This is a genomic window from Paracoccus benzoatiresistens (assembly GCF_026913015.1).
In the GTDB taxonomy this organism is placed as follows: domain Bacteria; phylum Pseudomonadota; class Alphaproteobacteria; order Rhodobacterales; family Rhodobacteraceae; genus Paracoccus; species Paracoccus benzoatiresistens.
In genome coordinates this window covers 1-54971 of sequence record NZ_JAPTYD010000014.1, presented here as the reverse complement: position 1 = coordinate 54971, position 54971 = coordinate 1, and the positions used below count along the sequence as shown (strand labels likewise).

General features: G+C 66.3%; 55 protein-coding genes, 2 tRNA genes and 1 pseudogene (1 of these 58 running past the window's edge). 35 read left to right on the top strand and 23 right to left on the bottom strand.

The window, feature by feature from the left end; all coding sequences use genetic code 11:
- Positions 1-694, top strand: the 3' portion of a protein-coding gene (locus tag OU682_RS11710) for a DMT family transporter (protein ID WP_268942301.1). It extends 203 nt beyond the left edge of the window; the window shows 694 of its 897 coding nt (coding positions 204-897); its start codon lies beyond the left edge, outside the window; the stop codon is at positions 692-694.
- A gap of 50 nt (positions 695-744) precedes the next feature.
- Here the strand turns inward: OU682_RS11710 and glyA are convergent, their stop codons facing one another.
- Positions 745-2040: a serine hydroxymethyltransferase gene (gene glyA, locus OU682_RS11705; protein ID WP_268942300.1), complete on the bottom strand. Its 1296-nt coding sequence runs from the start codon at positions 2038-2040 to the stop codon at positions 745-747.
- Between the two features lie 178 nt (positions 2041-2218).
- On the opposite strand from glyA, the gene OU682_RS11700 reads away from it, so the two are divergent.
- The 7 genes from OU682_RS11700 (at position 2219) to OU682_RS11670 (ending at position 8143) form a co-directional block, all read left to right on the top strand.
- Entirely contained in the window at positions 2219-2980 is a 762-nt protein-coding gene (locus OU682_RS11700; protein ID WP_268942299.1) for an NAD kinase, read from the top strand.
- An 84-nt stretch (positions 2981-3064) separates the two neighbouring features.
- Positions 3065-4081: an alanine racemase gene (alr, locus tag OU682_RS11695; RefSeq protein WP_268942298.1), complete on the top strand. Its 1017-nt coding sequence runs from the start codon at positions 3065-3067 to the stop codon at positions 4079-4081.
- Entirely contained in the window at positions 4078-4842 is a 765-nt protein-coding gene (locus tag OU682_RS11690) for an MlaE family ABC transporter permease (RefSeq protein ID WP_268942297.1), read from the top strand. The genes alr and OU682_RS11690 overlap by 4 nt, the downstream gene beginning before the upstream one ends.
- Entirely contained in the window at positions 4839-5573 is a 735-nt protein-coding gene (locus OU682_RS11685; RefSeq protein WP_268942296.1) for an ABC transporter ATP-binding protein, read from the top strand. The genes OU682_RS11690 and OU682_RS11685 overlap by 4 nt, the downstream gene beginning before the upstream one ends.
- Before the next feature lie 62 nt (positions 5574-5635).
- Positions 5636-6712, top strand: a complete 1077-nt coding sequence (locus tag OU682_RS11680) for a PhoH family protein (protein WP_371832238.1) — start codon at positions 5636-5638, stop codon at positions 6710-6712.
- Complete coding sequence (gene ybeY / locus OU682_RS11675) at positions 6705-7199, top strand: rRNA maturation RNase YbeY (protein ID WP_268942294.1); 495 nt, start codon at positions 6705-6707, stop codon at positions 7197-7199. Before OU682_RS11680 ends, ybeY begins: the two co-directional genes overlap by 8 nt.
- Positions 7199-8143, top strand: a complete 945-nt coding sequence (locus OU682_RS11670) for a hemolysin family protein (RefSeq protein ID WP_268942293.1) — start codon at positions 7199-7201, stop codon at positions 8141-8143. The genes ybeY and OU682_RS11670 overlap by 1 nt, the downstream gene beginning before the upstream one ends.
- Here OU682_RS11670 and OU682_RS11665 read toward each other — a convergent pair.
- Positions 8140-9021 (bottom strand): alpha/beta fold hydrolase, encoded by an 882-nt coding sequence (locus OU682_RS11665; RefSeq protein WP_268942292.1) that lies wholly within the window; start codon positions 9019-9021, stop codon positions 8140-8142. The two genes, OU682_RS11670 and OU682_RS11665, sit on opposite strands and share 4 nt — an antisense overlap.
- A gap of 76 nt (positions 9022-9097) precedes the next feature.
- On the bottom strand, positions 9098-9382 hold the full coding sequence (locus tag OU682_RS11660; RefSeq protein WP_268942291.1) for an SCP2 sterol-binding domain-containing protein: 285 nt from the start codon (positions 9380-9382) through the stop codon (positions 9098-9100).
- A gap of 188 nt (positions 9383-9570) precedes the next feature.
- Here OU682_RS11660 and OU682_RS11655 point away from each other — a divergent pair, with 188 nt between their 5' ends.
- From OU682_RS11655 to OU682_RS11620, 8 genes are all read left to right on the top strand, one after another.
- On the top strand, positions 9571-10038 hold the full coding sequence (locus OU682_RS11655; protein WP_268942290.1) for a tetratricopeptide repeat protein: 468 nt from the start codon (positions 9571-9573) through the stop codon (positions 10036-10038).
- A 3-nt stretch (positions 10039-10041) separates the two neighbouring features.
- Positions 10042-12975 (top strand): helicase-related protein, encoded by a 2934-nt coding sequence (locus tag OU682_RS11650; RefSeq protein WP_268942289.1) that lies wholly within the window; start codon positions 10042-10044, stop codon positions 12973-12975.
- Positions 12972-13262 (top strand): RNA-binding S4 domain-containing protein, encoded by a 291-nt coding sequence (locus tag OU682_RS11645; RefSeq protein ID WP_268942288.1) that lies wholly within the window; start codon positions 12972-12974, stop codon positions 13260-13262. The genes OU682_RS11650 and OU682_RS11645 overlap by 4 nt, the downstream gene beginning before the upstream one ends.
- Before the next feature lie 146 nt (positions 13263-13408).
- The gene (gene fdxA / locus OU682_RS11640) at positions 13409-13747 is read left to right on the top strand and encodes a ferredoxin FdxA (RefSeq protein ID WP_268942287.1); all 339 of its coding nucleotides are present in this window, start codon (positions 13409-13411) and stop codon (positions 13745-13747) included.
- Positions 13748-14093: 346 nt separating this feature from the next.
- Positions 14094-14603 carry a CarD family transcriptional regulator gene (locus OU682_RS11635; protein ID WP_268942286.1) on the top strand — a complete coding sequence of 170 codons (510 nt, stop codon included), beginning with the start codon at positions 14094-14096 and terminating at the stop codon, positions 14601-14603.
- A gap of 103 nt (positions 14604-14706) precedes the next feature.
- A complete protein-coding gene (locus tag OU682_RS11630; RefSeq protein WP_268942285.1) occupies positions 14707-15174 on the top strand; it encodes a GNAT family N-acetyltransferase in 468 nt (155 codons plus the stop codon).
- A gap of 7 nt (positions 15175-15181) precedes the next feature.
- Positions 15182-15517, top strand: a complete 336-nt coding sequence (locus tag OU682_RS11625) for an MliC family protein (protein ID WP_268942284.1) — start codon at positions 15182-15184, stop codon at positions 15515-15517.
- Positions 15518-15556: 39 nt separating this feature from the next.
- A tRNA-Arg gene (locus OU682_RS11620) sits at positions 15557-15633 on the top strand.
- A 71-nt stretch (positions 15634-15704) separates the two neighbouring features.
- Here the strand turns inward: OU682_RS11620 and OU682_RS11615 are convergent.
- Positions 15705-16181: a DUF1236 domain-containing protein gene (locus OU682_RS11615; protein WP_268942283.1), complete on the bottom strand. Its 477-nt coding sequence runs from the start codon at positions 16179-16181 to the stop codon at positions 15705-15707.
- 421 nt (positions 16182-16602) lie between these two features.
- On the opposite strand from OU682_RS11615, the gene OU682_RS11610 reads away from it, so the two are divergent.
- The 4 genes from OU682_RS11610 to OU682_RS11595 all read left to right on the top strand — a co-directional run bounded on the left by OU682_RS11610 (position 16603) and on the right by OU682_RS11595 (position 23305).
- Positions 16603-18840, top strand: a complete 2238-nt coding sequence (locus OU682_RS11610) for a FepA family TonB-dependent siderophore receptor (RefSeq protein ID WP_268942282.1) — start codon at positions 16603-16605, stop codon at positions 18838-18840.
- Between the two features lie 209 nt (positions 18841-19049).
- Positions 19050-20648: a GMC family oxidoreductase gene (locus OU682_RS11605; RefSeq protein WP_268942281.1), complete on the top strand. Its 1599-nt coding sequence runs from the start codon at positions 19050-19052 to the stop codon at positions 20646-20648.
- Positions 20649-20709: 61 nt separating this feature from the next.
- Positions 20710-22338, top strand: a complete 1629-nt coding sequence (gene ggt / locus OU682_RS11600) for a gamma-glutamyltransferase (RefSeq protein WP_268942280.1) — start codon at positions 20710-20712, stop codon at positions 22336-22338.
- 7 nt (positions 22339-22345) lie between these two features.
- Positions 22346-23305: a 2-hydroxyacid dehydrogenase gene (locus OU682_RS11595; RefSeq protein ID WP_268942279.1), complete on the top strand. Its 960-nt coding sequence runs from the start codon at positions 22346-22348 to the stop codon at positions 23303-23305.
- Positions 23306-23361: 56 nt separating this feature from the next.
- Here OU682_RS11595 and OU682_RS11590 read toward each other — a convergent pair whose 3' ends face one another.
- On the bottom strand, positions 23362-24732 hold the full coding sequence (locus tag OU682_RS11590) for a dicarboxylate/amino acid:cation symporter (RefSeq protein WP_268942278.1): 1371 nt from the start codon (positions 24730-24732) through the stop codon (positions 23362-23364).
- A 208-nt stretch (positions 24733-24940) separates the two neighbouring features.
- Between OU682_RS11590 and OU682_RS11585 the strand changes: the two genes are divergently transcribed.
- On the top strand, positions 24941-26623 hold the full coding sequence (locus tag OU682_RS11585) for a sensor histidine kinase (RefSeq protein WP_268942277.1): 1683 nt from the start codon (positions 24941-24943) through the stop codon (positions 26621-26623).
- Positions 26620-27942 carry a sigma-54-dependent transcriptional regulator gene (locus OU682_RS11580; RefSeq protein WP_268942276.1) on the top strand — a complete coding sequence of 441 codons (1323 nt, stop codon included), beginning with the start codon at positions 26620-26622 and terminating at the stop codon, positions 27940-27942. The genes OU682_RS11585 and OU682_RS11580 overlap by 4 nt, the downstream gene beginning before the upstream one ends.
- Here the strand turns inward: OU682_RS11580 and cysW are convergent, their stop codons facing one another.
- The 7 genes and pseudogenes from cysW to OU682_RS11545 form a co-directional block, all read right to left on the bottom strand.
- Complete coding sequence (cysW, locus tag OU682_RS11575; protein ID WP_268942275.1) at positions 27943-28773, bottom strand: sulfate ABC transporter permease subunit CysW; 831 nt, start codon at positions 28771-28773, stop codon at positions 27943-27945.
- Positions 28770-29627, bottom strand: a complete 858-nt coding sequence (gene cysT, locus OU682_RS11570) for a sulfate ABC transporter permease subunit CysT (RefSeq protein WP_268942274.1) — start codon at positions 29625-29627, stop codon at positions 28770-28772. Before cysT ends, cysW begins: the two co-directional genes overlap by 4 nt.
- The gene (locus OU682_RS11565) at positions 29624-30619 is read right to left on the bottom strand and encodes a sulfate ABC transporter substrate-binding protein (RefSeq protein ID WP_268942273.1); all 996 of its coding nucleotides are present in this window, start codon (positions 30617-30619) and stop codon (positions 29624-29626) included. The genes cysT and OU682_RS11565 overlap by 4 nt, the downstream gene beginning before the upstream one ends.
- A complete protein-coding gene (locus OU682_RS11560; protein WP_268942272.1) occupies positions 30616-31713 on the bottom strand; it encodes a sulfate/molybdate ABC transporter ATP-binding protein in 1098 nt (365 codons plus the stop codon). Before OU682_RS11560 ends, OU682_RS11565 begins: the two co-directional genes overlap by 4 nt.
- A 226-nt stretch (positions 31714-31939) precedes the next feature.
- Positions 31940-33942, bottom strand: a pseudogene (locus OU682_RS11555) (capsule polysaccharide biogenesis protein).
- Positions 33943-33949: 7 nt separating this feature from the next.
- Positions 33950-35050 carry a polysaccharide biosynthesis/export family protein gene (locus tag OU682_RS11550; protein ID WP_503634759.1) on the bottom strand — a complete coding sequence of 367 codons (1101 nt, stop codon included), beginning with the start codon at positions 35048-35050 and terminating at the stop codon, positions 33950-33952.
- Positions 35051-35191: 141 nt separating this feature from the next.
- On the bottom strand, positions 35192-36451 hold the full coding sequence (locus OU682_RS11545) for a capsule polysaccharide biogenesis protein (RefSeq protein WP_268942326.1): 1260 nt from the start codon (positions 36449-36451) through the stop codon (positions 35192-35194).
- A gap of 212 nt (positions 36452-36663) precedes the next feature.
- Between OU682_RS11545 and OU682_RS11540 the strand changes: the two genes are divergently transcribed.
- The 5 genes from OU682_RS11540 (at position 36664) to OU682_RS11520 (ending at position 40373) form a co-directional block, all read left to right on the top strand.
- Positions 36664-37263, top strand: a complete 600-nt coding sequence (locus OU682_RS11540; protein ID WP_268942271.1) for a riboflavin synthase — start codon at positions 36664-36666, stop codon at positions 37261-37263.
- Between the two features lie 52 nt (positions 37264-37315).
- Positions 37316-37804, top strand: coding sequence for a transcription antitermination factor NusB (gene nusB / locus OU682_RS11535; protein ID WP_268942270.1), 489 nt, complete (start codon positions 37316-37318; stop codon positions 37802-37804).
- Positions 37805-37882: 78 nt separating this feature from the next.
- Entirely contained in the window at positions 37883-38194 is a 312-nt protein-coding gene (locus tag OU682_RS11530) for a hypothetical protein (RefSeq protein ID WP_268942269.1), read from the top strand.
- Positions 38195-38453: 259 nt separating this feature from the next.
- Positions 38454-39566 (top strand): DUF481 domain-containing protein, encoded by a 1113-nt coding sequence (locus OU682_RS11525; RefSeq protein WP_268942268.1) that lies wholly within the window; start codon positions 38454-38456, stop codon positions 39564-39566.
- A gap of 342 nt (positions 39567-39908) precedes the next feature.
- Positions 39909-40373, top strand: coding sequence for an MmcB family DNA repair protein (locus OU682_RS11520; RefSeq protein WP_268942267.1), 465 nt, complete (start codon positions 39909-39911; stop codon positions 40371-40373).
- On the opposite strand, the gene OU682_RS11515 is transcribed toward OU682_RS11520, so the two are convergent.
- The gene (locus OU682_RS11515; protein WP_268942266.1) at positions 40354-40572 is read right to left on the bottom strand and encodes a DUF6324 family protein; all 219 of its coding nucleotides are present in this window, start codon (positions 40570-40572) and stop codon (positions 40354-40356) included. The two genes, OU682_RS11520 and OU682_RS11515, sit on opposite strands and share 20 nt — an antisense overlap.
- A gap of 103 nt (positions 40573-40675) precedes the next feature.
- Here OU682_RS11515 and OU682_RS11510 point away from each other — a divergent pair.
- From OU682_RS11510 to OU682_RS11500, 3 genes are all read left to right on the top strand, one after another.
- Positions 40676-40752 (top strand) — tRNA-His (locus tag OU682_RS11510).
- 109 nt (positions 40753-40861) lie between these two features.
- Positions 40862-41299 carry an ElaB/YgaM/YqjD family protein gene (locus OU682_RS11505; RefSeq protein ID WP_268942265.1) on the top strand — a complete coding sequence of 146 codons (438 nt, stop codon included), beginning with the start codon at positions 40862-40864 and terminating at the stop codon, positions 41297-41299.
- Positions 41300-41306: 7 nt separating this feature from the next.
- Entirely contained in the window at positions 41307-41960 is a 654-nt protein-coding gene (locus tag OU682_RS11500) for a phage holin family protein (RefSeq protein WP_268942264.1), read from the top strand.
- Positions 41961-42008: 48 nt separating this feature from the next.
- Here the strand turns inward: OU682_RS11500 and grxD are convergent, their stop codons facing one another.
- The 3 genes from grxD to OU682_RS11485 form a co-directional block, all read right to left on the bottom strand.
- Positions 42009-42371: a Grx4 family monothiol glutaredoxin gene (gene grxD, locus OU682_RS11495; RefSeq protein ID WP_268942325.1), complete on the bottom strand. Its 363-nt coding sequence runs from the start codon at positions 42369-42371 to the stop codon at positions 42009-42011.
- A gap of 48 nt (positions 42372-42419) precedes the next feature.
- Positions 42420-42659 carry a BolA/IbaG family iron-sulfur metabolism protein gene (locus OU682_RS11490; RefSeq protein ID WP_268942263.1) on the bottom strand — a complete coding sequence of 80 codons (240 nt, stop codon included), beginning with the start codon at positions 42657-42659 and terminating at the stop codon, positions 42420-42422.
- Positions 42660-42779: 120 nt separating this feature from the next.
- A complete protein-coding gene (locus OU682_RS11485; RefSeq protein ID WP_268942262.1) occupies positions 42780-42947 on the bottom strand; it encodes a hypothetical protein in 168 nt (55 codons plus the stop codon).
- A gap of 201 nt (positions 42948-43148) precedes the next feature.
- On the opposite strand from OU682_RS11485, the gene OU682_RS11480 reads away from it, so the two are divergent.
- Entirely contained in the window at positions 43149-43316 is a 168-nt protein-coding gene (locus OU682_RS11480; RefSeq protein ID WP_268942261.1) for a hypothetical protein, read from the top strand.
- 90 nt (positions 43317-43406) lie between these two features.
- Here OU682_RS11480 and OU682_RS11475 read toward each other — a convergent pair whose 3' ends face one another.
- The 4 genes from OU682_RS11475 to surE all read right to left on the bottom strand — a co-directional run bounded on the left by OU682_RS11475 (position 43407) and on the right by surE (position 46420).
- Positions 43407-43703 (bottom strand): PRC-barrel domain-containing protein, encoded by a 297-nt coding sequence (locus OU682_RS11475; RefSeq protein ID WP_268942260.1) that lies wholly within the window; start codon positions 43701-43703, stop codon positions 43407-43409.
- 64 nt (positions 43704-43767) lie between these two features.
- The gene (locus tag OU682_RS11470; RefSeq protein WP_268942259.1) at positions 43768-44907 is read right to left on the bottom strand and encodes a LysM peptidoglycan-binding domain-containing protein; all 1140 of its coding nucleotides are present in this window, start codon (positions 44905-44907) and stop codon (positions 43768-43770) included.
- A 38-nt stretch (positions 44908-44945) separates the two neighbouring features.
- The gene (locus OU682_RS11465) at positions 44946-45608 is read right to left on the bottom strand and encodes a protein-L-isoaspartate(D-aspartate) O-methyltransferase (protein WP_268942258.1); all 663 of its coding nucleotides are present in this window, start codon (positions 45606-45608) and stop codon (positions 44946-44948) included.
- On the bottom strand, positions 45605-46420 hold the full coding sequence (gene surE / locus OU682_RS11460) for a 5'/3'-nucleotidase SurE (protein ID WP_268942257.1): 816 nt from the start codon (positions 46418-46420) through the stop codon (positions 45605-45607). The genes OU682_RS11465 and surE overlap by 4 nt, the downstream gene beginning before the upstream one ends.
- Before the next feature lie 174 nt (positions 46421-46594).
- Between surE and OU682_RS11455 the strand changes: the two genes are divergently transcribed.
- Both OU682_RS11455 and OU682_RS11450 read left to right on the top strand, forming a co-directional pair.
- Positions 46595-47509 (top strand): sulfite exporter TauE/SafE family protein, encoded by a 915-nt coding sequence (locus tag OU682_RS11455; RefSeq protein WP_268942256.1) that lies wholly within the window; start codon positions 46595-46597, stop codon positions 47507-47509.
- Positions 47509-48348, top strand: coding sequence for a TIGR02186 family protein (locus OU682_RS11450; RefSeq protein ID WP_268942255.1), 840 nt, complete (start codon positions 47509-47511; stop codon positions 48346-48348). Before OU682_RS11455 ends, OU682_RS11450 begins: the two co-directional genes overlap by 1 nt.
- A 15-nt stretch (positions 48349-48363) precedes the next feature.
- Here the strand turns inward: OU682_RS11450 and OU682_RS11445 are convergent, their stop codons facing one another.
- Entirely contained in the window at positions 48364-49320 is a 957-nt protein-coding gene (locus OU682_RS11445; protein WP_268942254.1) for an L-malyl-CoA/beta-methylmalyl-CoA lyase, read from the bottom strand.
- Positions 49321-49475: 155 nt separating this feature from the next.
- On the opposite strand from OU682_RS11445, the gene OU682_RS11440 reads away from it, so the two are divergent.
- The gene (locus tag OU682_RS11440; RefSeq protein WP_268942324.1) at positions 49476-50336 is read left to right on the top strand and encodes a D-amino-acid transaminase; all 861 of its coding nucleotides are present in this window, start codon (positions 49476-49478) and stop codon (positions 50334-50336) included.
- A 13-nt stretch (positions 50337-50349) separates the two neighbouring features.
- Here OU682_RS11440 and OU682_RS11435 read toward each other — a convergent pair whose 3' ends face one another.
- Both OU682_RS11435 and pepN read right to left on the bottom strand, forming a co-directional pair.
- Positions 50350-51258, bottom strand: a complete 909-nt coding sequence (locus OU682_RS11435; protein ID WP_268942253.1) for a lysophospholipid acyltransferase family protein — start codon at positions 51256-51258, stop codon at positions 50350-50352.
- Positions 51259-51300: 42 nt separating this feature from the next.
- Positions 51301-53886 carry an aminopeptidase N gene (gene pepN, locus OU682_RS11430; RefSeq protein WP_268942252.1) on the bottom strand — a complete coding sequence of 862 codons (2586 nt, stop codon included), beginning with the start codon at positions 53884-53886 and terminating at the stop codon, positions 51301-51303.
- A gap of 191 nt (positions 53887-54077) precedes the next feature.
- Between pepN and OU682_RS11425 the strand changes: the two genes are divergently transcribed.
- Entirely contained in the window at positions 54078-54707 is a 630-nt protein-coding gene (locus OU682_RS11425; protein WP_268942251.1) for a hypothetical protein, read from the top strand.
- The last annotated feature ends 264 nt before the right edge of the window (positions 54708-54971 follow it).

Genomic DNA, 54971 nt, shown 5'->3' with positions numbered 1-54971 from the left:
GCCCCAGGTCTGGCGGCTGCTGACGCTGCGCGGCGCCCTGCATGTGCTTGCGGTGATCACTTGGTTCTATGCCATGTCGCGGATCCCGGTGGCAGAGGTCACCGCCATCGGTTTTCTGAACCCGATCGTCGTGACGATCGGCGCTGCGCTGTTCATGGGTGAAAGGCTGGCCCTGAGGCGCATCGCGGCGGTTTGCGTGGCGCTGGTGGGCGCGCTGGTCGTCCTGCGCCCGGGTCTGCGCGAGTTGGATCCGGGGCATCTGTCGCAGGTCGTGGCTTCGCTGTGCTTCGGCGCCTCCTATCTGGCCGCCAAGCGCATCACCGAGCATGTCCCGGCGGCCATCGTCGTGGCGATGATGTCGCTGACCGTGTCGATCGGCCTGGCGCCGATAGCCTGGGCGGTCTGGGTGCCGCCCACCTGGTCTCAGATCGGCTGGCTTGGGCTGGTCGCGGTCTTTGCGACGGCGGGCCACTATACCATGACGCGGGCCTTTGCCGCCGCACCGCTGACCGTCACGCAGCCGGTGACCTTCCTGCAGCTGATCTGGGCCTGCCTGCTGGGCGTCTTCATCTTCCACGAGCCGCTTGACGAATGGGTGATCCTGGGCGGCGGCATGATGATCGGCGCCATCACCTATATCACCTGGCGCGAGGCTCGGCTGCGCGTGGCGGCTGCGCCCGCACCGGCGCAATAGAAAACCCCGCTGCGGCAGACGCGGCGGGGCCTTGCGATCAGCTCAGGCGATCACATCCCGGAATACAGCGGGAAGCGCGCGCAGAGTTCCGCCACCTCGGCCTTCACCTTGGCCTCGACCTCGGCATTGCCTTCCTCGCCGTTGGCGGCAAGGCCATCCACGACCTCGACGATCCAGCGGGCGATCTGGCGGAATTCCTCCTCGCCAAAGCCGCGGGTGGTGCCAGCGGGAGCGCCCAGGCGGATGCCCGACGTGACGAAGGGCTTTTCCGGGTCGAAAGGCACGCCGTTCTTGTTGCAGGTGATGTGGGCGCGGCCAAGCGCGGCTTCGGTCGCCTTGCCGGTCACGCCCTTCGGGCGCAGGTCGGCCAGGCACAGGTGGTTGTCGGTGCCGCCCGAGACGATGTCGATGCCGCCCTTCATCAGTTCGTCCGCCATGGCGCGGGCGTTTTTCACCACCTGCGCCGCGTATTCCTTGAACGAGGGCTGCAGCGCCTCGCCGAAGGCCACCGCCTTGGCGGCGATCACATGCATCAGAGGACCGCCCTGAAGGCCGGGGAAGACCGCCGAATTGATCTTCTTGGCGATGTCCGCGTCGTTGGTCAGCACCATCCCGCCGCGCGGGCCGCGCAGGGACTTGTGCGTCGTGGTGGTCACGACATGGGCATGGGGCAGGGGCGAGGGGTGCTGCCCGCCCGCGACCAGGCCGGCGATATGGGCCATGTCCACCATCAGGTATGCGCCAACCTCGTCAGCGATCTTGCGGAAGGCGGCCCAATCCCAAACGCGGCTATAGGCCGTGCCGCCCGCGACGATCAGCTTGGGCTTGTTTTCCAGGGCCTTCTGGCGGATTTCCTCCATGTCCAGAAGCTGGTCCTGCTTGCGCACGCCATAGCTGACCACGTTGAACCACTTGCCCGACATGTTCACCGGCGAGCCATGGGTCAGGTGACCGCCCGAGTTCAGGTCAAGGCCCATGAAGGTGTCGCCCGGCTGCAGCAGGGCCAGGAACACCGCCTGGTTCATCTGGCTGCCGCTGTTCGGCTGGACATTGGCGAATTCGCAATCGAACAGCTTCTTCGCGCGCTCGATGGCCAGGTTCTCGGCGATGTCCACGAACTGGCAGCCGCCGTAATAGCGCTTGCCCGGATAGCCTTCCGCATATTTGTTCGTCAGGACCGAGCCCTGTGCCTCCAGGACCGCACGCGACACGATGTTTTCCGAGGCGATCAGCTCGATCTCGTCGCGCTGGCGGCCGAGTTCCTGGCTGATGGCCTTGGCGATCTCGGGGTCGCTGCTGGCCAGCGTTTCGGTGAAGAATCCGGTTTCGCGGGTCGGGGCGTTCATGGTCTCGCGTCCTTTCGTCGGGCCAGGGGGCGGGGTGTGGGCGGGGGTTTGGCGCCCTCTTATCCCATGGGTGACGGTGCGGAAAGCCACAAAAGCGACGCGGTGGGGCGCCGGGCGACGGGGCTTGCAATGCCCGGTGCCCCGTCGGATGCTGCCCGCACAAGGGGCAGGGTTTATCATGACGACACGGATCCACTTTACCGCGAGCGAGGCCGAGCTCGCGCAAAAGGCCTTGGCGGTGCTGACGGGCCGTTATGGCATGGTGGAGCTGGATCAGGCCGAGGTGGTCGTCGCGCTTGGCGGTGACGGCTTCATGCTGCAAACGCTGCACGCGATCCAGGGACGCGACCTGGCGGTCTATGGCATGAACCGCGGCACTGTCGGCTTTCTGATGAACGGTTATTCCGAAACCGGGCTGACCGAACGGCTGGCGGCGGCCGAGGAGACGGTCATCAACCCCCTGCGGATGCGCGCGATCCGGGCCGACGGGTCTATCCACGAGGCCCTGGCCATCAACGAGGTCAGCCTGCTGCGCGAGGGCCCCCAGGCCGCCAAGCTGCGCATCCATGTGGACGGCAAGATGCGGATGGCCGAACTGGTCTGCGACGGCGCGCTGATCGCCACGCCGGCGGGCTCGACGGCTTATAACTATTCCGCGCATGGTCCTATTCTGCCAATCAATTCCGAGGTCCTGGCCCTGACCGCCATTGCCCCCTTCCGCCCCCGGCGATGGCGCGGCGCGCTGTTGCCCAAGGCGGCGCAGGTCGAAGTCGAGGTCCTGAACCCCGAACGCCGTCCCGTCATGGCCGACGCCGATTCCCGGTCGGTGCGCCATGTCGTCCGCGTCCAGATCCGCAGCGCGCAGGACGTGCGCCACCGCCTGCTGTTCGACCGCGGCCACGGGCTGGAGGAACGCTTGCTGCGCGAGCAGTTCGTCTGAGGCGATCCGGGCTGGAAGCGCGGGCCGATTTCTGCTTGAAGGTCGCCGACCCCAACAGGACCGGCCACCACGGGATACGCCGCAATGACCCTGCATATCGACCTGCAAGCCATCGTCGCCAACTGGAAGGCCCTTGCCGCCAAGGCCCCCGGTGCGCGTGCCGCTGCCGTGGTCAAGGCGGACGCCTACGGCCTGGGCGCCGCCCGCGTGGCGCCCGCCCTGTATCAGGCCGGTGCGCGCGACTTCTTCGTGGCGCTGGCATCCGAAGGGCGGGCGCTGCGCCCGCATCTGCCCGATGACGCCCGCATCAATGTCCTGTCCGGCCACATGGAGGGCGCGGACCTGACCGGCCTTGTCCCCGTCCTGAACAGCCCCGAGCAGTTCTTCCGCGACCGCGCCATGCGCCCCGGCAAGCCCTTCGCGATCCAGCTCGACACCGGCATGAACCGGCTTGGCATGGAAGCGGGCGAATGGTCCGCGCTGCGGGCCGAGGCCCTGGCCGCGAAGCCCGACTTCATCATGTCCCATCTGGCCTGCGCGGACGAACCGGACCACCCCGCCAATGCCGTGCAGTTGGCTTCCTTCCGGGCGATGACGGATGACTGCGGCGTGCCGCGTTCGCTGGCGGCGACCGGCGGCACCTTGATGGGACCGGACTATCACTTCGACCTGGTCCGGCCGGGCATCGGCCTTTACGGCGCGCTGCCCTTTGCGGAGGCGCAGCCGGTGGTTCGCCTGTCCCTGCCGGTGATCCAGACGCGGACGGTCCAGCCGGGCGAGTTCGTCGGCTACAGCGCCACCTGGACCGCGAACGCGCCGCGGCGCATCGCCACGGTTTCCGCGGGCTATGCCGATGGGGTCCTGCGCTCGATTTCATCGAAGGGCGTCAGCCTTTACGCGGCGGGCACGGCCTGTCCGATCGTCGGGCGGGTGTCGATGGACCTGATCACCGTGGATGTGACCGGACTGGCCGACGTGCCGGGGGAACTGGACCTGATCTGCCCGGAGCAGACGGTGGACCGGTTGGCGGATCACGCGGGCACCATCGGATACGAGATCCTGACCTCGCTTGGTCATCGCTACGACCGGACCTATCTGTGATCCCAGTCCGCCTGACCGGCCGCGCCGCCCTGTCGCTGACGCGCGGCATCGGTGCCATCGCCCTGTTCGTGGCGCGCGGGCTGTTCCGGCTGCGGCCCTTCCATGGGCGGGCCTTCGCGGCGCAACTGGTCCAGATCGGCTGGCTGTCGCTGCCGGTCGTCGGTCTGACCGCGCTGTTCACCGGCGCCGCGCTGGCCTTGCAGATCCATTCCGGAGGCGCGCGCTTCCAGGCCAGCGACGTGGTCCCCGCCATTGTCGCCATCGGCATGGTGCGAGAGCTTGGCCCGGTCCTGGGCGGCCTGATGGTCGCGGCCCGTGTCGCCAGTTCCATCGCGGCGGAAATCGGCACCATGAAGGTGACCGAACAGATCGACGCGCTTGTGACGCTGTCCACCGACCCGATGCGCTGGCTGGTTACGCCCCGGCTGTGGGCCGCGATGCTGACCGTGCCTGCGCTTGTGGCGGTTGGCGACATCATCGGCATCCTGGGCGGCTGGCTGATCGGCACCGGCTCGCTGGGCTTCAACTCGGCGGCTTATCTGGCGAACTCGCGGGCCTATCTGGAAAGCTGGGACGTGGTGTCGGGCCTGCTGAAGGGCGCGGTCTTCGGCCTGATCGTCGCCACCTGCGGCTGCTGGTTCGGCATCCATTCGGGCCGGGGCGCCGCAGGCGTCGGGCGGGCCACGAAATCCGCCGTCGTGGCCTCGGCCGTCGGGATCCTGGCTGCGAACTTCGTGCTGACGGGGCTGTTCTTCGAATGATCCAGATCGCGGGGCTGCGCAAATCCTTTGGCGGCACGCCCGTTCTGGCGGGCGTCGATCTGGCGGTCGGGCAGGGCGAAAGTCTTTGCGTGATCGGCCAGTCGGGAACGGGAAAATCCGTGCTGCTGAAATGCATCCTGGGCCTTACCGCGCCGGATGGGGGGCAGATCCTGTGGCAGGGCAAGCCGCTGGACCGCAGGACCCGGCCCGCCTTCCTGGCCCGCTTCGGGATGCTGTTCCAGGGCGCGGCGCTGTTTGACAGTCTGACCGTCTGGCAGAACGTGGCCTTCCGCCTGCGCCAGCGGATGCCCGATGCGCAAGCCCGCGCCATTGCCGTGGAAAAGCTGGCCCGCGTCGGCCTGGGGCCGGAAACCGCCGATTTGATGCCCGCCGAACTCTCGGGCGGGATGGCAAAGCGCGCCGGGCTTGCCCGTGCCATCGCCGACGATCCGGCGGTGATCTTTTTCGACGAACCGACCACCGGCTTGGACCCGATCCGGGCGCGGCGGATCAACGACCTGATCCGCGGCATCGTGACCGAAACGGGCGCCACGGCCATCACGATCACGCATGACATGGACTCGGTGCGTGCCATCGGCGACCGCGTGGCGCTGTTGCAGGACGGGCGCATCGCCTGGGATGGCCCGGTGGCCCGGATGGATCAGGCGCCGCCCCTGGCGGGGTTTCTGGGTCACGCGGTGACACAATTGCCACATAAACCTGCAACATGACCTTGTGCGAATCCGCTTGGATCGCCACCATTGTCTGCAAGATGCCTATGCAGGAGAGAGATTTGGGCCTTACGCCTACGCCCCCCGTTGCGACCCCTTCGGCTGAAACCCTGCTGGAATTTCCCGACAACCGGCTGCTGATCGACCTGTGCGGTGCCAATGACCGGCACCTCGCGCGGATCGAGGAGGCGCTTGGCGTCCATATCCTGCGACGTGGAAACCAGCTGGCCGTCGTCGGGGGGCCCGAGGCGCAGGCCGAGGCCGCGCTGCTGCTGCGCGGCCTTTACGCGCGCCTGGAACAGGGCCGCCCGGTCTCGCTGGCCGAGGTCGAGGCCGCCTTGCGCATGGGAGTCGAGGGCAGCACGCCCACCACCCCGGCCGAGCAGTTGGAGATGTTCGCGGCGGGCGATTACGAGCTTCGCACCCGCAAGAAATCGATCGAGCCCCGCACGGATGCGCAGAAAGCCTATGTCCGGTCGCTGTTCCAGAACGAACTGGCCTTCGGCATCGGACCGGCGGGCACCGGCAAGACCTATCTGGCCGTCGCGGTCGGCGTGACCATGCTGATCGGCGGCCATGTGGATCGCATCATCCTGTCGCGCCCCGCGGTCGAGGCGGGCGAGCGGTTGGGCTTCCTGCCTGGCGATATGAAGGAAAAGGTCGATCCCTACATGCAGCCGCTTTATGACGCGCTGAACGATTTTCTTCCGGCCAAGCAGATGCAGAAGCTGATGGAGGAAAAGCGGATCGAGATCGCGCCCCTGGCCTTCATGCGCGGGCGCACGCTGTCCAATGCCTTCGTGGTGCTGGACGAGGCGCAGAACGCCACCTCGATGCAGATGAAGATGTTCCTGACCCGCCTTGGCGAGGGATCGCGCATGGTGATCACCGGCGACCGCACGCAGATCGACCTGCCGCGCGGGATGCTGTCCGGACTGGTCGATGCCGAACGCATCCTGGACGGGGTCCGGGGGATCAGCTTCAACTACTTCACGGCCAAGGACGTCGTGCGGCACCCGCTTGTCGCGCGCATCATCCAGGCGTATGACGCGGAAGATGCCGCCGCCCTGGCGCGTGGCGAATCAGAGGGACCGCGCGGACAATACGCACCCCGCCGGGCAATGCGAGGCGATGCCTGACGACATATCCACCGATTGCGTCATCGAGGATGACCGATGGGAGACGCTGGGGCTTGAGGCCTTGGCCGAACGCGCGGTCGAGGCCGCGTTGCGTTGGCACGGCATCGGCGGCGAGGTTGTCGTCATGGGCTGCGATGACGCCCGCATCGCGGCCTTGAACGCCGATTTCCGCGGCAAGCCGCGCGCGACCAACGTGCTCTCCTGGCCCTCGGTCGAGCATGTCCCGCATGAACCCGGCGCCAAGCCGGAACTGCCGGACGAGGAAGAACTGGGCGACATCGCCATCGCCTATGACACCTGCCTGGTCGAGGCCGAGGCGCAGGGCAAGCCCGTTGCCGATCACGTCACCCACCTGCTGGTCCACGCGACCCTGCATCTGCTGGGCTATGATCACATGAACGACGCGGACGCGGAAACAATGGAAGCCGCCGAGCGTTCGATCCTGTCGCGGCTGAATATCCCCGATCCCTATCAAGAGAAGGTCTGATGAACTCCGAGTCTCGATTATCCGCCGGGCCCCTTGGTGCCGATGCCGCCTCCGAGGCGGATGGTACCGGAGGGGAAGGGCGGGATCTTCCCAGTTCGCGCGGTTTCCTCGGGCGCTTCTTCGATGCCCTGACCGGCGCCGACGATGACGCGGACGAGGCCGGCCAGGGACCTGCACAGGTCGCGCCAGGCATGGTCAACCTGCGGCGCATGCGCGTGGACGACGTGGCCGTCCCCAAGGCCGAGGTGATCGCCGCGCCCGAGACCAGCAGCCTTGACGATCTGGTCGCCTTGTTCCGCGAACATGGCTTTTCCCGCCTGCCGGTCTATGACGACACGCTGGACAGCCCCCTGGGCATGATCCACCTCAAGGACTTGGCGCTGAAGCACGGCTTCGGACAGGGCGGTGATTTCAACCTTCGGCCAATGCTGCGGCCGCTGCTTTATGTTCCGCCGTCGATGCCCATCGGCGTGCTGTTGCAGCAGATGCAGCAGAAGCGCATCCACATGGCGCTGGTGATTGATGAATACGGCGGCGTGGACGGTCTGGTCACGATCGAGGACCTGATCGAGCAGGTCATCGGCGAGATCGAGGACGAGCATGACGAGGCCGAAGGCAGCCTGTGGGTGGTGGAAAAGCCCGGCCAGTGGCTGATCCAGGCCCGCGCGTCCCTGTCGGATGTCGAGGCCGAGACGGGTCTGTCCCTGTCCGACCCCCAGCAGGACGAGGATATCGACACCCTGGGCGGGCTGGTCTTCATGCTTGCGGGCCACCTGCCCGTGCAGGGCGAGGTGATCCCCCATGCCTCGGGCGCCGAATTCGAGGTGGTCGATTCCGATCCCCGTCGCATCAAGCGCGTTCGTCTGCGCCTGCTCACGGCAGACATGGCCGAGAAGACCCGGCCCGTGCATGTCCCCCAGGTGCTGCCGGGCGGGAAAGCCTAGTCGGTACTTGTGAACAGCGACAGCGCCGCCGACAGGAAGGCGGCGCGGTGGTCGGGGGTGCACATCATGATCTCGTGCCGCACCTCGGGGATCTCCAGCAGCGTGGCATGGGGCCAGCGTGCCACGCGGTCACGGATCGCTGCGGCAGAAACGACCCTTTCCCCGCCGCCAAGGCTGGCCAGCGCAGGAAGATCGGGCGATCCCAGCCTTGACAGGCGCAGGCATTCGTTCAGCGCCTTTCCGACCCAGTCGAAGCTGGCGCCGCCCAGGGTCAGGTCTGGCCAAGCCGCGGCCTCGCGCACCATGCGGCACCATTCGTCGGGATCAGCCGTCAGCAGGTTCGCGCTGAAGCTCTCGTCCAGCACATAGGTGCCCAAGGCGCCGCCGCTGCCCGGCGCGGGTCGCCCGCCCCGGCCCAGACGGCCCGCCAGATAGGCCATGCCCACGGCCACGCCATGCGGCATCTGCCGCAGGTTGATCCCCCACATGGGCGCCGAAAAAGCCGCCGATTCCACGGGCAGCCCCTGGTGCAGGGCCTCAAGCCCGATGCAGCCACCCATGGAATGCGCCAGCAGATGCCAGGGGCGGGGCATGCTCATGTCGGTGGCGGCCACCACCATCTCGACCACGTCGCGCTGATAGTCGCTGAACTGCCCGACATGGCCAAGACGCGCATCAGGCAGCAAACGGGCCGACAGCCCTTGGCCGCGCCAGTCGATCGACAGGACCTGGTATCCCGACGCATTCAGCGACTGCGCGATACCGGCATATTTCTCGATATATTCGGTGCGGCCGGGAAACAGCAGGACGCTGCCCCGGTTGTCCGCAGCGGCGGCCCAATGGGCCAGCCGCAGTTTCACGCCGTCGTCGGCCTGCATCCAGAAGGCTTGCGCCGGGCGGGATGAATCGCCCGGCAACTGCCTGAAAGGAGCCGGCGAAGCCTGCATCGGGCGATCAGGACAGCGCCTGGCCCAACTGCATGGCCACGCCCATGGACCCGTCGATCTTCAGCTTGCCCATCATGAAGGCGGTGGCCGGGTTGACGCTGCCGTTCATGATCCCCTCGAACGTGTCGCGGCTGGCGAACAGGGTCACCTCGGCCTCATCGTCGCCCGCGCGAACGCCGTTTTCGTCGATCATGATCGCGCCTTCGTTCTCGATCACGAATTTCGCGGTGGATCCGAAGCTGCTGATCTTCTCGCTCAGCTTCTCGACAGCGGCATTCACAACACTGCTCATTTTGGTTCTTCCCTTTCCGATGGGACTGGCGCCCGGCGGCCGGGCTGATTAAGATCCAAGATATGCGCCCGGTCCGCCACATTTTCCATAATGTCGTTGCGGCAATCTGCCACCGAATAGCTACGTTTTTCTTAATTCTTGCCGTAGTTCTTGGGGCCGCCGCCGCAGGCGCGCAGGACGGCCCCGACATGGACGCGCTGTTCCGCCGCCTGGGCGAACCCACGGGCGAAAGCTGGCGCATCGCCGAATCGGACATCCTGCGCGAATGGTCGAAATCCGGGTCCGCCGCCATGGATCTGCTGCTGCAGCGGGGCGAGGAGGCGCTGGACCAGGGCGATGCCGCCGCTGCCATCGGCCATCTGACCGCCCTGACCGATCATGCGCCCGATTTCCCGATGGGTTTCTATACCCGCGCCGCCGCCTATGCGAGTGCCGGGCAGTTCGGCCCGGCGCTCCAGGATCTGGCCCGTACCCTGCAGCTTGAACCGCGCCACTTTCCCGCGCTGACCCAACTGGGCGCAATGCTGGAGGAAACCGGCGAAACCGAACGCGCGCTTGAGGCCTATCGCAAGAGCCTGACCATCCATCCCCACCAGCAAGAGGCGATTGATGGCGTCGCCCGTCTGGAACGGCAGCAAGACGGCACCGATATCTAGGCAATGACAATTCATGAACGCGGCCGGGTGACGGCCATCCTTGGCCCGACCAATACCGGGAAAACGCATTACGCGATCGAGCGGATGCTGGCGCACCGCACGGGCGTCATCGGCCTGCCGCTGCGCCTGCTGGCGCGCGAGGTCTATGACCGCATCGTCAGGGCGCGCGGCCCCTCGGTCGTGGCCCTGGTCACGGGCGAGGAGCGCATCGTTCCCGAGCGCGTGCAATACTGGGTCGCCACGACCGAGGCGATGCCCGACATCGCCGCCGATTTCGTGGCCATCGACGAAATCCAGCTTTGTGCCGATCCCGAACGCGGCCATGTCTTCACCGACCGGCTGCTGAAGATGCGCGGGCTGCACGAAACGCTGTTTCTGGGCAGCGACACCATGCGGCCGGCAATCGCGTCCCTGATCCCCGGGGTCCAGTTCCAGCGCCGCGACCGGCTGTCGCAACTGTCCTGGTCGGGGTCGAAGAAGCTGTCGCGGATGCCCGCGCGTTCGGCGATTGTGGGCTTCAGCGTCGATGACGTTTATGCCATGGCCGAGCTGATCCGGCGGCAAAAGGGCGGTTGCGCGGTTGTCATGGGGGCGCTCAGCCCGCGCACCCGCAACGCGCAGGTCGCGATGTATCAGGCGGGCGAGGTCGATTACCTGGTCGCCACCGACGCCATCGGCATGGGCCTGAACCTCGATATCCGCCACGTCGCCTTCAGCGCCACGCACAAGTTCGACGGCCGCCGTGTCCGCCCGCTGTTCCCGCACGAGATGGGACAGATCGCGGGCCGCGCCGGGCGTCACACCGAATCCGGCACCTTCGGGGTGACGGGCGAGGCCGAGATCCTGGACGAAGGCCTGGTCGATGCCATCGAGAACCATCGCTTCGCGCCTATCCAGCGTTTGACTTGGCGCAATTCCGACCTGCAGTTCGGCACGATGGACCGGCTGGTCGAGAGCCTTGAGGCCCCGTCTGGCCACGCGCTGCTGGGCCGGGGCAGGGACGCCGACGACGTGCAGGCGCTGAAGACCCTGCGCGACATCCCCGAAATCCGCGACCGCGTGCGCGGCGGGCAGGATGTGCGGCTGCTGTGGGATGTCTGCCGGGTGCCGGATTTCCGCGGCATCTCGCCCGCCGAACATACCAGCCTGCTGGCGCGGATCTTCGGATTCCTGCAGGACGGCGCGATCCCGTCGGACTGGCTGGGCAATGCGATCAAGCGCATCGACCGGACGCATGGCGACATCGACGCGATCTCGAAGCGGCTGGCCTATATCCGCACCTGGACCTATGTCGCGCAGAGATCTGGCTGGGTTCAGGACGAAAGCCATTGGCGCGGCGAGACGCGCGCGGTAGAAGACCGATTGTCAGACGCGTTGCACGCGGCGCTGACCCAACGATTTGTGGACCGGCGCACCTCGGTGCTGTTGCGCCGGCTCAAGCAGAAGGAGAGCCTTGTGGCCGAAGTGAACGACAAGGGCGAAGTGACGGTCGAGGGCGAATTCGCCGGCCGTCTTGAGGGATTCCGCTTCCGCCCCGACCAGACCGCGACGGCGGACGAGGCCCGGATGCTGAACCGCGCCAGCTACGAGGCGCTGCGCCCCGAGTTCCACCTGCGCGCCGACCGCTTCTACAACGCGCCGGACACCGAACTGGACTATACCGAACAGGGCGGGCTGATGTGGGGCACCGCCGCCGTCGGCAAGCTGGTTCGCGGGTCCGATGCGCTGCATCCCGGCGTCGAGGTCTTCGTGGACGAGGAAGCCGGCCCCGAGATCGCCGAGAAGGTCAAGCGGCGCCTGCAGCACTTCATCGACCGCAAGGTCGCCGCGCTGTTCGAGCCGCTTCTTGGCCTGCAGAAGGACGAGGCCTTGGCCGGCCTTGCCCGCGGCTTTGCCTTCCGCCTGGTCGAATCTCTTGGCGTGCTGCCCCGCGAAGGCGTGGCGCATGAGGTCAAAGACCTGGACCAGGACGCACGGGGCGCATTGCGCAAGCATGGCGTCCGCTTCGGCCAGTTCACGATCTTCATGCCCACGCTTCTGAAGCCCGCGCCGACCCGTCTGCGGCTGGTTCTGTGGTCGTTGGCCGAAGGCCTGGACACCTTCCCGGAAAGCCCCCCTCCCGGCCTGGTCACCATTCCGCATATCCCCGATGTGCCGGAACAGCACTATACGCTGTCGGGCTATCGCCCCGCGGGCGAACGGGCGATCCGCATCGACATGCTGGAACGGCTGGCCGACCTGTTGCGCACCCAGGACACGCGTGGCGGGTTCGAGGCCAATCCCGACATGCTGTCGATCACCGGCATGACGCTGGAACAGTTTTCCCGCCTGATGGAAGGCCTGGGCTATGCCGCCGAACGGGGCGAGCGGGCCAAGGTCAGGGTGGCCGAGGTTCCGGTGGTCATCTCCGCGCCCGAGGGCGAGGGTTCGGATGCCCCGATGACCGAGGAGGAAAGCGTCCTTGCCGCCGAAACCCGCGCCCGCTGGGAGGCCGAGCAGGCCGAGAAGCGCCGCGCCGAGGCCGAGGCCGCGGGCGAGGTGGTCGAGGAAGCCGCCCCCGAGATGGAGGTCTTCTATACCTTCCGCTGGGCGCCCAAGCCCCGTCCGAACCGCCGTCCGCAGGGCGAAGGCCAGAACCGTCGTGGCGGCCCGCGTCGCGATGCCGCGCAGGACGCACCGAGAGAGCCGCGTGAACCCCGTGAACGGCAGGAACGCCAGGATCGCCCGGAAGGCGGCCGCCCCAACCGCGAGCGTCGCGACAAGCGCGAGGATCGCAACCAGGGCGAAGGCGGCGGCAAGCCGCGCGGCAAGGACAACTTCAAGAAGGGCGGGAAGCCGCAGAACAACAAGCCTGCGACCTTCTCCTCTCGGCCCGAGAAGAAGGCTGATCCCGACAGCCCCTTCGCGATCCTTGCGGCGCTGAAGGACAAGAAGTGACGGACACCCCGCCGGGACTTTCTGGCGGGCTCCGTTTGGACAAGTGGTTGTTTTTCGCGCGTGTCTTCAAGTCCCGCGCGATTGCCGTGGAGCGGATCGAGGCCGGGGGCGTGCGGGTGAACGACCAGCCCTGCAACAAGCCCGGCAAGCTGGTCCGGCCCGGCGACCGGATCGTGGTCTCGGCCCATGGTCGGGTGCGGGCGCTTGAAATCACCGCCATCGGTCATCGCCGCGGACCCGCCAGTGAGGCTCAGGATCTGTATCATGACCTGGGCGCCGAGGGTTAGGATCGGCGTTCGGCACGGCCAGCCACGCTGCGAACGCCTGTTCGCCTGCCTCTGCGTTTGCTGAAACGATGGTCTTTTCCGCAGACGCAGCCTTGAATGATCGGAATGCCGGGCGTAACTAGCCGGCAGACGGAATGGAGCCTGCGATGACCTATGTCGTGACCGATAATTGCATCATGTGCAAATATACCGACTGCGTCGAGGTCTGTCCCGTGGACTGCTTCTACGAGGGCGAGAACACCCTGGTCATCCACCCGGACGAATGCATCGATTGCGGCGTCTGCGAACCCGAATGCCCGGCGGACGCGATTCGCCCGGACACCGAACCGGCCATGGAGGAATGGGTCGAGTTCAACCGCAAGTATTCGGAAATCTGGCCAGTTATCACGCAGAAGAAAGAGCCGCTGCCAACGGCTGCTGAAATGGACGGCGTCACCGGCAAGCTAGAGAAGTATTTCTCCGAGGCGCCCGGCGAGGGGGATTGATCCCCGCGTGACGTTGCGTCGCTTTCAGCGCAATTCCGGTGATCGTTCCGGAATCCGCCAAGTCTGAAAAATCAGGCCCTTGATCTGATTGCATAGCGGCTTGGCCACACCCATATGGCTGCTTCCACTCAACCGCTTTTTTCGGCGGTGTTTTTGTGTTATGTTCCGGTCACATTCGCATCTGATGGGAGTCAGAGGCCCAGAAGGTGTGCGCCCCCAATTGTCTTTTCCTGTCCTCTGCCGGGCAGGGAAAACAACATGACCTGATAAGTGGACCGGAGGTGGCCTTTGCCGCTTGCGGTTCTTTTGTGTCCTTCCCCCGAAGGCACCACCTAGAGGAAGCCATATGTCCAAGACCAAGAAAAACGAATTCCGCCCCGATGACTTCGTCGTCTATCCGGCCCATGGCGTGGGCCGGATCGTGTCGATCGAAGAGCAGGAAGTCGCGGGACTGCGGCTGGAGATGTTTGTCATCTCCTTCGAAAAGGACAAGATGACCCTGCGCGTCCCGACCTCTCGCGCGACTGAAATCGGTATGCGCAGCCTGTCGAGCCCCGACCTGATCGACCGCGCGCTGGAAACGCTGAAGGGCAAGGCCCGTGTCAAGCGCGCCATGTGGTCGCGCCGCGCGCAGGAATACGACCAGAAGATCAACTCGGGCGACCTGATGTCGATTGCCGAGGTCGTGCGCGACCTGCACCGCAACGACGACCAGCGCGAACAGTCCTATTCCGAGCGCCAGCTGTATGAAGCCGCACTGGATCGCCTGACCCGCGAGGTCGCAGCCGTCAGCGGCGTTGACGAAGGCGCGGCGCAGAAGCGCGTCGAAGAGGTCCTGCTGTCGCGCGCAGCCTGATCCCCTGACCCGTTGCAGGGCGGCCCCGGCGGCCGCCTTTTTGCAGCCGATTGCCGGTCCCTGCGATCCTTGCTAGCCATGCGGCATCATCCGCGAGGTCGCCGTGACAGAACCCCTTTCCTTCGCATCCGAATCGCCGCTGGCCGAGGATCTGGACCTGCTGTTCCAGCGTCACACGGCGGACATGCACGCCGATACCCCTCCCGAGTCGATCCACATGCTGCCGCGCCAGGCGCTTGTGTCGTCCGCCATCGAGTTCTTTGTGCTGCGTCAGTCTGGCAAGCCCTTGGGCATGGCTGCGCTGAAGCGCCTGGACGAAGCGCATGGCGAGGTGAAGTCCATGCATGTCCTGTCCGAGGCGCGGGGAAGGGGCCTGTCCCGCCTGATGCTGGAATACCTGATCGACCATGCGCGACGCTCGGGCCTGACGCGCCTGTCCCTGGAAACCGGCGCGCAGCCCGGATTTGCCGCCGCCCGCAGCCTTTACACACGGGGCGGCTTTGCCGAATGCCCGCCCTTCGGAAGCTATCACCCCGATCCGAACAGCGTCTTCATGACGCTGGCCTTGTGAGACAGGCATGATCCGCGCCCTCATCCTTGCCGCCTGCTGCCCCGCAACGATGACTCTGGCCCAGACGGATGACCTTATCACCGCGACCTATCTTTGCGAACGCGGGGTCCAAGTGTCGGTGGTTTTCATCAATCCCGAGGGCGGTGCTTCCTACGCCGTGGCCCGGATCGACGATAAGCTGCTGGGGATGCGTCAGGTGGTCTCGGGTTCCGGGGCGCGTTATCGCAGCGGGGACGGTCCCGATGCCTATCAACTGTGGGTTAAGGGCGACGACGCGCTGATCTCGGTCGGGCCAGATGGCCAGGACAGGACGCTTTTCCGGAACTGCTCCGTGCAGCGGTGACTTGCGCATCGGCGCGCGATCCCGCAAAAGTCGGCCCGTGGCCCCGTAGCTCAACTGGATAGAGCAGCCGACTTCTAATCGGCAGGTTGAGGGTTCGATTCCTTCCGGGGTCGCCACTTTCCCGATGCCCCACAAGCAACAGGCTGGCACGAAGGCCAGCCTGTCGGTCGTCGATGTGCCGCGGGAATTATTCGTAGACGTGGATGATCTTGCGGCTGCCCGGCTCGACCAGAACCGGCCGGTCGTTCACATAGACATACTGGTATTGCGTGTTCGGCACGGCCTGGATGGGTGCGGTTTCGGGGATGACCGCGCCCACGGTGGGGGCAGCGTCCAGGACGACGGATTCCGTCTTGTGCTCCATGATGTAGGTGCGGGTTTCGGGGGTCAGCGCGTCCTCGGACACATCGCCCACCACGGCGCCGGCAAGGCCGCCCACGGCAGCGCCGATCGGGCCACCCACGGCCGCGCCGGCAATCGCGCCGGAGGCCGCGCCGCCCAAGGCACCGCCGCCGGTGGTGTTGGGATCGGTCTGAACCTTCTCGACCGAGGTCGAGGGCGTCGTCACGACAACCGGATTGGGGTCCGTGATGACGGTCGTCTGGGCAAAGGCTGCGCCGGCGGCCAGGGTGGCGGCGGCGGTCAGGGTCAGCATCGGCTTCATGGGATGTCTCCATTCATGATGTGAGGAGACAAGCTTCGATGATGCAAAAGAGTTCCACGCGCGCGGGAGCGTGATCTGCCGTAACCTATTGCTTCGCCAGCAGGCTGTCCCGCTCTGATCGAAATCAACCAGCAGCGGAGTGCGGGTTCGGCAAACTGCATGGTCCAGCAAAGCGCTCGGCAAAAGGTTCTCTCCGGTCGCCGGTTCGATCGCTTGGCCGGCGCCGTCGGCCGCACTGACGGCGGTGCCAGTCTGCACCCCTGCCGCGACGGGAAGCCCACATGACTGTTGCGTTGAGGCACTTTGCGAAAACTGTTTCTGTCGGGAATATTGTGGCTGCCGGTCCCAAGTGCTTGATGCGCGCCAGAGCCCGCGCGCCGCCAGCCAGTAAATCCAATACTTCAGGAACAGGAGCCTTTGCATGGCGGCCTTTCGTTCGCGGCTTGTCTCGGGCACGTCGCTTTCCCTTCTCATGTCGGCCGGGCTGGCGGTCGCACCCCTCCGTGCACAAGAGGTCACGGTTCTGGAGGAAATCGTCCTGACCGCCGAGGAACAGACCAAGCAGGCGCTTGGCGTGTCCCAGATCACCGAGGAGGATCTGGAGAAGCAGCCCGTCGTCAACGACATCGCGGAAGCCGTGCGCAAGCAGCCGGGGGTGAACCTGACGGGATCCACCGCGACCGGCCAGCGCGGCAACCAGCGCCAGATCGACATCCGCGGCATAGGACCGGAAAACACCCTGATCCTGATCGACGGCAAGCCGGTCCTGTCGCGCAATTCCGTCAAGATGAGCCGAGGCGGCGAACGCGACACGCGCGGCGATTCGAACTGGGTGCCCGCCGAACTGATCGAAAGAATCGAGGTGATCCGTGGCCCGGCGGCCGCGCGCTATGGCTCGGGGGCCTCGGGCGGCGTCGTGAACATCATCACCAAGCGGCCTGAAACCTTTACCGGCCAGCTCGGGCTGCACTGGAGCCAGCCCCAGAACAGCCAGGAGGGCGTGACCAAGCGCACCAACTTCATGCTGGCGGGACCGGCGGGAGAACGGCTGACAGTCCGCGTGTTCGGAAACTACAACAAGACCGGCGCCGACGATCCCGACCTGAACCCGCCCGTGACCGATCCCGAGACCGGCGAGGTTACCGAACCCTATGCCGCGCGCGAAGGGGTGGTGAACAAGGATGCCGGTGCGCTGCTGACCTGGGATGTCGCCCCCGGACACGAGCTTGACCTGCAGTTCGACTTTTCCCGCCAAGGCAACATCTTTGCCGGCGATACCCGCAACGGTGCCATCAACGACGATTCGGCCCGGCTGGCCGGGTCCGAGACCAGCCGCATGTATCGCCGCACGTTGTCCACGGCGCATCGCGGCCAATATGACTTTGGCGAATCGATGAGCTATCTTCAGTGGGAGCAGACGGACAACACGCGCCTCTGCACGGGGCTCGCGGGCCGATTCGAGGACAATTACGTCCCCTGCGTGGATACCGACGGCGACGGCGAGAACGACGCCTTTCGGTTCAACACGATCAAGCTCGACAATATCGCCGCCAAGTCCGAATGGATCATGCCCATGGACCTGGGCGGCAGGGCCAGCCGCATGACGCTGGGCGCTGAATACCGCGGCGAGTTCATGCATGACCCCCATTCGATCGCGAACGATCTTCCGCCCGAACTGGTCCCCGATGCCGGCGTCCCCGAGGATCCGGCCGACCGCGACCCCGACAGCGAACAAAACCTGATCGGGCTTTACGCGGAAAGCAACATTGAATGGGACGAGCGGCTGACCCTGACCCCTGCGCTGCGCTTCGACTACAGCGACACCTTTGGGAACGTCTGGTCGCCCGGCCTGAACGCGACCTACGAATTCAACGACGAATGGACGATGAAGCTGGGCGTGGCACGCGCCTTCAAGACGCCCAACCTGTTCCAGCTGAACCCCAACTATGTCTACCGGACGAACGGCAACGGCTGCCCCTGGGTGGACGGCGAACAGCTGAGCGGCCCCTGCCTGGTGCTGGGCAACCCGGATCTGGAGGCCGAGAAGAGCCTCAATTCCGAGATCGGCATCGCCTATGAGGGCCTGCAGGGCATCAATGCCAGCCTGACCTATTTCCACAACGATTATGACAATCGGATCGGCTCGGGCTTCGTCCAGTATAACCAGGGCGCAACCGAAAACCGGCTGTATCGCTGGGAAAACGAAGGCAAGGCGGTGGTCTCTGGGCTGGAGGGGAATTTTTCGACCGATCTGGGCGACCGGTTTGCCTTCAACGCGAACTTCACGAAGATGATCAGGTCGGAAAAGGACAATGGCGAGCCGCTGAGCCTGGTCCCCGAATACACGATCAACGCCGCGCTGGACTGGCATGCGACCGAGGCGCTGACGGTGACCCTGTCGGCCACGCATTACGGCAGGATCGAGGCCGCCTCGGTCGCCTCGACAACCGGTGAGGTTTACGAGGACACCGAAAGCCGCGATCCCTATACGCTGGTCAACCTGGGTGGCAACTGGCGGATCAACGACACGGCGCGGGTGTCCGCAGGGATCAGCAACCTGTTCGACAAGACGGTCGTGCGGACGGGCAGCGGCTCGGACGCCAATACCTTCAACGAGCCGGGCCGCGCGTTCTATCTGTCGCTCGACAGGTCGTTCTGACAGCGGCCTGCCGCAATCCCCATGCGGTCCGGCCAGCGCTGGACCGCATATGCGCGCGCCTGGACAGATCGTCACGAGGATCGATCATCGCGGTGACGCCGTCTGCCAAGCCCAGCGGCAACCCACTGCCCTGAACTGGCCTGGTGGCGAAGCGGATACAGACCTTTCAAGTGCTTGTGCAAAGGCGACTTTGCGGCGATCCTCCGCCCATGGAAAGTTGTGATTACATCGTCATCGGTGCAGGCAGCGCCGGATGCGTGCTGGCAAACCGCCTGTCCGCCGATCCCAAGGCGCGTGTCCTGCTGCTGGAGGCCGGGGGCCGCGACAATTACCACTGGATCCATATCCCGGTGGGCTATCTCTACTGTATCGGCAACCCGCGCACCGACTGGGGCTTCAGCACCCAGGCCGAGGCGGGGCTGAACGGGCGCGCGCTGCTGTATCCGCGCGGCCGGGTGCTGGGCGGCTGCTCGTCGATCAACGGCATGATCTACATGCGGGGACAGGCGGCCGATTACGACCACTGGCGCCAGCTTGGCTGCACGGGGTGGGCCTGGGACGATGTCCTGCCGCTGTTCCGCGCTCAGGAGGATTTCTATCGCGGCGCCGACGATGCGCATGGCACGGGCGGCGAATTGCGGGTGGAAACCGCCCGCGTGCGCTGGGCGGTTCTGGATGCCTTCATGGAGGCAGCCGAACAGGCGGGCATTCCGCGCACGGACGACTTCAACCGCGGCGACAACGAAGGTGGCGGCTATTTCGACGTGACGCAGCGCCGCGGCTGGCGGTGGAGCGCGGCCAAGGCCTTTCTGCGCCCGGCCTTGGGCCGTCCCAACCTGCGCGTCCTGACCGGGGCCGAGGTCGAGAGGCTTGTGATCGAGGAGGGAGAGGTCAAGGGCGTCGTCTTCCACCACGGCGGCCAGCGGCACGAGGTTCGGGCGGCCCGAGAGACCGTGCTGTCGGCGGGCGCCATCGGATCGGTGCAGATCCTGGAACAGTCGGGCGTCGGGCGCGGCGATGTCCTGCAGGCCGCGGGCATCGCCCCGCAGATCGAGGTGCCGGGCCTGGGCGAGAACCTTCAGGACCACCTGCAACTGCGGCTGATCTACAAGGTGCGCGGGGTGCCGACGCTGAACGAAAAGGCCTCTCGGTTGATGGGCAGGGCCGCCATCGGGCTGGAGTATCTTCTGAAGCGATCCGGTCCCATGTCGATGGCGCCAAGCCAGCTGGGCATCTTCGCCAGATCCGGGCCAGACAAGGCGACGGCGGACCTGGAATTCCATGTTCAGCCGGTCAGCCTGGACAAGTTCGGCGATCCGGTCCATTCCTTCCCTGCCATCACCGCCAGCGTCTGCAATCTGCGCCCGGAAAGCCGGGGCTCGGTCCATGTCGCCGGCCCGGATTTCCGCGCCCATCCGGCGATCCGGCCGAACTATCTGTCCACCCCGGGCGACCGGGACATCGCGGTCCGCGCGATCCGGCTGGCCCGCAAGATTGCCGCGCAATCCGCCTTTGCCCGCTATGACCCCGAGGAACATGTCCCCGGAATCGCCTTCCAGACCGACGACGACCTGGTCAAGGCAGCAGGCGCGGTCGGCACGACGATCTTCCACCCGGTCGGCACCTGCCGCATGGGCGCGGATGACGGCGCTGTGGTGGACCCTCGGCTGCGGATGCGCGGGCTGGGGCGGCTGCGGATCGCGGATGCATCCGTCATGCCCACCATCACCAGCGGCAATACGAATGCGCCGACGATGATGATCGCCGAAAAGGCGGCAAGGATGATGCTGGAGGATGCGCGGGCGTGACGGACCTTTTGCCCGCGCCGGCGCCCGCCCAGGGTCGCCGCGCAATGCAGGGACAAGCAGCATGACATTGTCCTTCATCTGCGAAAAGCGCCCGGCATCGGGATCGCTGGGCGTCGTCGTGACGAACGCGCCGCTCGGCTCGGCCGCGGGGATCGAGATGCTGGCCATCGGGGGCAATGCCGTCGATGCCGCCGTCGCCGCGCTGCTGACGCTGACCGTGGTGGAGCCGATGATGGTCGGCATCGCCGGCGGTGGCATCGCGCATCTGCGGCTGGCCGACGGGCGGCACGTGGTGATCGACGCGCTGTCGGTTGCGGGGCAGGGTGCGCGGCCCGACATGTTCCGTCCCGTATCCGATCTGCCCGACGCCTATATGGAGACCGAGGGCCGGCGGAACATGGTCGGGCCGTCGGCCGTGGCGGTGCCCGGCAACCTGCGCGGCTGGAACCTGATGCAGCGGCAATACGGACGGCTGCCCTGGGCCGACGTGGTCGAACCCGCCATCCGCGCTGCCGGGCGCGGTTTCGCCGTCAGCCCCTATCTGCACGGCGCGATCCGGGAGCACGAGGACGACCTGCGTGCCGATCCGGAGATCGCCCGCCTGCTGCTGCCGGATGACGCGCCGCTGCCGCCGGGCTCGCGGCTGGCGATGGGCGATTATGCGGAGAGCCTGCGGCTGATCCAGGCGCAGGGCGATGCGGCGCTGCATGGCGGGGATCTGGGCCGCGCCCTCGTGGACCGGCTGGCGATGGGCGGCCATGTGACGCTGGGCGACCTGACGGCAGCCCGCGCCATCGAGCGGCAGGCGATCCTTGGCACCTATCGCGGCTTTACGATAGCGGGTCCGCCGCCGCCTGCCTCGTCCGGCGTCCATGTCGTCCAGATGCTGAACATGCTGGAACCCTACGACCTGTGCGGCATGGGCTTTGGCAACCCGGATGCCATGGACCTGATGGCGCAGGCGATTGCCCTGGCCTTCGAGGACAGGCGCGCGGCCTCGGGCGATCCCGATTTCGTCGATGTGCCGGTGGACCGCTTCACCTCCAAGGATTACGCCCGGCAACGGATGGCGGGGCGTGCCCTGCCTGCGGCCCGGCCGATGCATGAAAGCCGCGACACCACCCACCTGACCGTGGCCGATGCGGATGGCAACATCGTCAGCGCCACGCACACGATCAACGGCTTGTGGGGCGCGCGCTTCATGGTGCCGGGAACGGGGATCATCCCCAACAACTACATGCTGAACTATGATCCCCGGCCCGGCCGGGCTCTGTCGGTGGCGCCGGGCAAGCGGGTGCCGACCTCGATGGCGCCGATGATGGTGCTGCGGGACGGCCAGCCGCTTTATGCCCTTGGGCTGCCGGGGGCGGTGCGGATCTTCCCATCGGCCATGCAGGCCATCGTCAACCTGATCGACCACGGCATGACCCTGCAGGAAGCCGTCGAGGCTCCGCGCCTGTGGACCGAGGGGCACCACCTTGAACTGGAACCGGCCTATGCCACGCAGGCCGACGCCATGCGCGCACGCGGCCATGAGGTGCGGCTGGTCAAGACCATCGGCGGCGGCATGAACGCCGTCGGACTTTCGCCAGACGGGACCATGACGGGCGCGGCCTGCTGGCGCGCGGACGGCACCGTCATGGCGCAGGGCGGCGGATTGGCGCGCCCCGGCATCCGTTTCGTGATCTGAGGGAGCCATGACCACCATCGTCCTTCTCGACCCCGCGGCACCGGAACGGCTGGACCGCATCCGCCCCTTCATGCCGCAGGACTGGCGGCTGACCACGGCGGCATCACGCGCCCCGCAGGACCAGCTTGCGGCGCTGCAAGGCGCCAGCTTCGCGATCACCGGCGACGTGCCGGTTACCGAAGCCATGTTCGCCACCCCTAGCCTGCGGGCCGTTCACAAATGGGGCGTGGGCTATGACGGCATCGACCTTGATGCCGCGCGCCGACATGGGGTGCGGGTGTTCCGGACCACCGGATCGAACGCCGTCGCGGTGGCGGAAACGGTGCTGGGCCTGATCCTGGCCCTGAACCGCAACATCGTCCGGGGCCATGTCGGCATCCTGAACGGCAGGTGGCCCAAGGGAGAGGTCGCGGCAAGCTCGACCATCCTGTCGGGCCGCACGGTCGGGATTGTCGGCATGGGCCATATCGGCAAGGCCCTAGCGGGCCTGCTGCGCGGCTTCGGCTGCCCGATCCTTTACACCAAACGAACCCCGCTGCCCGAGGCCGAGGAAGCCGAGGCTGGCGCCCGCTTCGCGCCGCTGGCCGAGTTACTGGCGACATCGGACGTGGTGACGCTGAACTGCGAACTGAACGACAGCACGCGTGACCTGATCGGGCGCGACCAACTGGCGCTGATGAAGCCGGACGCGATCCTGGTCAATGCCGCGCGCGGCGGCGTGCTGGTCGAGGCCGACCTGGCGGAGGCCATCCGAGCGGGCCGGTTGCGCGGGGCGGGGATCGACGTCTTCTCGGTCGAGCCCATCACGCCGGATAATCCGCTGCTTGGCCAGGACCGGGTGGTGCTGACCCCGCATCTCGCGGCGCTGGATGCAGGGGGCTTTGCGCCCTCGGTCACGCGGATGGTGGAAAACCTGCTGGCGGTGCAGAACGGGACGCCGCCGCGCCAGATCGACATTCTGGTCTGACCCACGAAAAAAGGCACCGCATCGCTGCGGTGCCTTGTCGTCCGTCGGGAAACGGATCAGTCGGCGCTGCGTTCGCCCAGCTGCAACCCGGCGGGATGCATGGCCAGGCCGGTGACCGGGGCGGCGTCGCCCTCGGGGTCGCGCCCGCCCATCACGGCATCGAAGCGTTCCCTGTCCAGCGCGCCCTGCCAGCGGCTGACCACAACGGTGGCGACTGCGTTGCCGATGAAGTTGGTGATCGAGCGGCATTCCGACATGAAGCGGTCCACGCCCAGGATCAGCGCCATCCCAGCGACCGGCACCGTCGGCACGACCGACAGCGTCGCGGCCAGGGTGATGAAGCCGGCGCCCGTCACGCCTGCGGCGCCCTTCGACGACAGCATCGCGACCAGCAGCAGCAGCACCTGCTGTTGCAGCGTCAGGTCGGTGTTGGTGGCCTGGGCGATGAACAGCGCGGCCAGGGTCATGTAGATGTTGGTGCCGTCCAGGTTGAAGCTGTAGCCGGTCGGTACGACCAGGCCCACGACAGGGCGCGCACAGCCCGCCTTTTCCATCTTCTCCATCAGCGAGGGAAGCGCGGATTCGGACGACGAGGTGCCCAGGACCAGCAGGATCTCGGCCTTCAGATACGAGATCAGCTTGAAGATCGAGAAGCCGTTGACCATGCAGACCGCGCCCAGGACCACGATCACGAACATGGCCGAGGTCAGGTAGAACGTGCCCACCAGCATCGCCAGGTTGGCGATCGAGGCGATGCCGTACTTGCCGATGGTAAAGGCGAATGCGCCGAAGGCACCGATGGGCGCGGCCTTCATCAGGATGTCGACGACGCGGAAGATCGCGAAGCTGGCCGATTCCAGGATGTTGAGGACCGGCTTGCCCTTTTCGCCGACCATGATCAGGCCGATGCCGAACAGGATCGCCACGAACAGGACCTGCAGGATGTTGCCTTCCACGAAGGCCGACACCAGCGTCGTCGGGATGATATCCATCACGAAGCCGGTCAGCGAGGTCTCGTGCGCCTTCTCGGCATAGCCGGTCACGGTCGAGGCATCGAGGCTGGCCGGGTCGATGTTCATGCCCGCGCCAGGCTGGATGACGTTTGCCACGATCAGGCCGACGATCAGCGCCAGGGTCGAGAAAGTCAGGAAGTAGGCGAAGGCCTTGCCCACGACCGATCCGACGCCGCGCAGCGAGCCCATTCCCGCGAGGCCGGTGACGATGGTCAGGAAGATGACGGGGGCGATGATCATCTTGACCAGCTTGATGAAGCCGTCGCCAAGCGGCTTCAGCGCCTCGCCCGTCTGCGGATAGAAGTGGCCCAGCAAGGCGCCCGCCGCGATAGCGATGACGACCTGGAAATACAGATGGCGGTAGAATGGCCGCTTCTCATGGGCCACGGGATGCGCGGAAGTGTCCAGCTGCATGAAAAGGCCTCCTCCAGCCTTGAGTATGTCAATGCGATGACGGACATCCTACGCTAGGGGCAGCTGTGCCCAAAAAACTTGCCACATGGCAGCAATGCACTGAAAACATGGCTGTTTTCTTCTGGTAGCGCCCAAGATATGTGTGGTTTTCCGCACAGTCTTGGGCTGCTAGTGTGGAAATGGAAACACTTGCCGGAGATGGAGACTGGTGCAGGACAAACAGGATACCTCGCCCACGACGACCGATTCGCCGGTCCTCTCGCGCGCGGCGGGATGGCTGGTCCTGGCGCTTGCGCTGGCGCTGCTGGTCCTGGTTCCCGCGGCAACCTTCTGGGGCGTCCGGGCCGGTGCGCTGCAGGGATTGCGCGACGAGGGTCTGGCCGCCGCGCAATCACGCGCGATGACGCTGGAAAGCATCCTGGACCGCCAGCGCGCGGTTGTCGCCATCCTGTCCGACGATGCCATAGTCAAGGCCACTCTTCGCGGGGCCCAGCCCGGCGGGAACCTCGTATCGGCCAAGCTGGAGCGCCTGCGGGCCGCGACGCAGAGCAGCGTCCTTTATCTGCTGGACGGCAGGGGCCGAACCGTCGCCGCGTCGAACTGGAACCAGCCGGACAGCTTCGTGGGACACAACTACAGCTTTCGCGATTATTTCCGGCTGGCACGGCCGACCGCGATGGAATTCGCGCTTGGCACCGTCAGCCGAGAGCCGGGCCTGTATCTGTCCCATGACGTGCGGGTTGGCGCCGCGCTGCTGGGGGTGGTGGTTGTCAAGGTGGAATTCGACACGCTGGAAGCCGCATGGGCGCGCAGCCCGAACGCCACCCATGTGACCGATGCCAATGGCCGGGTCATCATCACCACCGACGCGGAGCTGCGTTTCAGGACCGCCCCGCCTGCGGCGCCCGACAGCCTGCCGATCGCCCTGCCGGTCCGGGGAACGGGCTGGACCCTGGCCATGCATGTGCCCACGCGGGAAGTGCGGCAGACGGCGGCCTATGCCGCAGGCAGCGCGGGCCTGGCGACGCTGCTGCTGATGGCGCTGGCAAATCAGGCCCGCCGCGCGCGGCTGCGCGCCGCCCTTAAGGCCCGCGCCGACCGCGCCTATCGGGTCGAACTGGAGCACGCGGTGGCCGAACGCACCCGCGATCTCTCCGACGAGATCCGGGAACGGCAACTGGCCCAGCAGCGCCTGTCGCAGATGCAGTCGGATCTGGTGCAGGCCAACAAGCTGGCGACCATGGGCCAGATCACCGCGGGCGTGGCGCATGAGATCAACCAGCCCTTGGCCACGATCCGGCTGCTGGCCGAGAACGGGCAGGCGATGGCGCCCGGCGGGCCTGCAAGCGACAATCTGGCCCGCATCTCGCGCATGACTGACCGGATCGGCCAGATCACCGACCAACTTCGCGACTTCGCCCGCAAGGCCACCGGAGAGATCGGCCCCGTTTCCCTGCGCCCGGTGATCGAGGCCTCGATGCTGCTGACGGCCAGCCTCCGCAAGGCCAGCGACATGCCCGTCCATCTGCCCGAGATCCCCGAGGGGCTGGCGGTGACAGGCGAGCGGGTGCGGGTGGAACAGATCCTCGTGAACCTGCTGACCAACGCGTCAGAGGCACAGGAAGGCCGCGCCGACGCCTGGATCCGCATCGGGGTTCAGGCCGACGCGGACCGTGTCACGCTGACCGTCTCGGACAATGGCCCCGGCCTGTCGCCGCAGGTCAGGGACCAGCTTTTCGCGCCCTTCGCGACCAGCAAGGCGCAGGGCCTGGGGCTGGGGCTGGTGATTTCCCGCGACATCGCCCGCGAATTCGGGGGCGAACTGTCCGCCGACGATCCCGTGCCGGGCCAGGGCGCCACTTTCCGCCTTGTCCTGAGGAGATCGGCATGACCGGGCTGGTCCGGCTGGTGGAAGATGACGAGGATCTGCGCGCGGCCCAGGTCCAGACCCTGCAGATGGCGGGGTTCGAGGTTCAGGATTTCGGGCTGGCGGGCGATGCACTGGTGGGCATTACGCGCGACTATCCGGGCGTGGTCCTGTCCGACGTGCGAATGCCCGGCATGGACGGGTTGCAACTGTTCCAGCGCCTCCGCGACATCGACCCCGATCTGCCGGTGATCCTGCTGACCGGGCATGGCGACGTGCCCATGGCGGTCGCGGCGCTGAAGGCGGGGGCCTATGACTTCCTGACCAAGCCCGTGGGGCGCGACGTGCTGCTGGCCGCGCTGAATCGTGCCGCCGGCGCCCGCGCCCTGGTGCTGGAGAACCGGGAACTGCGGCAAGCCAGCCATGACGCCGCCGCCAGCTTTCCCGAGCTTGGCGGCAGCAGCGAGGTCATGCAGCATCTGCGAGCGGCGCTGGACCGCGTGGCCGAGGCCGAGGGCAATGCCCTGCTGACCGGCCCCGACGGCGCGGGCAAGCTGACCGTCGCCCGCGCGATCCACCGCCAGGGACCGCGCCGCTCCCGCGCCTTCGTGCATCTGGCTTGCGACGCGCTGGATGATGCGCGCTTCGACGCCGACCTGCTGGGCAGTGAGGCGCCGGGGCCGCGTGGGACAAGGCAGGTGGGCCATTTGGAGCGGGCGCAGCGCGGCGCACTGTTCCTGGACAGGGTGGATGCGCTGACGCCGGCCATGCAGGCGCGGCTGGCCGCGATCTTCGAGGCGGGCGAGTTCTGGCCGGCGGGTGCCGCCGCCCCGCGCCCGATGGATGTGCAGCTTCTGGGCTCGAACACCGCCGATCTGGCGCGACTGGTGGCCGAGGGACAGTTCGACGCGCGGCTGTTCTATCGCCTGTCGGCCACCGTGTTGTCCGTGCCCTCGCTGGCGGAACGGCGCGAGGATATTCCCGCGCTTTACCGCCAGTTCCTGCTGGCGGCCTCGGCCCGGCTGGACCGCCCCGTGCCCGCCATGACGGGCGCGGTCAAGGCGCGGCTGTCGGCGCATGGCTGGCCGGGAAACCTGCCGGAACTGCGCGGCTTTGCCGAAAGCCAGGCAATCGGCGTAACGCCCTTCGATGCGCAGGCCAACGGCACCGCGCCCGGATTGTCCGAACTGGTCGCCACCTACGAGGCCGAACTGATCCGCGATGCCCTTCGCCTGGCGGGCGGCAATGCCACGGCGGCGATGGCGCGGCTGCAACTGCCGCGCAAGACCTTTTACGACAAGCTGGCGCGCCACGGGATCAGGCCCATCGACTTTCGGCGCTGATCAGCGGGTCCGGCCCTCAAGGACGGTTTTCAGGATCAGCACCACAAGCGCGATCAGCGTCAGGGTGGATGCAGCGGCAAAGGCGCCGACCGTGTTCAGGTCGTTGAACAGCAGCTCGATCTGCAGGGGCAGGGTCATCGTCTGCCCCCGGATCGCGCCGGACACCACCGATACCGCCCCGAATTCGCCCACGGCCCGTGCGGTCGCCAGAACGGCCCCATAGAGCAGCGCCCAGCGGATATTCGGCAGCGTCACCCGCCGGAAGATCTGCCAGCCCGACGCCCCCAGCGTCAGCGCCGCCTGTTCCTGTTCGGACCCCTGCGCCTGCATCAGGGGCAGGACTTCCCTTGCGACAAAGGGGCCGGTCACGAACAGCGTGACCATGACGATGCCGGGCAAGGCGAACAGGATCTTGATGTCCCCCGCCGCAAGCACCGGGCCAAGCAGCCCCTGCCGTCCGTAAAGCAGCAGGTAGCAGACGCCGGCGATGATCGGAGAGATCGAAAACGGCAGTTCGATAATCGTCAGCAGCGCCTTGCGGCCGGGAAAGGTGAAGCGCGCGATCAGCCATGCGGCGGCAATGCCGATGACGAGGTTGATGGGCAGCGTGACCACGGCCACGGCCGCCGTCAGCCAGATCGCGTGCAGCGTGTCGGGGGCCAGGATGTTCTGGGCGAAGATCGCGAAGCCCCCGGACAAGGCGCGCCAGAAGATATAGATCAGCGGCACCACGACGATGAACAGGGTCAGCATGACCGCCAGGCCGATCAGCAGCCATCGGGCGCTGCGGTCCTGGCGCGGGGCAAGCGTGGCGGGGACGGCAGGCGTCATGCGGGAACCCTCCGCCGGGTCAGGCGGGATTGCAGCCAGTTCGAGACGACCAGCAGCACCATGGCAATCGCCACCAGCGTCAGCGCGATGGCGGCAGCGCCGTTGTAGTCGTATTCCTCGAGCCGGATCACGGCCAGAAGCGAGGCGATTTCCGTCTTCATCGGCAGGTTGCCCGCGATGAAGATCACCGCGCCGAATTCGCCAAGCGACCGCGCAAAGGCGATGGTGGTCCCGACCAGGAAGGACGGCAGGATCGCCGGGAAGATCACCCTGGCGAAGGTCTGGAACGGGGTCGCGCCAAGGGTGCGGGCCGCTTCTTCCTGGCTTTGGTCTAGATCCTCCAGGATCGGCTGGACGGTGCGGACCACGAAGGGGATCGAGGTGAAGGACATGGCGATGGCCACCCCCCAGATCGTATAGACCACCGAGATCCCGACGGGGGCCAGCAACTGCCCATACCAGCCGTTTTCCGAAAACAGCGCGGTCAGCGACAGGCCGGCGACGGCGGTCGGCAGGGCGAAGGGGATGTCCATCATCGCGTCCAGCAGCCTGCGCCCCGGAAAGCGGTAGCGGACCAGAACCCAGGCCATCAGCAAGCCGTAAAGCGCGTTGAACACCGTCGCCAAGGCGGCGGCGGTGATGGTCAGCCGCAAGGCGGCCAATGTGCGGGGCGCGGTCACGATCTCCCAGAAGCGGACGGGGCCGATTTCAGCCCCCTTCAGCACCAGGGCAATGACGGGCAGCAGAACGATGACGCCGACATAAGTCAGCACCAGCCCCATCGTCAGGCCGAAGCCCGGCAGGACCCGCCTTTGCCGCCCGGCAGGGGCGTCGATGACCGCCGCGACGCTCATTGGTTCACGAACACCGCATCAAGGATCCCGCCTTCGGCGAAGTGCTCCTCCTGGACCTTGTCCCAGCCGCCGAAGACCTCCTCGACCGTGACCAGCTTCACGTCGGGGAAGTTCGCGGCGAATTCGGCGGTGATCGCCTCGTCATGCACGCGGTTGAAGTTCCGCGCCAGGATCCGCTGCGCATCGGGCGAATAAAGGAAGTCGAGGTAAGCCTTCGACACCTCGGCCGTGCCCTTGTCCTCGGCGTTCTCGGTCACGACCGCCACGGGGAATTCGGCCAGGATCGACAGCGAGGGCGTGACCCGCTCCAGCTTGGCATCGGCATATTGTTTCGCGATGCCGCCGGTCTCGGCCTCGAAGGTGATCAGCACGTCGCCGATGCCACGCTCCGCGAAGGTCGTGGTCGCTGCGCGTCCGCCCTGGTCGAAGACCGGCACATTGGCGAAGATCTTCTTCACGAATTCCTGCGCGGCCGCCTGGTCGCCGTTGTTCTTGTCCAGCGCATAGGCATAGGCCGCCAGATAGGTGTAGCGAGCGTTGCCGCTGGTCTTGGGGTTGGGGAAGATCACCTGCACGCCTTCCTGCGCCAGGTCGTCCCAGTCGTCGATCTGCTTCGGATTGCCCTCGCGCACCAGGAAGGCGGGCAGCGAGTAATAGGGCGAGGCCTGGTTCGGGAAAGCCTCGCGCCAGTTCTCATCAACCATCCCGCCTTCGGCCAGGACGTCGATATCGGTGACCTGGTTGAAGGTCACGACATCGGCGGGCAACCCTTCCAGGATCGCGCGGGCCTGTTTCGAGGAACCGCCATGCGACTGGTCGATGGTCACGGTCCGGCCGGTCTGCTCCTGCCATTTCTGTGCAAAGACCGGGTTCAATTCCGCGAACAGTTCGCGGGCGACGTCGTACGACACGTTCAGGATCGCGTCCTGTGCAAGTGCGGGCGAGGCAAGGCCCAGCACAAGGGCAAGGGCGGTGGTCAGACGGGTTTTCACGAGCGAGTCTCCTTCAGGGTCCGGGATGTGGCGGCGGGCAGGGCGGCGGGCACCGTGCCGCCGGGAAAGATCTGGCCCGCCACGATGCGCAGCCCGATGCGTTGGCCGACGCGCAGATCGCGGCCGCCGCGGCGCGGCACCTCGGCCTCGATCCAGCAGCCGGCGTCATTCTGCGCCACGATCCGCAGCAGCGCGCCGGTGGAGGCGATCTCGGTCACGCGGAAGGGCGCGGCAGGATCGGACACGGGCTGGATGTCGGCGGGGCGAAGGAACAGCGTCGCGGAACCGTCGGGAATGGCGCGGCGGGGCAGGCCGGACAGGTCCAGGCCCGCGGCCTCGGCCCGGCCCGCGCGCATGGTCACGGGCAACTCGACCGTCAGGCCCAGGAAGCGGGCAACGAAGGGCGTGGCCGGATGGTCATAGATCTCGTCCGGCTGGCCGATCTGCTCGATCACGCCGCCGTTCATCACCACGACGCGGTCGGCAAGCTCGAAGGCTTCCTCCTGGTCGTGGGTCACGAAGATGGTGGTGGTGCCCGCGCTGTCATGAACGCCCCGCAGCCAGCGGCGCAGGTCGCGCCGGACCTGGGCGTCAAGGGCGCCGAAGGGCTCGTCCAGCAGCAGCACGCGCGGCTCGATGGCCATGGCGCGGCCCAAGGCCACGCGCTGGCGCTGCCCGCCGGAGAGTTCCGCCGGATAGCGGTCGGCCAAGCCGTCGATCTGCAGGAAGCGCAGCAGCCGGTCCACGGTGGCCGCGATCTGCGCCTTGCCGGGGCGGCTGGCGCGCGGCAGGACGGTCAGGCCAAAGGCGATGTTGTCGCGCACCGTCATGTGCGGGAACAGGGCGTAATGCTGGAAGACGAAACCGATGCGCCGTTCCGCCGCCGATCTTTGCAGCCAGTCGGTGCCGTCGAAGGACAGCCCGCCCGCATCCGGCCAGTCGAGCCCCGCGATGATCCGCAAAAGCGTCGTCTTGCCCGACCCCGAGGGGCCGAGAAGGGCGATCAGCTCGCCCTGGCGCACCTCAAGCTCGATCCCGCGCAGGACGGGTGTCGCGCCAAAGCGCCGGGCAAGATGCGAGATGACAAGCGACATGGGCGGCCTTCCTGTTTGCGGGCCACAGTTAGCAAGGGGGGCGGGGCTTGCCAAGGAAGGGGGGCTTGCGCTTCGGGTCGGGAAAGCAGGACATTGTTCCGCAAAGACAGTGCTGGCCGGTGGGCATGGTCTGCCGGATCGTCCGCCAGACACCTTCTCTTTGCAAAGCCAGGGGCTTCGCGCAGATATTTTCCTTTTTGCCTGTGCCGTGACGCACGGGCGGGAATCACCCGCGCCAGATCCAGCTGTGCCCGGCCAGCGCCCCTTGCAGCTTGGCCAGCAGGCGCAACACCGGCGGCGGAGGGGCGATCCCGTCGCGCAGGCGGTCGATGGCGACCTCGACCGGGCAGGGCAGGCCGCTGATCGGATCGCGATAGCGCGGGTAGGCAATCAAGCAGGCATGGACGAGGTCCGCCAGATCCGGGCGGGCGCGGCGGCGCAGCGGGACCGGCCCAAGATCGCAGGTCAGCCCCCAGCCGGCGTAGAATGGCGCACCAAGCACGGTTACGGGAACGCCACGCAACAAGGCCTCGAAACCCAGGGTCGAGGTGATGGTCCAGACCTCATCGACATGGGCCAGCAGCGCGATCGGATCGGTGGCCGTCGCGACTTCGTCTGCCAGCCCCTGAAGGTCCGAGAGTGCGATGGCACCGGGGCGCAGCCCCGCCTCGACGTCGGGGTGCGGCTTGTAGATCAGCTGTGCCCCGGGATTGTCGCGTCGGGCGCGGCGCAGCAGGTCAAGGTTGGTGCGTTCCGCCCCCGCGCCCAGGCGGACCGAGGCGTCGTCCTCGACCTGGCCGGGGACCAGGATGCGTTTGCGGGGGGTGTCCGCAGGGCGGTAGCCGTGGCCCGACAGGTTGTACTTGGACAAGCCTGCGTCCCGGATCGCTGCGATCAGCCGGGCGGCCCGTGCCCTGCCGCCCGGCGGGGTGCCGGTCGCGATCAGCCGTTCAAGCCGGCTTTCGCGGCTTGGGTCGTAGTAGATGCCCAGATCGTCCGCGATCAGCGATAAGGGCGGCGTCAGCGCGGCGCCGAGCCCCCGGGACCGCAGGAACCCGTCCTCGACCCGGATCGCCTGCGGGGCGGCCTCGGCCTTGCCCGCCCAGGCAAGGGTCACGGCGTGGGACGGCCTGGCCGTGAAGCGCACGCCCTTGCCGTTCCCGAAGGTCCGGGCGATGAAAGGGCGCTTCCACAGGCGCATCCCGTAGGCCATGTGGCCGTCGCGGTCCTGGCGGAAAGCCTGGACCTCGGCCTCCAGCTGATCCACGGCGCCGTCGAAATCGGTCAGGCGGTCGCGGCAGGGATCATACCAGGCCGGCGCCAGAAGATGGCTGGCGGCAAACAGCGCCTGGACCGAGGCAGGGCCACGACGGCCCGAAGGCAAGGGGTCTTCGTCCTGCGACAGGCCCCAGCCGGCATGGAAGGGCTGGCCGAACAGGCGCGGCTTGTGGCCTGCCAGGATCGCCTCGTATCCCAATTGAGAGCTGACGGCATAGACCGCATGGGCATTGTCCAGCAGCCGCCAGGGCGAGATCTCGGCGTCGCACAGCATGTCGCCGGGCGCAGGTCGGCAGCAGTCAGGTGGCCCGGGCGCAGGCCCTGGCTGGTCTCGGGGTGGCTGCGCAGCAGGATCGGGCGGCCGGGATGTTCGTGCCGGGCCGCCGCCAGCATCTCCAGGAACCGGTCGCGCCCCGCGCCCATCAGCGAGGCATCGCCACGCGTCTGGTCGATCACCAGGACATAGCCCGGATCGGGGGCGGGCAGGTCGGGCCGGTAGGTGTTGTACTTCGAAAGATCCAACGCCCGCAGCCGGGCGATCCCGTCACGGGCGCGCTCCTCATGGCACGCTGTCGTCCCCTGGGTGACCAGATGCTCGATCAGGGATGGCCGCGACGGGTCGAAGTGGAGGCCCATCGGATCGATCAGCAGGCCGAGGGGGCCGCGGCCGGCAAGGTGGCCCTTGGCCCGGCCCGGCAGGACCGATCGCAGGAAGGCATCCTCGACCGTCACCAGGCTTGCGCCGCGCCGCGCGGCGACGGCCCGGCCCCGCCATGCCGTGGGGCTGGCGCCCCAGATGGCGACCGCATCGTCCGGGCGCGGCAGCCCGAGATGCAGATCCCAACCCGCCAGTTGCAGGATCCGGCGCAGGCGCGGGGCGTGAAAGAAGCCGCGATTATATGCGAAAAGCCGCCGGTTCTGCTGACCGGCGGCTTCCTGTCCGTGCCTCATGCGCAGATCACTGGGTGAGGTTGGTCACGGTGCTTGCGGTGCTGAGCGGCCCGGTCAGCGAGGCGATGCGCTTCTGCCACTGAACATAGGGGGCTTCGGTCACATAGACCGTATCGCCATCCCGGATCAGGAAGTCCCGCGCCAGGAACAGCCCGTTCGGCCGCGTCAGATCCAGCACATAGGCGATGCGCTGCGTGCCCTGGACGGTCTTGCCCAACACGCGCGAGGCCACGGATTCCGGTTCGTCCCGCAGGATGAAGACCCCCGTCGGATCGGCCAGGTTGGAATTGAGGCCGCCCACCATCGCCACGGCCTCGACCGCGTTGATCATCTCGTTTCCAAGGGGAACCCGGGTCTGGCCGCCAAGGGCGCCAAGGGCGGTGAAGCTGCGCTGGTCTTCCTCGACCAGGATCACGTCGCCGGGACGCAGGGCGATGTCGTTGCTGGTGTTGGAATAAAGGTCGGTCAGCCAGACCTTGCCCGTGTCGTTGCCGCGCTTGACGGTGATCACCGCGATTTCGGGTTCGATGGACACGCCGCCCGAGCGCGCCAGCATGGCGGACAGCGTCCGCGTCGGACGCTCGATCGGGTAGACGCCCTGCGCGGTGACCTTGCCCATGACGGAAACGGTCGCGCCGTCGCCGGCCACGCGGGCCACGGTGACCTGCGGATCGGGGGTCTGCGTGCTGAGCCGTTCGGTGATGATCTGGCGCAGTTCGTCGGGCGTGTTGCCCGCAGCCTGCACCCGCCCGGCATAGGGCACGAAGATATAGCCGCTGCTGTCCACCTGGATTTCCTGCAGCGCGGTCGAGCTGGTGCCCAGCGAGGTCAGCAGCCCGTCATCGACGTTTTCCCAGATCGCCAGGCCCAGCACGTCGCCTGCCCGGATTTCGTCCGCACCGACCTGTCCGGCGCGCAGGAAGCTGTTCGAGAAGCCATAGGCGGGGGTGAAATTCGTGGCGCGGGCGACGTGTTCGTTCACATAGATCACATGCGCATTCCCGCCCTTCTCGACGGCGCCCGAATAGATCTCGCCCTTGCTGGGGCCAGAGCGCGGCAGCGTACAGGCTGCCACAAGCGTCACGGCCGCGATCATGACAAGGCGCATGGCCAGGCCCGCCGCCGAACGGGCAGGAGAAAGCTTCACTGTCACCTATCGAAACTCCTGTTCGTATTAGCCCGGACTTGCCGTCCGGTTGTGCGGGCAATGTAGCCCGTGGCGCGGGCGGATGCCATCACTTCGTGCGACCTAGTCCAGAACTTCGCCGATCTGCTGGCGTCGCTGGAAGCGGCCGGCAGCCAGCGCCCGATAGGGGTCGTCGGGCGCAAGGATCAGGTCCGCCACCAGCCGCAGTGCGTGGGCGCGCGAGCGGCGGGAATAAAAGCCCCCCGGCACCTGGCTGGTCTGCAGCAGATAGTCGCGGAACACGCGATAGGACCCCATGTCGGGCGCGGACGGATCCTTCAGAAACTCGGCCAGCGACTGGCCGGACACCAGCCCGGTCTTGCAATAGACCGCCCGGCCCAGGGCCTTGACCGGCAACCCGCGCCACAGGGCCTGCTGGGCGGCGGTCGAGTTGACGGTGATCACCGCGCGGGCATGGGCCAGCATGTCCGCCAGCTTGCCGCCGCGGAAGTAATGAACGCGGTCGGGGATGCCGTGACGCGCGGCTGCCTCGCGGATGGACCGGCGGTTTCTTGCGCGGCCATCCTCCAGCGGATGGGCCTTGAACAGCAGGTGATGATGACGAGGGGCCGAGCGGGCAAATTCGGCGACGACCTCCTCGACGAACTCGCGGTTCAGGGCAAAGGGAGAGTGCCCTTGCAGGTTCGAATCATGCTCCAGTTGCATCGGCACCAGCAGATAGGGATCGCCCGACAACCGGAAGCGCCGCCACTGGATCGCCCGTGTCAGCGAATGGAACGGCGTCAGGACAAGGCGGCGCAGGTTCAGGCGGAATTCGTCCCGCACCGACAGGGCACGGTGGCTGGCGAACTTGCGATAGCGCCGGTTCGCCACCAGGACCAGAAAATGATAGAACGCGCCGTAGAACTTGTGCTGGCGCATGTCGCCCCAGTGGGCAGGCGGGCGCCGCACTTCGGATGCAGGGTCGCGCAGGGTGGCCCGCATCTCGGACAGGGAGATGTCCAGCAGCGCCGAATGGCCGTTCGACCCGCCGCGTTCATAGCTGATCCAGTAGGGGCGCAGATAGCCTTCCTCGAAGACGTGCAGGCGCAGGTTCAGCGCCTGCGCGGCAGCGCGGGCGGCGGCATGGACCGGGCGCACGTCGCCATAAAGCACGATATCCGTCACACCGCGTTCCGCGATGATCCTCGCCAGGTGGGCGGGCCATTCCGCGCTGCTGCCTCCGTGACGCAGCAGATGGTCCTTGTCGGACCAGAAGAATTCGTCCCCCGCATTGAACGCGCAACGCCAGACCTGCGCCCCCGCGGCGCGCAGCAGCCGCCCAAGGCGGTCGAAGAACGGCCCGTGCGGTCCCTGCAGCATCAGGAAGACGCGCCGTGCCGGGTCATCGGGCTGGGGAATTCGTTGCGGCCAGAAATCGTGGCGGTCCTGCGTCACGTGCCGATCCCTTGGTCAATGCATCATGCTGAAATCTGCCACGCAGCCGTGGCGGGAAGAACGAAACACCAGGACCCGGAAACCTTGCACTGTGCAAGGGTATCGCCTAGGTCTGGCCCAAGGAAAGGGCTTTTTGCGTGTTTACAGGCATCATCACCGATATCGGCACCGTTCTTGCCGTCGAAATGCGCGGCGACATGCGCGCCAGGATCGGCTGCGGCTATGACATGGCCGCGGTAGACATGGGCGCCTCGATCGCCTGCGACGGCGTTTGCCTGACGGTCGTGGACAAGAACCAGGGCTGGTTCGCCGTCGACATCTCGGCCGAGACACTGTCGAAGACGAATATCGGCGCGAATGGCTGGGCGGTCGGGCGACGGCTGAACCTGGAACGCGCCCTGCGCGTGGGCGACGAACTGGGCGGCCATATCGTCAGTGGCCATGTCGATGGCGTGGCGCGGATCGTCGAGATGCATGACGAAGGCGACAGCTTGCGCCTGACTTTCGAGGCGCCCGCCACCCTGGCGCGGTTCATCGCGCCCAAGGGTTCCGTGGCGCTGAACGGCACGTCGCTGACCGTGAACGAGGTCGCGGGGAACCGCTTCGGGGTCAACCTGATCCCGCATACCCGGCAGGTCACGACCTGGGGCGATGTCGCCACGGGCGATGCGATCAACCTGGAGATCGATACGCTGGCCCGCTATGTCGCACGCCTCGCCGAAGCCGGCGGGGCTTGACGCCCGGGCGCATCCGGTCCATGTCGGCCGGTCTCTTTGCAAGGCCAGATCCATGAACGCGAACGAAGACAAGGCGAACGACAAGCGTGCCGACCGGAGGGCGCTCAGCAGCGGGGCGCGGCTTTACGCCGTGCAGGCGCTGTATCAGATGGAGGTCTCCGGGCAATCCGCCGACCGCGTCATGCGAGAGTTCGAAGTCCATCGCCTTGGCGCCGAGGACGAAGACGGGCAATACCTGCCTGCCGACGAAAACCTGTTCACCCGCGTCGTGGATGCGGCGGTAACCTGGCAGTCGCGGATCGACCAGGCCACCGATCGCGGCCTGGTGGCCAAATGGCCGATAAACCGCATCGACCCGGTGCTGCGCGCCCTGTTCCGTGCCGCCGGGGCCGAACTGGTCACCCCGCAGACCCCGCCCCGCGTGGTCATCACCGAATATGTCCGCCTTGCCGAGGCCTTCTTTCCCGAGGGTCGGGAGCCGAAATTCGTCAATGCGGTGCTGGACCATGTGGCGCGGGAATTGCGTCCCGAAGCGTTCTGAGACTCTCCGCGCCCTGCAAATCCTGCGCAGGCATCCCATATCAAGGACCTCTCGGGATCAAGACAGGGGAGGTCCGTCATGCCCAAGATGGTTCGCGTCTATATCCGCAGCGTCCTTATCGGGGTCGCGTTGTCCTGCTGCTTTGTCGCCGCCCTGCTGGCGCTGGATGTGGCCCATCTGCGCCATCTGATCCTGAACAGCGAGGTGGGCTGGCTGGCAGTCGTCATGCTGATCGCCCTCAACACCATCGTTTTCGGGGGTGTCCAGTTCGCGTTCACGGTGATGAGTCAGGCCGAAAAGCCGCCTTCATCCGGCAGCGGATCACGGGTCTCTGGTTTCACGCGTCCCGTCCTGGCAGCGCTCGCGGTGCACAAGACGCGTCGCAAGTGAACGGATGGTCCTTGCCACCTTGGCGTGAAAGTTCCATCGGGCGTGTTAATTGTGCAACAATCTCTTGCACCGAAGACACCCCACCTGTCGTCCAAAAGCTAGGCAGTCGCGCCTTTGTTTCAGGGAGACGCCAAGGTTCCGCGAGACATATCGCGCGAAAAACCTCCTATTAAATTAACAAAGACAAACCGTTGCAGTTGGCCGGATTTGGTTCCGCTGAATTTTTTCACGGTTGCGTTTCAGCGGATTTTCGCGCAGGGTGCCTGCCTTTCCCGCCCCTCACTTTTTTGGCAGCAATCGACGTTTTTCCGCGATCTATGAACCCGGGCAGGGTGGGACTACTTCATCCTTGGCAGAGATGCTCTGGCGTCGGCATGGCGCACAGGACAACGAAAACTCAGCTCGTGAGGAAAAGATGAAAAAAGTTACGCTGCTGACCGGCACCGCCGCGCTGATGGCCGCTCTTTCCGCCCCGGCCTTTGCCCAGACCGAGATTGCGGCAGGTGCCGATGCGACGGGTGTGTCGGAAATCAACGACCGGATCACCGATGTTGAGGATGCCGTTCAGGACGATTTCGACCGTGACGCGGACGATGCGCGCTTTGGCAACCCCAACCGCCGCGAAGGTCTGTTCGGTTCGGTTGCGCTGACCTATGCGGGCAGCACCGGCAACGACGAAAACCAGGACTTCTCGCTGGCTGGCCGCGTGTCCAGCAACCAGGGTCCCTGGCAGCAGTCGGTCGGCATGCTGATCGAATTCGGCGAGGATGATCAGGGCAACAAGGACCAGGAAGAAGTGTCGACCATCTATGATGGCGCCTACTACTTCAACGACCGCTTCTATGCCTTTGTTCTGGGTCGCTTCAGCATCGATGGCCTGGCCAACGACGATCCCGACTATCCGGGCCAGCCTGTCGAGGAGATCGAAGAAAAGCTGAGCGACTTCGCCCGCGACGGCTTCATCGGCGTTGGTCCGGGTTATCGGATCATCAACACCGATACCGCCGCATGGCGCGTCCAGGCAGGTATCGGCTATCGCTACACCCAGACCGGTGCGCAGAAATCCGGCTACCGGCAATTGGATGACGGCAGCTATGTCCGTGACGACTCGGTCGATTCGTCCGACAGCGGCCTCGGCTATATCGTGTCGTCGCGCGTGTACTACCGCGTCAACGACATGGTCTTCATCACCAACGACACCGACTATCTGTCGTCGGAAGACTCGGATGACGTGATCACCAACCAGTTCGGCGTCAACTTCAAGATGTCGGACGCGCTGGCGACCCGCATCAGCTACACCACCGAATACCAGGAGAACCGTCAGATCCGCACGGACAACACCCTGGGTGTTTCGGTCGTCTACGGCTTCTGATTTTCTCCCTCTGGTCAGAAGCACTCTGGAAGGGCGGCCCGCAAGGCCGCCCTTTTCCACATGAAGAAACCGCCACTGCGGGGGCAGGGCGGTTCAAGGTGGTGGCGGGAACCGCAGCAACCGCGGCAGCGCGAGATTTCCCGAAAGCCTGGATTACCAGGTGGGCGCCGGGTAACGAGACCAGGGTCACGCCAGAGCCAGCCCCCTCGGAAAAGTTATAGGCCAGTGGAAAAATGGCCGCACGCGAGAAGAGCAGAAACCCGCCTGAACAAGCAGATAGGGACATCGCCCGCGCCTTTCAAGCGGCTTGAGGATGTTTCCCCTTCGTTCTATGGTGCGGCGATGAACCAGCCTGACCCGACCCTTCCCGCCATGCCCGGCCACCGTCTGGCGCGCGGTGTTTCGCGCATGTTGCGCAGCATGGACCACGCCGTGCTGACCGAATTCGTGCCAAGCCGGGGCCTGCGCGTCGATGTCATCAGCATGGGCCCCAAGGGGGAATTCTGGATCATCGAATGCAAGAGCTGCCGCGCCGATTTCATGGGGGATCGGAAGTGGCAGGGTTATGTCGAATGGTGCGACCGCTACTTCTGGGCGGTTGATTGCGATTTTCCGTCCGAGCTGCTGCCGCCGGACACCGGCCTGATCTGCGCCGATGCCTATGGTGCGGAGATCCAGCGGATGGCCCCCGAAACGAAGCTCGCCGGGGCACGACGGTCGAAGGTCATGCGCGACTTCGCCCGCTGTTCGGCGCTGCGGCTGCAGGGCCTGACCGATCCCGAGGCCTTCAGCGCCGCGGCTTTTTAGGCTTCCCGCCGGCAGTCCCCATCTGGCGGGCGGCTTCTGCCGCCGCCAGCAACTCCTCGGCGATCTCGGTCGCCTCGTCGGGGTCGAAATCCAGCGGCAGGTCGATACCCTCGGCCTCAAGATAGATTCGCACCATGCCCTGGTCCGTCGGTCCGACCTGCAGGTTGGCCGCGATTTCGCTTTGGCTGTTGATGCTCATTACCGTTATCCTTGTTCAGTGATCGCTTTCTGTATCGCGCGCGAAAATTCCCGGCAAGACGGGCTTGCAACGGGAACCAACCAGCGTTAGAGAACGCATCCGTGCCGCCTTAGCTCAGTTGGTTAGAGCGCTAGATTGTGGATCTAGAGGTCCCCCGTTCGAGCCGGGGAGGCGGTACCATCAACCTCCTAAGCCATTGCCTTGTCAATTAATCCGCTGATTCGCGGAACCTTGAAGTTTTCACGGGGTTTAGACCCTGATGGTGACAATCACACCGGAGGACCTCAAGATGGCTCAACCCAACAATCCTACTGCGGACGACCTGAAGAAGGACACCACCGCCACCGGGTCGCAGGGCAAGAATGACCTGCGCGACAGCAGCAGCAAGGGCGGAAGCGACACCCGCAACGCCGCTGACAAGATGTCGGGCGGTTCCAGTGCCGACAATCTCAAGGACCGCGGCGCCGATATGGCGCAGAACGCCCGCGACACCGCGCAGGAATATGTGGAGCGCGCGCGCGAGGCTGGCAGCGAATATGCCGGTCGCGCGCGGGCCGAGGCCGAGCGGCTGTATCAGCAAGGCCAGCAGCGGGCGTCGGACCTGACCCATTATGCCGGAGACCGCTACGACGAAGTGTCGGAGATGGTGCGGCGCAATCCCGCGCAAGCCCTTGGCATCGCAGCCGGCGTGGGCTTCCTGGTCGGCCTGATCCTGGCCCGTCGCTGAGGTCCCCATGTTCGACTATGCGCAGCGCCTTCAACTTGCTCTCAAGGATACGGCGCGCCGGTCGGCGATGAAGGCGGCTGCCGGGGTCATCCTGGTGGTCGCCGCGGGTTTCCTGATCGCGGCATTCTGGTCCTTCCTGGCTCATAACCTGGGCTGGGGTCCTGCCTTGGCATCGCTTGTCGTAGGCGGCATCTTTGTCCTGGCCGCGGTTGTCCTGTGGCTGGTGTCCAAGAAGCCCAAGCACGAGATGCCCACGAAAGAGGACCTGCGCAAGGAAGTCGAAGCCCGGGTCACGCTGGCCAAGGATGCGGCGATCGAAAGGGCAAGGGCCGAGGCTGAGCGTGTCGTGGACATCGCCGGAAACAAGGTCGCGTCATTGATGGACGACGCAACCTACCGCGCCAACAAGCTGGCAGACGATACCGAGCGTCGGGTCTATGGCGTCGCCCGCCATGCCGCTGAGTCGGTGGGCCTGACGTCGACCAACATCGAGACTGTCCGGTCCAGGTACGAGAGCGCGACCGATACCCTGTCGCGGGCCAACAGCAGCAATGCAGCAAGCATTGCCAAGATCCTGGGGGCCTTCGCCGTCGGCATGACACTCGCCGCGAAGTTGCGAGAGGGACGGGATCCGGATGAATATCAGGACGACATCCTCTAAGAAAAACGGGCCGCAGATCGCGGCCCGTTTTCGTTGATTCACATCCGATTACGCGTTGGCTTCGCGGATCTTGTCCGCCGCCGCTTTGTCATAGCCGACGCCTTTCTGGTCGAACAACTGATCCAACTCTCCGGACAGGGTCATCTCGGTCACGATATCGCAGCCGCCCACGAACTCGCCCTTGACGTAGAGCTGGGGAATGGTCGGCCAGTCCGAGAAGTCCTTGATGCCTTGGCGGATATCGTCGTCAGCCAGCACATTCACGTCGCGGTAATCCACGCCCATGTAGTTCAGAACACCGGCAACGCGGCTGGAAAAGCCACATTGCGGCATCTCCCTGGTGCCTTTCATGAACAGAACGACATCTGCCGCATCCACGAGTCCCTGAATTTTGTCTGTCACTTCTGTCATTTTTGTCATCCTGTTTCTGATGGTCTGGCCAAGGGGCTGGGTCCTCAGTCAGGGGGCCTTGGTGGTCAAGGCAAGGGCGTGCAGGGCACCCGACTTCCCGGCCATCTTGTCCTGGAGCGCGGCATAGACGGCGCGCTGCTGCTGGACTCGGTTCTGCCCCCGGAAGCTCTCGTCGATCACCTCGGCCGCATAATGATTACCGTCACCGGCCAGGTCCGTGATGGTGATCTGCGCGTTCGGAAACGCCGCGCGAATGAGGGCTTCGATGTCATGAGCTTCCATGGGCATGTGGCTGTCCTTCCGCCTTTGCCATCCAGATGTAGGGGAAGCAGGATTGGCCCGCAAGGCCAACAGAAAACGGCCGCGCAGGTCGCGCGGCCGTATCATGATACAACTGGATCGAATTGATCAGGGGGCAGTCGCCGCGCCGACCGTGCCTCCCACGACGGCGCCCGCAGGCCCGGCGATCACGGCACCCCCTAAGCCGCCGGTCGCGGCGCGCTCGGTCGGGGTGTTGCCGCAGGCGGCCAAGGCAAAAATCATTGAGCCGAAAAGGCTTGCAGTCAACAATCGCATCAGATCATCCTTTCTGCACGCCCAAGTGCGCGCCCTGATCAGGAAAGCACCAGCCACGGGAAAAGTTCCGGAACGGCAACAAACTCTGGCCCTCGCTGTTCTTGACGGGTGGAGTGTCCGTCTCCGTGCAGGGTAGATATATCGGCCAGCGCGGCGGGGATTGTGCGGACCACGCTCAGGCCTGTTCCCGGTGAGGTCGGCATGGTGGACGCGCTGATCCGTGCCAAGGACGGAGCAGGCAGTGAAAAACCGTGCGGCGGAAATCCGGCCAACCGCCTGCAAAGTGATAGTCTGAACCGCCGCATGCGAAGGCATCAGGCTGCCGGTGGCGTCGTTGACGAACCCGGCAGGGTGCAGGCAGAACCGTAAGCCTCGAACCAGTGATGCTTCGAGGTTCGATCTGGATCAACTCGCCAGCTTCTCAATGGCCGGCCTCAGCCCGAAGTCGGCGCTGCCCGGTCAGTCGGTATGCGCGGGCAGGGCCTTCAGGTCCTCCTTGGACCAGCGGGATACGCCATGAACGATGCCGTCACCGTCCCGCATCAGATCAAGGTCTGATACCGGCACCAGAACCGGCTTTGACCCGATCCCCAGGAACCCCCCCACGTCGATCACGACCTGCGCGCTGCTGCCCGATCCATGCACATGGGACACCGTGCCCACGGTTTCGTCACCCGGTCCATAGATCGTCGCACCGGTCAGGACCGCGTCGGTTAGTTCGTCCGGCAGAAGCCGGGGATGTTCGGAATGGTCCATGCCTGTCCTCCCTTGGCTTGGTTATCGCAGGTCAACGTCCGATCAGGACAGGCGTTCCGTTCGCCTAGTTGATGTACTTCTCGGGATCGACGCTGTCGAAGCCCTGTCGCACCTCGAAATGGACAAAGCCGCCCCGGCCGGCCTTGCCGATCGACTGTCCGGCCGAAACGCTGTCCCCCTTGGCCACGTCAAGCCCGTCAAGGCCGGTATAGACCGTCATGAGGTTGCCGTCGTGCCGGACAACCACGATGGGGGCCCCCGCAGTATCCTTGGTGACCGCAGCCACGGTGCCCCTGCCTGCCGCCTTCACGGCGGTCCCCGCGGTGGCCGAGATGTCGATGCCGTCGTTCTTGCCCTTTTCATAGACGCGGATGATCGACCCGGACACCGGCATCTGGAAGCGCCCTGCCGACGATGCCGCGGTTCGGGTCGCACCAAGGTCGGTCGTGGGCGCCTTGGGGCCGGGTTCGGCGGCGGGCGTCGTTTTCTCGGACGGCAGGGGCTCGGCGGCTGAGGGGGGGCGCGGGGTTGGGCTGCCGCTGCCGGGAAGGGTCGTCACGGCGGCGACGTCAGGCGCCTTTTGCCCCGCGACCGGAATCACCAGCCGCTGGCCCACGCGCAGCGTCATGCTGACGGGCAGCCCGTTCCAAACCGCCAGATCCTGTACGCTGACATTGTATTTCCGGGCGACGGACCAGGCGGTCTCGCCCGCCACAACGGTGTGCTGCGCGGGGCTGGCGGATGTCGCGGGCGCCGGGCTTGCCGCTGGTGTCGGGGTAGCAGTGCCGCGGTTGCGGGCGGGTTGGCCGGCAAAGGGATCGGTGACCGCGCCCCCCGTGGCCCCGCCGGTCCCCGCCGTGCCGCCAACCCGCTGCGGCAGCACCAGGACTTGCCCGGCCGCAAGAGGCGCGCTGGCGGGCAGGGCATTGTGCTGCGCCAGCCGCGCGGCGTTGAGGCCAAGTCGGTTGGCGATGGTTGCCGGGGTATCGCCGCTTTGCGCGACGACGACCTGATAGTTCGGAAAATTGATGATGCCGCGGCTATCGGGCTGGGGGCGGGGTGCGGCGCGGGCTGCGGCATCCGCCGTGTTCAGCGCGCCAGGCATCCAGCCGCGCAGGTCGGGGTCAAGGCCGGTCGCCCCGCAAGATGCCAAAAGAAATGCGGCCGCCCCGGCGCTGGCGGTCAGTCTGAAAATCCTGCTCATCTTCCCGTTGTCCTAACCTGCCACGCCGCGGCTCGGGGTCATTGTTGTCCTAACCCTTCGACCAGCGGAACAAATCGCACCTGACGCAACTCGTCATAATCAAAGCCGGTCTCGGTCCGGGTGACGCGGATCAGGGTTTGGACCGCGTCGGACTGTCCCACCGGCACGACCATGATACCGCCGATTTTTAGCTGTGCCAACAAGGGCCCAGGCGGATCCTCTGCCGCGGCGGTGACAAGGATGCGATCAAAGGGCGCCTGGTCGGGCAGGCCGCGCGATCCGTCGGCGACCTGCGCGGTGATGTTCGACAGGCCCAGGTGGCGGAAGATCGCCTCGGCCTCCTTCACAAGGCGGCGGTGGCGGTCCACGGTATAGACCCGGCGGCACAGCCCCGACAGGATCGCCGCCTGATAGCCCGAGCCCGTCCCGATCTCCAGCACGGTGTCACGCGGGCCGGGGTTCAGCGATTGCGTCATCAGTCCCACGACCGAGGGCTGGCTGATCGTCTGCCCGCAGGGGATCGGCAGCGGCGTGTCCTCGTAGGCGCGATCGGCGAACTGGCCACGCACGAAAAGGCCACGGTCGATCTTTTCCATCACCGCCAGCACGCGGGGATCGGTCACGCCGCGCGACCGCAACTGGAACAGAAAGCGCATCTTGCGCTCGGCCGGGTCATCCTCGTCGTCGTGGTCGACGGTCATAGGCTCTCCGTCTCGCGGGGGGTGTCCTCAAGGACGGCGGACAATTCCTGCAGCGAGGCATGGCAGGTCAGGTCCGCACGCATCGGCGTGACCGAAATGAAGCCCTCCATGTTGACCGCGACATCGGTGCCGGGCCGGGCCGGGGCATTTTGCGCGCCGCCCGCCGCCCACATAAAGCGGCGGCCGTTCGGCGCGGTATAGGGGACGACGCTGAAGTTCGTGCCCCGCCTGCGGCCCTGCGGGACCACGCGGGTGCCGCGCACGGCGGCGGCGGGCAGGGGCGGAAAGTTGATGTTGTAGAACAGCCGGAAATCCGCGTCCGAAGTCCAGTCGCCATGGTCGAGCAGGCGGCGGATGACGGCCGCGCCATGATGGCGCGCGCCCTCGAACGGATCGGCCAGGCCCGATGTCTTCGGCCCGAGGTATTGCGACAGGGCAATGGCGGGAAGCCCTTGCAGCGCGGCTTCCATCGCCCCGCCGATGGTGCCGGAATACATGGCGTTCTCGCCCGAATTGTTGCCCCGGTTCACACCCGACAAGACAAGATCGGGCAGCGCATCCGCCATGATGTCGCAGACCGCGGCCAGCACGCAATCGGCCGGGCTGCCCTCGGCCGCATAGCGGCGCTCGTCCAGCCTCGCGACCATGGTGGGATGGGCGTAGCTGATGCAATGGGCGACGCCCGACTGCTCGAACGCTGGAGCCACGGTCCAGACCTGTCCCCTGGGGCCGGCAAGGGCGGCGGCGATCTCCTCCAGCACCTGCAGGCCGGGAGCGTTGATGCCGTCGTCATTGGTGATCAAGATGCGCATTGTCCGGCCTGCATGGTTCTGCGCCGAAAGCAGCGCCTGTTCACGTCTTCGTTCCTGATTAGCCGGGCCATGGACGCGCTTCAAGCGCCTGTGGCCTGCGGAACGCCGGAAAGCGGTTTGACCTGACTGCCGGGCCGTTGCATCCTTGCCCCTGACGCAGGCGGCGCGCGGAACATGCAGATCTTTCTTCCCATTGCAGAGGTATCGGTCAACGCATTCATACTGGTCGGGCTTGGCGGGCTTGTCGGCCTGATGAGCGGGCTTTTCGGCGTCGGCGGGGGCTTCCTGATCACGCCGCTTCTGTTCTTCATCGGCATCCCGCCCGCCATCGCGGTGGCGACCGGCGCCAACCAGGTCGTCGCCTCGTCCGTGTCGGGCGTGCTGGCCCACGTCAAGCGCAAGAGCGTGGATTTCAGGATGGGGGGCGTGCTGCTGGCTGGAGGGCTGGTCGGATCCTGGCTGGGGGTCTGGGTCTTCACCATCCTGCAGCAGGTGGGCCAGGTCGATCTGGTCGTGCAACTGTGCTATGTGTTCTTTCTGGGCCTGATCGGGGCCATGATGCTGCAGGAAAGCGTCCGCGCGCTGCGGCGGTCGTCAAAGCCCGGCCATCGCAAGCGGCTGCACCAGCACAACTGGGTCCATCGCTGGCCGGTCAAGGTGAAGTTCCGGGCGTCCGGCCTTTACATCAGCGTCTTCCCGCCCTTGCTGGTGGGGCTGGCCGTGGGCGTTCTGGCCGCGATCATGGGGGTCGGCGGCGGCTTCATCATGGTGCCTGCGATGATCTACCTGCTGGGGATGCCCACCAAGGTGGTCGTGGGCACATCGCTGTTCCAGATCACCTTTGTCACGGCCTTCACCACGGTGATGCATGCCGTCAGCTACAACACGGTGGACATGATGCTGGCCGTTCTGCTGATCATCGGCGGCGTCGTCGGCGCCCAGTTCGGCACGACGCTTGGCGCGCGGCTGCGGGCCGAGCAACTGCGGATACTGCTGGCGCTGCTGGTGTTGGCGGTCTGCGGCAAGCTGGCGCTGGATCTGTTCCTGACGCCCGACGATCTTTATTCCATCCAGCAGGGGATCACCTGATGCGGGCCTGGACTGCCGGGCTGATGCTGCTGGTCCTGACCTGCGCGGCAAGCGCGCAATCGCTGGTCCCGCAGACCGATGCGGGATCCCTGCCGGTCGAGGCGACGCCGACCGCCGATCCCCCGCCCCAGGAAACGGTCGTGGCGGGGCTGTCCAGCGATTCAGTCGCCATCACCGCCAGCTTCGACGGGTCCGAGATCCTGATCTATGGCGCGATCAAGCGGGAAACGCCCATTCCCGATGGTCCGCCCGTGCAGGTGATCGTCACGGTCGAGGCGCCCTCCAGCAGCGTCACCGTCTGGCGCAAGGAACGCAAGGCCGGCATCTGGATCAATGCCGAGTCGGTCAGGATCGGCGCCGCGCCGGGCTTCTATGCCGTCGCGACCTCGGCCGCGCTGGACGACATCCTGCTGCCGGAATGGGACAACCGCTACCGGATCTCGCTGTCCCACGCCATGCGCGCCTTTGCCGGGCAGGTCGCGGTGGAAAGCGCCGTGCCCTTCACCGAGGCGCTGATTCGCATCCGGGAGGACGAGGGCCTGTATCGCCTGGACGAGGGCAGCGTGTCGCTGATCGACCAGACGCTGTTCCGCGCCGATGTCAGCCTGCCCGCGAACCTGGTCGAGGGGGCCTACAAGACCCGCATCTTCCTGCTGCGGAACGGCGAGGTGATCGACGTGTTTGTCGCGCCGATCAACGTTCGCAAGGTGGGCCTGGAGCGCTGGCTGTATCGCCTGGCCTTCGACCAGCCGTTCCTTTACGGGCTGATGTCGCTGAGCGTTGCGGTCTTTGCGGGCTGGGGTGCTTCAGCGGCCTTCCGGAAGCTGCGGCGGCCCTGAGGGACCGTCCTTGTCCTAGCTTGAAATCAGTTCCGCCTGCCGCACGATGACCTCGGCCTGCTTGATCGATGCGATATCGACCAGACGCCCCTTGTAGACGGTCGCGCCCGCGCCCTCGGCCTTGGCCTTTTCCATCGCGGCCAGAATTTCTCGCGCTTCGGTCACGGCGGCTTCGCTTGGGGAAAAGACCTCGTTCGCCAGCGCCACCTGGCTGGGATGGATCGCCCATTTCCCGACCATGCCCAGGGTTGCCGACCGGCGCGCCTGCGCGAGAAAACCGTCCTGGTCGCTGAAGTCGCCGAAGGGGCCGTCCACCGGCAGCAGACCGTGAGTGCGGCAGGCGGCGACGATGGCGGTCTGGGCCCAGTGCCAGGGGTCCGGCCAGTATTTCTGGCCGTCGCGGATCATGTAGTAGTTTTCCTGCGTTCCGCCGATGCCCGTGGTCGCCATGCCCATGGAGGCCGCAAAGTCCGCCGCCCCCAGGCTGATCGCCTGCATCCGGGGAGAGGACGCGGCGATCTCCTCGACATGGCAGATGCCGGCCGCGCTTTCGATGATCGCTTCGAAGTTGATGCGCCTGCTGCGCCCCTTGGCGCGTCCCACCGCCGTCACCAGGGCATCGACGGCATAGATGTCGCCGGCGTTCCCGGCCTTGGGGATCATGATCTGGTCCAGCCGCTCGCCCGCCTGTTCCAGCAGGTCCACCACGTCGCGATACCAGAAGGGCGTGTCCAGGCCGTTGATACGCACCGACAGCGTCTTGTCGCCCCAGTCGATGTCGCCGATGGCCTGGATGATGTTCGCGCGCGCCCTGTCCTTGTCACCGGGGGCCACGGAATCCTCCAGATCCAGGTTGATCACGTCGGCGGCGGATTTCGCCATCTTCTCGAACAGGCTTTCCCGAGATCCGGGTCCGAACAACTGGCAGCGGTTCAGGCGGGCAGGCGGCAGGGGTTGGGTGCGAAAGCTCATGCAGGGACCCGTTCTGAAAAGATTTACGTTCACCAAAGCAATAATGTTTCGCGCGCGCGGCATCAAGGCTGCAGTGCAGCATGGTGGCCGGTCTTGACGATGCCGCGCTTTGGGCGCAGGACCACGCCGACGCACGCGGGAACCAGGGGGACATCATGACGCGCACGGTCTATGTGAATGGCGATTACCTGCCCGAGGATCAGGCCACGGTCTCGATCTTTGACCGGGGCTTCCTGATGGCCGACGGGGTTTACGAGGTCGTTAGCGTCCTGGACGGCAAGCTGCTGGATTTCGAAGGCCATCTGGTCCGGCTGAAACGGTCGCTGAACGAGTTGGCGATGGACAACCCCTTGTCCGACGACGACTATCTGGCGGCGTTCCGGGGCTTGGTGGAAAGGAACGCCCTCGCCGACGGGCTGGTCTATCTGCAGGTCACGCGCGGCAATCCGGGCGACCGCGACTTTGCCTATCCGGCTGCAGGCACGCGCCCGACCGTGGTGATGTTCACGCAAGCCAAGCCCGGCCTTGCCGACAACCCGGCGGCGCAGACCGGCTGGCGGGTCATCAGCATCGAGGATCAGCGCTGGTCGCGCCGCGACATCAAGACGGTGCAGCTGCTTTATCCCTCGATGGCCAAGATGGAGGCCAAGGCGCAGGGCGTGGACGATGCCTGGATGGTCGAGGACGGCGTCGTCACCGAGGGCACCAGCAACAACGCCTATATCGTCAGGAACGGCGCCATCGTCACCCGCGCGCTGTCGAACGACATCCTGCACGGCATCACCCGCGCCGCCGTGCTGCGCTTCGCGGCCGAGGCGCAGATGCAGGTCGAGGAGCGCAGCTTCACCATCGCCGAAGCGCAGGCGGCGGACGAGGCCTTCATCACCTCGGCCTCGGCCTTCGTGATGCCGGTGGTGGAAATCGACGGCGCGGCCATTGGCACGGGGCAGGTGGGTCCGGTGGCGCGCCGGCTGCGCGAGATCTATCTGGAGGAAAGCCGCAAGGCGGCGATCTGAGCCCGGCTGGCCGTCAGGCCAGCCCTTCCGATCCGCGCACCAGCCGCGCCCTGCCGCGATCCTGCATCAGGCGCGCGGCATCCGGCCCCGGCGCCGGCAGGGCCAGCACGCGGTCGCGCAGGACATTGATCGCATCTTCACCCCTGGGCAGGTCGGCCGGGTCTATTGGGGCGCCCACGGTGATGCGGTAAGGCTGGCCGCGCTTGTTCAGGACCTCGTTAAACAGGGTCACATCCCGCAGCGTTGGGTGGATCGCGTCCAGCAGGTAGAACAGCGCCGAGTTCCGGGCGCGGATGTTCATGGGGATGATCGGCACGCCGAACTTGCGCGCGATCATTGCCGCGCTGGCCATCCAAGGCCGTTCGTGCAGTGTCAGGCCATGACGCTTGGCCAGTCGGCCCGAAGGGAAGATCAGCCCGATCCGCCCTGCGGCCAGGGCTTCGCGCGTGTAGTCCATCGTGGCCTTGGTCTTGGCATGGCTGCGCTTTTCCATGCGCCATTCCACGCCCGCGATCAGGTCGGCGGTCTGCGGCAGAACGCGGATCATGTCGTGGTTGGCATAGATGAACAGGTCGTCGCGCAACTGCGACATCAGCGCATGAACCACGATGCCGTCGGCGATGCCGGTGGGATGGTTCGCGACGATCAGCGCGGGGCCGGTCGCCGGGATATGCTCCATGCCCTCGACCTGCACATCGCGGACGATCAGGTCGGTCATGCGGCGCATGATCTCGACCGTGGGAGCATCGCGAAACTCGGCGCCAAGGCGGATGGTGGTGGGATACCGCAGCAGCCCCATCATCGCCCATTTTGCCAGCCGATGATGAGGCTTGCCGGAATAAAGCCAGGGCGCCCGCTCGGCGATCAGCGGATCCAGACGGGCCTGCATCTCGGCCTTCGCATCGGCGTAACGGTCAGTCATCGCGGCCTTTCTGCCCCGGCACGAGGACCGCCGCAAGCGGGATCATCGACCGGCGGCAATCATCCGCGACACCATCTCGCGGGTGTTCTTGCTCAAACCTTCGGCAGCGGCGATTCGTTCCAGCGCGGCCAAGGCCTTGGCGCGGCGCCCTGCGTCATAGCGGGTCCAGGTCTCGAAGGCGGTGGACATGCGCGCGGCGATCTGCGGGTTCACCGGGTCCATGCGCAGCAGCCAGTCGGCGGTGAAGTCATAGCCCGACCCGTCCGCGGCATGGAAACCGGCATGGTTCGCCGACAGCCCGCCAATCAGGGCACGGAAGCGGTTGGGGTTCTTCCAGTCGAAGTCCTTGCGTTGCGACAGGCTGCGGGCCACCTGTGCGGCCTGCGCAGGGGGCGCGGCCATGGGCTGGACGGCGAACCACTTGTCCATCACCAGCCGGTTATCGGCGAACTGGTCGCGCAGCGCCGCAAGTTCGGCCTGACCGCGTCCGCGCCGCAGCAGGGCCGTCAGGGCGGCCATGCGTTCGGTCATGTTGCCGGCGATGCCGAACAGGATCTCGGCCCGTTCGCCGCCGTCGATGCGGGTCAGCAGGGCCAGGACGGCATTGCGCAGCGACCGGCGCGCGGCGTCACTTGCATCGGGGCGGTAGGGACCATCAACCGCCATGGCGTCGTAAAGGTCGGACAGCAGATCCAGATGCGTCTCGGCGATCTGCCGGGCAAGGGCCTCGCGCGCGGCATGGATCGCGTCGGGGTCGGGCGTGATGCCGCCCGATGACAGGCGCGTCGCGATCTCCTCCTCTCCCGGCAGGTTCAGGCACAGGGCGCGGAAGGCGGGATCGGCGGTCCCGTCGGCAATGAGGCGGCCGATGGCATCGACATAATCGCCACCGGCTGCCTTGCCTTGCGACGCTGCCGTCAGCGCCGACAGCGCCAGTTCCCGGCCAGCTTCCCAGCGGGCGAAGGGGTCGGTGTCATGGGCCAGCAGGAAGGCGCGGGTGGCGTCGTCCAGCTGGCGCGACAGCATGACCGGTGCCGAAAAGCCGCGCAGGGCTGACACGACGGGACGCGCGCCCAGGCGGTCAAAGGTGAAGGACTGGCTGGCCCCGGTCATCTCCAGCACCTGCGTGGGCGCAAGTTCGTCGCCATTGGGGCCGATCAGGCCCACGGCAATCGGGATCACGCGCGGCAGTTTTTCCGGCTGGCCGGGCGTTGGCGGGGTTTCCTGGGTGAAGGCCAGGGTCAGTGTGCCGCCGGCCTCGGCCTCCTGCCAATCCTCGGCCATGGTCAGGCGCGGGGTGCCGGCGTCGGTATACCAGCGCTTGAACTGCGCCAGGTCGCGGCCGGTCGCATCCTCAAAGACCTTCAGCCAGTCCTCGATCGTGGCCGCGTCGCCGTCATGGCGGTCGAAATACAGATCGAGGGCGCGGCGATAGCCATCATCGCCCACCAGCCGCTTCAGCATGCCGATCACCTCGGCGCCCTTTTCATAGACCGTCGCGGTGTAGAAGTTGTTGATCTCTTCATACTGGTCGGGGCGCGGGGGGTGGGCCAGCGGACCCTGGTCCTCGCGGAACTGGCGGCTGCGTAGCGCCTGGACGTCCTCGATCCGCTTGACGGCGGCGGACCGCATGTCGCTGGTGAACTGCTGGTCGCGGAAGACCGTCAGCCCCTCCTTGAGGCACAGCTGGAACCAGTCGCGGCAGGTGATCCGGTTGCCGGTCCAGTTGTGGAAATATTCGTGGGCGATCACCGCCTCGATGCGTTCATAGTCGGTATCGGTCGCGGTTTCCGGGCTGGCCAGCACCAGTTTCGAGTTGAAGATGTTCAACCCCTTGTTTTCCATGGCTCCCATGTTGAAGTCATCGACCGCGACGATGTTGAAGACATCCAGGTCGTATTCGCGGCCATAGACGTCCTCGTCCCACTTCATGGACTTGATCAGCGACTCCATGGCAAATCCGGCGCGGTCCTGGTCGCCTGGGCGGACCCAGACGTTCAGCGCGACCCTGCGGCCTGACCGCGTGGTGAAGCTGTCGCTGACGGCCACGAGATCGCCCGCAACAAGGGCGAACAGATACGCGGGCTTGGGCCAGGGGTCGTGCCATTCGGCGCGGCCCTGCGACTGGCCGACAGGATTGCCGTTGGAAAGCAGCACCGGCAGGTCGCTGTCGAGGGTGACATGGAAGGTCGCCATCACGTCAGGGCGATCGGGATAGAAGGTGATGTGGCGAAAGCCCTCGGCCTCGCATTGCGTGCAGAACATCCCGTTCGAGATATACAGCCCCTCGAAGGCGGTATTGGCCGAAGGATCGATCCGGACATCGGTTTCCAGCAGGAAGGGATGCGGGGGCAGGGCGGCTGCGGCGATCGTCAGCGTCTCGTCCCGGCGCAGGACATGCGCGGGGTCCGGAGCCTTGCCGTCGATGGTCAGGGACAGAAGCTCGACCTCCTTGCCGCCGTCCAGGACCAGGTCCATGCCCGCCTCTCGGGGCGCCAGCGACAGCGCCGTGCGGACCCGGGTGGCCTTCGGCTGCAGGTCGAATGTCATCCGGGTCGCCGTCAGGACAAAGGGGTAGGGCCGGTAATCGGCAAGATTGTGCGCAGTCTGGCCTGGGGTCTGGGTCATCGCATCCTCGGCATGAAGAAAGCTGCTCCGCCCGGCGGAACTTCATCTTGTCCAACGTGTTAGTCGCATGAAGGCCGGGTCGCAAGTCGGCTGGTTTCCCCTACGCAGCCCGGCCGGACGGTACGGGCTTGCGGGAAGACCGCAGCTTGGCGACTTAACCGGTTTACCAACGTAGCACTTGGAGGCCAGCAATGACCCATGATCCGAACGATCCGAACCGCACACGTCCCGTGGATCCGGTTACCCCGAAGGAAACCTATGTCGAGCCCGTGGAGCGCCGCTCCTCGCCCCTGCCGCTGATCATCGGCGTCCTGCTGGCACTTGCCCTGGCGTATTTCGTCCTGCAGCGCTTTACCGGCGACGACACCGTGGCCGTGGATGGCGACACCACCACCGTGACCACCACGAACGAGGCTCCGGCCACCGGCGCGGCCAGCGACGCCGCTGCTGATGCCGAGGCTGCGGCAGCCGATGCCGAAGCCGCGGCGGACAGCGCCGCCACCGCCACCGAGAACGCTGCCGAGGATGCGGCCGCCGCGACCGAAGGCGCTGCACAGGATGCCGCCGATGCGGCCGAGAACGCCGCTGAAAACGCCGCCTCGGCTGCCGACAACGCTGCTGACGCTGCCGGCACCGCGGCGCAGGATGCCGCAAACGCCGCCAGCAATGCCGCCGACAGCGCGGCGGAAGCCGCTGCCCAATCGGCCAGCGACGCCGGCGAGGCCGTGGATGATGCGGTCACCGTTGACGAGGCTCCGGCAACCACCACGACGCCGGCTCCCGCCACTCCGGCCCCGGCGACGCCTGCGCCCGCGAACTGAGCGAAGGCATAGCGCCCATCCCTGCGCCCGAGGTCCCCGCGACCTCGGGCGTTTTCTTTTGTCCCTGGCGCGGCCCAGACATTCGTCCCGCATCCGCTATTCGCAGACTTGTGAACAAATCTTTCGCGGTGCTATCAGTCAGCCAACCGAAACGGAACGAGCGGGGGGCAACAGGGCCATGAAGATTGGCGCGCTGAAGGAAAGCTTCGAGGGTGAGGCACGGGTCGCGATCACGCCTTCCTCTGCCGGGCACCTGATGAAGTT

What these genes read in the sequence shown, in the direction of transcription:
- OU682_RS11485 (WP_268942262.1), bottom strand. Translation starts at nt 42,947, where the DNA reads ATGCGATTGTTGACTGCAAGCCTTTTCGGCTCAATGATTTTTGCCTTG.
- pepN (WP_268942252.1), bottom strand. Translation starts at nt 53,886, where the DNA reads ATGACCCAGACCCCAGGCCAGACTGCGCACAATCTTGCCGATTACCGG.
- OU682_RS11615 (WP_268942283.1), bottom strand. Translation starts at nt 16,181, where the DNA reads ATGAAGCCGATGCTGACCCTGACCGCCGCCGCCACCCTGGCCGCCGGC.
- OU682_RS11545 (WP_268942326.1), bottom strand. Translation starts at nt 36,451, where the DNA reads ATGCTGCAGGGACCGCACGGGCCGTTCTTCGACCGCCTTGGGCGGCTG.
- OU682_RS11440 (WP_268942324.1), top strand. Translation starts at nt 49,476, where the DNA reads ATGACGCGCACGGTCTATGTGAATGGCGATTACCTGCCCGAGGATCAG.
- OU682_RS11470 (WP_268942259.1), bottom strand. Translation starts at nt 44,907, where the DNA reads ATGAGCAGGATTTTCAGACTGACCGCCAGCGCCGGGGCGGCCGCATTT.
- OU682_RS11445 (WP_268942254.1), bottom strand. Translation starts at nt 49,320, where the DNA reads ATGAGCTTTCGCACCCAACCCCTGCCGCCTGCCCGCCTGAACCGCTGC.
- cysW (WP_268942275.1), bottom strand. Translation starts at nt 28,773, where the DNA reads ATGACGCCTGCCGTCCCCGCCACGCTTGCCCCGCGCCAGGACCGCAGC.
- OU682_RS11515 (WP_268942266.1), bottom strand. Translation starts at nt 40,572, where the DNA reads ATGAGCATCAACAGCCAAAGCGAAATCGCGGCCAACCTGCAGGTCGGA.
- OU682_RS11455 (WP_268942256.1), top strand. Translation starts at nt 46,595, where the DNA reads ATGCAGATCTTTCTTCCCATTGCAGAGGTATCGGTCAACGCATTCATA.
- OU682_RS11580 (WP_268942276.1), top strand. Translation starts at nt 26,620, where the DNA reads ATGACCGGGCTGGTCCGGCTGGTGGAAGATGACGAGGATCTGCGCGCG.
- OU682_RS11475 (WP_268942260.1), bottom strand. Translation starts at nt 43,703, where the DNA reads ATGGACCATTCCGAACATCCCCGGCTTCTGCCGGACGAACTAACCGAC.
- OU682_RS11435 (WP_268942253.1), bottom strand. Translation starts at nt 51,258, where the DNA reads ATGACTGACCGTTACGCCGATGCGAAGGCCGAGATGCAGGCCCGTCTG.
- OU682_RS11550 (WP_503634759.1), bottom strand. Translation starts at nt 35,050, where the DNA reads ATGCGCCTTGTCATGATCGCGGCCGTGACGCTTGTGGCAGCCTGTACG.
- OU682_RS11595 (WP_268942279.1), top strand. Translation starts at nt 22,346, where the DNA reads ATGACCACCATCGTCCTTCTCGACCCCGCGGCACCGGAACGGCTGGAC.
- fdxA (WP_268942287.1), top strand. Translation starts at nt 13,409, where the DNA reads ATGACCTATGTCGTGACCGATAATTGCATCATGTGCAAATATACCGAC.
- OU682_RS11465 (WP_268942258.1), bottom strand. Translation starts at nt 45,608, where the DNA reads ATGACCGTCGACCACGACGACGAGGATGACCCGGCCGAGCGCAAGATG.
- OU682_RS11660 (WP_268942291.1), bottom strand. Translation starts at nt 9,382, where the DNA reads ATGAGCAGTGTTGTGAATGCCGCTGTCGAGAAGCTGAGCGAGAAGATC.
- OU682_RS11590 (WP_268942278.1), bottom strand. Translation starts at nt 24,732, where the DNA reads ATGCAGCTGGACACTTCCGCGCATCCCGTGGCCCATGAGAAGCGGCCA.
- OU682_RS11480 (WP_268942261.1), top strand. Translation starts at nt 43,149, where the DNA reads ATGGTGGACGCGCTGATCCGTGCCAAGGACGGAGCAGGCAGTGAAAAA.
- OU682_RS11425 (WP_268942251.1), top strand. Translation starts at nt 54,078, where the DNA reads ATGACCCATGATCCGAACGATCCGAACCGCACACGTCCCGTGGATCCG.
- ybeY (WP_268942294.1), top strand. Translation starts at nt 6,705, where the DNA reads ATGCCTGACGACATATCCACCGATTGCGTCATCGAGGATGACCGATGG.
- OU682_RS11560 (WP_268942272.1), bottom strand. Translation starts at nt 31,713, where the DNA reads ATGTCGCTTGTCATCTCGCATCTTGCCCGGCGCTTTGGCGCGACACCC.
- OU682_RS11670 (WP_268942293.1), top strand. Translation starts at nt 7,199, where the DNA reads ATGAACTCCGAGTCTCGATTATCCGCCGGGCCCCTTGGTGCCGATGCC.
- OU682_RS11665 (WP_268942292.1), bottom strand. Translation starts at nt 9,021, where the DNA reads ATGCAGGCCGACGACGGCGTGAAACTGCGGCTGGCCCATTGGGCCGCC.
- glyA (WP_268942300.1), bottom strand. Translation starts at nt 2,040, where the DNA reads ATGAACGCCCCGACCCGCGAAACCGGATTCTTCACCGAAACGCTGGCC.
- OU682_RS11530 (WP_268942269.1), top strand. Translation starts at nt 37,883, where the DNA reads ATGCCCAAGATGGTTCGCGTCTATATCCGCAGCGTCCTTATCGGGGTC.
- OU682_RS11505 (WP_268942265.1), top strand. Translation starts at nt 40,862, where the DNA reads ATGGCTCAACCCAACAATCCTACTGCGGACGACCTGAAGAAGGACACC.
- nusB (WP_268942270.1), top strand. Translation starts at nt 37,316, where the DNA reads ATGAACGCGAACGAAGACAAGGCGAACGACAAGCGTGCCGACCGGAGG.
- OU682_RS11610 (WP_268942282.1), top strand. Translation starts at nt 16,603, where the DNA reads ATGGCGGCCTTTCGTTCGCGGCTTGTCTCGGGCACGTCGCTTTCCCTT.
- OU682_RS11635 (WP_268942286.1), top strand. Translation starts at nt 14,094, where the DNA reads ATGTCCAAGACCAAGAAAAACGAATTCCGCCCCGATGACTTCGTCGTC.
- OU682_RS11700 (WP_268942299.1), top strand. Translation starts at nt 2,219, where the DNA reads ATGACGACACGGATCCACTTTACCGCGAGCGAGGCCGAGCTCGCGCAA.
- grxD (WP_268942325.1), bottom strand. Translation starts at nt 42,371, where the DNA reads ATGACAGAAGTGACAGACAAAATTCAGGGACTCGTGGATGCGGCAGAT.
- OU682_RS11500 (WP_268942264.1), top strand. Translation starts at nt 41,307, where the DNA reads ATGTTCGACTATGCGCAGCGCCTTCAACTTGCTCTCAAGGATACGGCG.
- cysT (WP_268942274.1), bottom strand. Translation starts at nt 29,627, where the DNA reads ATGAGCGTCGCGGCGGTCATCGACGCCCCTGCCGGGCGGCAAAGGCGG.
- OU682_RS11655 (WP_268942290.1), top strand. Translation starts at nt 9,571, where the DNA reads ATGGACGCGCTGTTCCGCCGCCTGGGCGAACCCACGGGCGAAAGCTGG.
- OU682_RS11625 (WP_268942284.1), top strand. Translation starts at nt 15,182, where the DNA reads ATGATCCGCGCCCTCATCCTTGCCGCCTGCTGCCCCGCAACGATGACT.
- alr (WP_268942298.1), top strand. Translation starts at nt 3,065, where the DNA reads ATGACCCTGCATATCGACCTGCAAGCCATCGTCGCCAACTGGAAGGCC.
- OU682_RS11605 (WP_268942281.1), top strand. Translation starts at nt 19,050, where the DNA reads ATGGAAAGTTGTGATTACATCGTCATCGGTGCAGGCAGCGCCGGATGC.
- surE (WP_268942257.1), bottom strand. Translation starts at nt 46,420, where the DNA reads ATGCGCATCTTGATCACCAATGACGACGGCATCAACGCTCCCGGCCTG.
- OU682_RS11490 (WP_268942263.1), bottom strand. Translation starts at nt 42,659, where the DNA reads ATGCCCATGGAAGCTCATGACATCGAAGCCCTCATTCGCGCGGCGTTT.
- OU682_RS11520 (WP_268942267.1), top strand. Translation starts at nt 39,909, where the DNA reads ATGAACCAGCCTGACCCGACCCTTCCCGCCATGCCCGGCCACCGTCTG.
- OU682_RS11650 (WP_268942289.1), top strand. Translation starts at nt 10,042, where the DNA reads ATGACAATTCATGAACGCGGCCGGGTGACGGCCATCCTTGGCCCGACC.
- OU682_RS11685 (WP_268942296.1), top strand. Translation starts at nt 4,839, where the DNA reads ATGATCCAGATCGCGGGGCTGCGCAAATCCTTTGGCGGCACGCCCGTT.
- OU682_RS11450 (WP_268942255.1), top strand. Translation starts at nt 47,509, where the DNA reads ATGCGGGCCTGGACTGCCGGGCTGATGCTGCTGGTCCTGACCTGCGCG.
- ggt (WP_268942280.1), top strand. Translation starts at nt 20,710, where the DNA reads ATGACATTGTCCTTCATCTGCGAAAAGCGCCCGGCATCGGGATCGCTG.